The organism is Flavobacterium sp. DW-iso2, assembly GCF_058725285.1.
In genome coordinates this window covers 111761-158403 of record NZ_JBZXDY010000009.1, presented here as the reverse complement: position 1 = coordinate 158403, position 46643 = coordinate 111761, and the positions used below count along the sequence as shown (strand labels likewise).

48 protein-coding genes and 1 pseudogene (1 of these 49 cut by a window edge) are annotated in these 46643 nt (G+C 34.0%); 21 read left to right on the top strand and 28 right to left on the bottom strand.

Translation table 11 applies throughout. The annotated features are described in order from the left end of the window. Positions 1-144: 144 nt before the first annotated feature. The 6 genes from AC4PRO_RS08885 to AC4PRO_RS08860 all read left to right on the top strand — a co-directional run bounded on the left by AC4PRO_RS08885 (position 145) and on the right by AC4PRO_RS08860 (position 2243). Positions 145-528: a helix-turn-helix domain-containing protein gene (locus tag AC4PRO_RS08885; protein WP_492117095.1), complete on the top strand. Its 384-nt coding sequence runs from the start codon at positions 145-147 to the stop codon at positions 526-528. After that, positions 480-887 (top strand): hypothetical protein, encoded by a 408-nt coding sequence (locus AC4PRO_RS08880; protein ID WP_492117094.1) that lies wholly within the window; start codon positions 480-482, stop codon positions 885-887. Before AC4PRO_RS08885 ends, AC4PRO_RS08880 begins: the two co-directional genes overlap by 49 nt. Then, on the top strand, positions 884-1012 hold the full coding sequence (locus AC4PRO_RS08875; RefSeq protein WP_492117098.1) for a hypothetical protein: 129 nt from the start codon (positions 884-886) through the stop codon (positions 1010-1012). The genes AC4PRO_RS08880 and AC4PRO_RS08875 overlap by 4 nt, the downstream gene beginning before the upstream one ends. Position 1013: 1 nt before the next feature. Further along, complete coding sequence (locus AC4PRO_RS08870) at positions 1014-1229, top strand: hypothetical protein (RefSeq protein WP_492117093.1); 216 nt, start codon at positions 1014-1016, stop codon at positions 1227-1229. Between the two features lie 473 nt (positions 1230-1702). Continuing rightward, complete coding sequence (locus AC4PRO_RS08865) at positions 1703-1951, top strand: type II toxin-antitoxin system ParD family antitoxin (protein WP_492117092.1); 249 nt, start codon at positions 1703-1705, stop codon at positions 1949-1951. Next, the gene (locus AC4PRO_RS08860; protein ID WP_492117091.1) at positions 1944-2243 is read left to right on the top strand and encodes a type II toxin-antitoxin system RelE/ParE family toxin; all 300 of its coding nucleotides are present in this window, start codon (positions 1944-1946) and stop codon (positions 2241-2243) included. Before AC4PRO_RS08865 ends, AC4PRO_RS08860 begins: the two co-directional genes overlap by 8 nt. Positions 2244-2523: 280 nt before the next feature. On the opposite strand, the pseudogene AC4PRO_RS08855 reads toward AC4PRO_RS08860, so the two are convergent. After that, positions 2524-2856: pseudogene (locus tag AC4PRO_RS08855) on the bottom strand (transposase); the annotation flags it as partial. Between the two features lie 738 nt (positions 2857-3594). Between AC4PRO_RS08855 and AC4PRO_RS08850 the strand changes: the two are divergent. After that, on the top strand, positions 3595-4656 hold the full coding sequence (locus AC4PRO_RS08850) for a DUF3810 domain-containing protein (protein ID WP_492117090.1): 1062 nt from the start codon (positions 3595-3597) through the stop codon (positions 4654-4656). A 34-nt stretch (positions 4657-4690) separates the two neighbouring features. Here AC4PRO_RS08850 and AC4PRO_RS08845 read toward each other — a convergent pair whose 3' ends face one another. Continuing rightward, on the bottom strand, positions 4691-5995 hold the full coding sequence (locus AC4PRO_RS08845) for an NAD(P)/FAD-dependent oxidoreductase (RefSeq protein WP_492117089.1): 1305 nt from the start codon (positions 5993-5995) through the stop codon (positions 4691-4693). Between the two features lie 253 nt (positions 5996-6248). On the opposite strand from AC4PRO_RS08845, the gene AC4PRO_RS08840 reads away from it, so the two are divergent. Next, positions 6249-6743, top strand: a complete 495-nt coding sequence (locus tag AC4PRO_RS08840; RefSeq protein ID WP_074723875.1) for an RNA polymerase sigma factor — start codon at positions 6249-6251, stop codon at positions 6741-6743. 5 nt (positions 6744-6748) lie between these two features. Beyond that, positions 6749-7381 (top strand): DUF8845 family protein, encoded by a 633-nt coding sequence (locus AC4PRO_RS08835; protein WP_492117088.1) that lies wholly within the window; start codon positions 6749-6751, stop codon positions 7379-7381. Positions 7382-7473: 92 nt separating this feature from the next. Here AC4PRO_RS08835 and AC4PRO_RS08830 read toward each other — a convergent pair whose 3' ends face one another. Further along, positions 7474-8283 carry a lysophospholipid acyltransferase family protein gene (locus AC4PRO_RS08830; protein WP_492117087.1) on the bottom strand — a complete coding sequence of 270 codons (810 nt, stop codon included), beginning with the start codon at positions 8281-8283 and terminating at the stop codon, positions 7474-7476. 121 nt (positions 8284-8404) lie between these two features. Next, a complete protein-coding gene (locus AC4PRO_RS08825; protein ID WP_074723878.1) occupies positions 8405-9055 on the bottom strand; it encodes an NUDIX hydrolase in 651 nt (216 codons plus the stop codon). 84 nt (positions 9056-9139) lie between these two features. Here AC4PRO_RS08825 and AC4PRO_RS08820 point away from each other — a divergent pair, with 84 nt between their 5' ends. Further along, entirely contained in the window at positions 9140-9574 is a 435-nt protein-coding gene (locus tag AC4PRO_RS08820; protein WP_492117086.1) for a DUF4268 domain-containing protein, read from the top strand. Between the two features lie 136 nt (positions 9575-9710). On the opposite strand, the gene AC4PRO_RS08815 is transcribed toward AC4PRO_RS08820, so the two are convergent. The 4 genes from AC4PRO_RS08815 to AC4PRO_RS08800 all read right to left on the bottom strand — a co-directional run bounded on the left by AC4PRO_RS08815 (position 9711) and on the right by AC4PRO_RS08800 (position 15644). Then, positions 9711-11252 carry an acyl-CoA carboxylase subunit beta gene (locus tag AC4PRO_RS08815; RefSeq protein WP_492117085.1) on the bottom strand — a complete coding sequence of 514 codons (1542 nt, stop codon included), beginning with the start codon at positions 11250-11252 and terminating at the stop codon, positions 9711-9713. A gap of 4 nt (positions 11253-11256) precedes the next feature. Then, the gene (gene accC / locus AC4PRO_RS08810) at positions 11257-12699 is read right to left on the bottom strand and encodes an acetyl-CoA carboxylase biotin carboxylase subunit (protein WP_492117084.1); all 1443 of its coding nucleotides are present in this window, start codon (positions 12697-12699) and stop codon (positions 11257-11259) included. 4 nt (positions 12700-12703) lie between these two features. Then, on the bottom strand, positions 12704-13189 hold the full coding sequence (locus tag AC4PRO_RS08805) for an acyl-CoA carboxylase biotin carboxyl carrier protein subunit (protein ID WP_074723881.1): 486 nt from the start codon (positions 13187-13189) through the stop codon (positions 12704-12706). Between the two features lie 181 nt (positions 13190-13370). Next, positions 13371-15644 carry a B12-binding domain-containing radical SAM protein gene (locus AC4PRO_RS08800; protein WP_492117083.1) on the bottom strand — a complete coding sequence of 758 codons (2274 nt, stop codon included), beginning with the start codon at positions 15642-15644 and terminating at the stop codon, positions 13371-13373. A gap of 196 nt (positions 15645-15840) precedes the next feature. On the opposite strand from AC4PRO_RS08800, the gene AC4PRO_RS08795 reads away from it, so the two are divergent. Further along, positions 15841-17934, top strand: a complete 2094-nt coding sequence (locus AC4PRO_RS08795; RefSeq protein ID WP_492117082.1) for a T9SS type B sorting domain-containing protein — start codon at positions 15841-15843, stop codon at positions 17932-17934. Between the two features lie 14 nt (positions 17935-17948). Here the strand turns inward: AC4PRO_RS08795 and AC4PRO_RS08790 are convergent, their stop codons facing one another. Further along, the gene (locus AC4PRO_RS08790; protein WP_492117081.1) at positions 17949-19217 is read right to left on the bottom strand and encodes an MFS transporter; all 1269 of its coding nucleotides are present in this window, start codon (positions 19215-19217) and stop codon (positions 17949-17951) included. Between the two features lie 551 nt (positions 19218-19768). Here AC4PRO_RS08790 and AC4PRO_RS08785 point away from each other — a divergent pair. The 6 genes from AC4PRO_RS08785 to AC4PRO_RS08760 all read left to right on the top strand — a co-directional run bounded on the left by AC4PRO_RS08785 (position 19769) and on the right by AC4PRO_RS08760 (position 29168). Continuing rightward, the gene (locus AC4PRO_RS08785) at positions 19769-20377 is read left to right on the top strand and encodes an RNA polymerase sigma factor (RefSeq protein ID WP_492117080.1); all 609 of its coding nucleotides are present in this window, start codon (positions 19769-19771) and stop codon (positions 20375-20377) included. A gap of 90 nt (positions 20378-20467) precedes the next feature. Next, positions 20468-21568 (top strand): FecR family protein, encoded by a 1101-nt coding sequence (locus AC4PRO_RS08780; protein WP_492117079.1) that lies wholly within the window; start codon positions 20468-20470, stop codon positions 21566-21568. Positions 21569-21731: 163 nt separating this feature from the next. Further along, complete coding sequence (locus tag AC4PRO_RS08775) at positions 21732-25442, top strand: SusC/RagA family TonB-linked outer membrane protein (protein ID WP_492117078.1); 3711 nt, start codon at positions 21732-21734, stop codon at positions 25440-25442. Positions 25443-25451: 9 nt separating this feature from the next. Further along, positions 25452-26933 carry a RagB/SusD family nutrient uptake outer membrane protein gene (locus AC4PRO_RS08770; RefSeq protein WP_492117077.1) on the top strand — a complete coding sequence of 494 codons (1482 nt, stop codon included), beginning with the start codon at positions 25452-25454 and terminating at the stop codon, positions 26931-26933. A 13-nt stretch (positions 26934-26946) separates the two neighbouring features. Next, a complete protein-coding gene (locus AC4PRO_RS08765; RefSeq protein WP_492117076.1) occupies positions 26947-27804 on the top strand; it encodes a zinc-binding metallopeptidase in 858 nt (285 codons plus the stop codon). A gap of 17 nt (positions 27805-27821) precedes the next feature. After that, positions 27822-29168: a DUF4302 domain-containing protein gene (locus tag AC4PRO_RS08760; RefSeq protein ID WP_492117075.1), complete on the top strand. Its 1347-nt coding sequence runs from the start codon at positions 27822-27824 to the stop codon at positions 29166-29168. 64 nt (positions 29169-29232) lie between these two features. On the opposite strand, the gene AC4PRO_RS08755 is transcribed toward AC4PRO_RS08760, so the two are convergent. Both AC4PRO_RS08755 and AC4PRO_RS08750 read right to left on the bottom strand, forming a co-directional pair. Further along, positions 29233-29880: an SdpI family protein gene (locus tag AC4PRO_RS08755; RefSeq protein WP_492117074.1), complete on the bottom strand. Its 648-nt coding sequence runs from the start codon at positions 29878-29880 to the stop codon at positions 29233-29235. A 4-nt stretch (positions 29881-29884) separates the two neighbouring features. After that, complete coding sequence (locus AC4PRO_RS08750) at positions 29885-30139, bottom strand: autorepressor SdpR family transcription factor (RefSeq protein ID WP_074723884.1); 255 nt, start codon at positions 30137-30139, stop codon at positions 29885-29887. A gap of 97 nt (positions 30140-30236) precedes the next feature. Between AC4PRO_RS08750 and bshC the strand changes: the two genes are divergently transcribed. The 3 genes from bshC to AC4PRO_RS08735 all read left to right on the top strand — a co-directional run bounded on the left by bshC (position 30237) and on the right by AC4PRO_RS08735 (position 33688). Further along, positions 30237-31829, top strand: a complete 1593-nt coding sequence (bshC, locus tag AC4PRO_RS08745; RefSeq protein WP_492117073.1) for a bacillithiol biosynthesis cysteine-adding enzyme BshC — start codon at positions 30237-30239, stop codon at positions 31827-31829. A 58-nt stretch (positions 31830-31887) separates the two neighbouring features. Then, entirely contained in the window at positions 31888-33159 is a 1272-nt protein-coding gene (locus AC4PRO_RS08740; protein ID WP_492117072.1) for an acyltransferase family protein, read from the top strand. A 109-nt stretch (positions 33160-33268) separates the two neighbouring features. Further along, positions 33269-33688, top strand: a complete 420-nt coding sequence (locus tag AC4PRO_RS08735; protein WP_371540992.1) for a nucleoside-diphosphate kinase — start codon at positions 33269-33271, stop codon at positions 33686-33688. Positions 33689-33854: 166 nt separating this feature from the next. Here AC4PRO_RS08735 and AC4PRO_RS08730 read toward each other — a convergent pair whose 3' ends face one another. Then, positions 33855-34151: a DciA family protein gene (locus AC4PRO_RS08730; protein ID WP_074723888.1), complete on the bottom strand. Its 297-nt coding sequence runs from the start codon at positions 34149-34151 to the stop codon at positions 33855-33857. After that, complete coding sequence (locus AC4PRO_RS08725; protein WP_492117071.1) at positions 34132-34575, bottom strand: hypothetical protein; 444 nt, start codon at positions 34573-34575, stop codon at positions 34132-34134. The genes AC4PRO_RS08730 and AC4PRO_RS08725 overlap by 20 nt, the downstream gene beginning before the upstream one ends. 238 nt (positions 34576-34813) lie before the next feature. Here AC4PRO_RS08725 and AC4PRO_RS08720 point away from each other — a divergent pair, with 238 nt between their 5' ends. Next, on the top strand, positions 34814-35884 hold the full coding sequence (locus AC4PRO_RS08720; protein ID WP_492117070.1) for a serine hydrolase domain-containing protein: 1071 nt from the start codon (positions 34814-34816) through the stop codon (positions 35882-35884). A 133-nt stretch (positions 35885-36017) separates the two neighbouring features. On the opposite strand, the gene AC4PRO_RS08715 is transcribed toward AC4PRO_RS08720, so the two are convergent. From AC4PRO_RS08715 to AC4PRO_RS08645, 15 genes are all read right to left on the bottom strand, one after another. Next, entirely contained in the window at positions 36018-36437 is a 420-nt protein-coding gene (locus tag AC4PRO_RS08715; protein WP_074723891.1) for a hypothetical protein, read from the bottom strand. Beyond that, a complete protein-coding gene (locus tag AC4PRO_RS08710; RefSeq protein WP_492117069.1) occupies positions 36434-36850 on the bottom strand; it encodes a GreA/GreB family elongation factor in 417 nt (138 codons plus the stop codon). Before AC4PRO_RS08710 ends, AC4PRO_RS08715 begins: the two co-directional genes overlap by 4 nt. 92 nt (positions 36851-36942) lie before the next feature. Beyond that, positions 36943-38223, bottom strand: coding sequence for a Glu/Leu/Phe/Val family dehydrogenase (locus tag AC4PRO_RS08705; protein ID WP_492117068.1), 1281 nt, complete (start codon positions 38221-38223; stop codon positions 36943-36945). Positions 38224-38229: 6 nt separating this feature from the next. Beyond that, the gene (locus AC4PRO_RS08700) at positions 38230-38451 is read right to left on the bottom strand and encodes a hypothetical protein (protein ID WP_492117067.1); all 222 of its coding nucleotides are present in this window, start codon (positions 38449-38451) and stop codon (positions 38230-38232) included. Positions 38452-38662: 211 nt separating this feature from the next. Next, complete coding sequence (locus tag AC4PRO_RS08695) at positions 38663-39997, bottom strand: sigma-54-dependent transcriptional regulator (RefSeq protein WP_492117066.1); 1335 nt, start codon at positions 39995-39997, stop codon at positions 38663-38665. Continuing rightward, positions 39997-41097, bottom strand: a complete 1101-nt coding sequence (locus AC4PRO_RS08690) for a sensor histidine kinase (RefSeq protein WP_074723896.1) — start codon at positions 41095-41097, stop codon at positions 39997-39999. The genes AC4PRO_RS08695 and AC4PRO_RS08690 overlap by 1 nt, the downstream gene beginning before the upstream one ends. Positions 41098-41351: 254 nt before the next feature. Continuing rightward, positions 41352-42305 carry a signal recognition particle-docking protein FtsY gene (gene ftsY, locus AC4PRO_RS08685; RefSeq protein ID WP_074723897.1) on the bottom strand — a complete coding sequence of 318 codons (954 nt, stop codon included), beginning with the start codon at positions 42303-42305 and terminating at the stop codon, positions 41352-41354. 128 nt (positions 42306-42433) lie between these two features. After that, positions 42434-42586, bottom strand: a complete 153-nt coding sequence (locus AC4PRO_RS08680; RefSeq protein WP_074723898.1) for a DUF4295 domain-containing protein — start codon at positions 42584-42586, stop codon at positions 42434-42436. Positions 42587-42661: 75 nt separating this feature from the next. Continuing rightward, positions 42662-42844, bottom strand: coding sequence for a 50S ribosomal protein L33 (gene rpmG, locus AC4PRO_RS08675; RefSeq protein WP_007138097.1), 183 nt, complete (start codon positions 42842-42844; stop codon positions 42662-42664). 29 nt (positions 42845-42873) lie between these two features. Then, on the bottom strand, positions 42874-43110 hold the full coding sequence (gene rpmB / locus AC4PRO_RS08670; RefSeq protein ID WP_007138096.1) for a 50S ribosomal protein L28: 237 nt from the start codon (positions 43108-43110) through the stop codon (positions 42874-42876). A gap of 73 nt (positions 43111-43183) precedes the next feature. Beyond that, positions 43184-44437 (bottom strand): CinA family nicotinamide mononucleotide deamidase-related protein, encoded by a 1254-nt coding sequence (locus AC4PRO_RS08665; protein ID WP_492117065.1) that lies wholly within the window; start codon positions 44435-44437, stop codon positions 43184-43186. Between the two features lie 101 nt (positions 44438-44538). Continuing rightward, positions 44539-44883: an Hpt domain-containing protein gene (locus AC4PRO_RS08660; RefSeq protein ID WP_074723900.1), complete on the bottom strand. Its 345-nt coding sequence runs from the start codon at positions 44881-44883 to the stop codon at positions 44539-44541. Further along, positions 44883-45494, bottom strand: a complete 612-nt coding sequence (locus AC4PRO_RS08655; protein WP_492117064.1) for a fumarylacetoacetate hydrolase family protein — start codon at positions 45492-45494, stop codon at positions 44883-44885. The genes AC4PRO_RS08660 and AC4PRO_RS08655 overlap by 1 nt, the downstream gene beginning before the upstream one ends. Before the next feature lie 69 nt (positions 45495-45563). Beyond that, the gene (locus tag AC4PRO_RS08650; RefSeq protein ID WP_339919763.1) at positions 45564-46337 is read right to left on the bottom strand and encodes an exonuclease domain-containing protein; all 774 of its coding nucleotides are present in this window, start codon (positions 46335-46337) and stop codon (positions 45564-45566) included. Positions 46338-46509: 172 nt separating this feature from the next. Next, a protein-coding gene (locus AC4PRO_RS08645; RefSeq protein ID WP_074723903.1) for a dihydrolipoamide acetyltransferase family protein crosses the window boundary here: on the bottom strand, positions 46510-46643 show its 3' end. Its footprint extends 1177 nt past the window's final position; the window shows 134 of its 1311 coding nt (coding positions 1178-1311); its start codon lies beyond the right edge, outside the window — the gene reads right to left on this strand; it ends in the stop codon at positions 46510-46512.

The window sequence follows — 46643 nt, the reverse complement described above, 5'->3', positions numbered from 1 at the left end:
AACTTTTCTGTCTAATAATTAGATTATTTGTTTATATTTGATAGAATTAAACGGAGGTTTTTTCACAGACTGACGTTGTAATATATTTTAACACTGACAAATCCTGAAATAGGCTGACTAAAATTTAAACACCTTTAGTAACCAATGGAAACACCCGAAAATCAGCCCGTCCGAAGAAGAAACGGCAAACAAGTAAGTTTTGAATACAAACTTTTTGTAATTCAACAAAGCAACAATGGACAAATTTCTTTAAATTACGCTTCTAAAAAATACGATATTTCTAAAAGCACAATCGAATACTGGATGAAAAAACTAACCAATTACGAACAAACCAACAAAGGCATTAGTAAAGACGATGAAATTCGTAAACTAAAAAGCAAAATAAAAGATTTAGAAGGAGTTAAAGCTTTTCAACAAGAGCTAATCATTGAATTTGAATCTGTTACGGGGGAAGAACTTTCAAAAAAATACTTGCCCGAATGGTTAGCCGACGAAATTCAGAGAAAGAAGAAAAAGCTTTTAAACTAAAATGGATTTACGAATCACTCGGGCTAAGCAAACAAGGGTATTATCAACGAATTGCTACCGATAAAATTAAAGAAATTAGAAACAATACCGTAATTGATTTAGTATTAGGAATACGCGAAAGAATGCCTGGTACAGGAACCAGAAAACTCTTAGACCACTTACAGGAAAAGTTTGTTCTAAATAACATTAAAAGGGGAAGAGATGCCCTGTTTGATTTGCTCAGATGGAGAGGATTATTCATTAAAAGAACCAAACGTTTTCATATCACAACCGACTCTAAGCACTTCTATCACAAATCTCCTAACCTACTATATAATCTAGCAAAAAACACGCTGAACAAGTTTTTGTTGCCGATATAACCTATATAAAAACCGATTTAGGACACGCCTATTTAGCTTTGGTTACAGATATATATTCTAGAAAAGTAATGGGCTGGGCATTAGAAGATAATATGAGAGTAGAATATGGTAAAAAACAACCTTAAAATGACTCATAAAAATTGTGTTTTCAGCCATAAGAATATCATTCATCATAGCGACAGAGGCATACAATATTGTTGTACAGATCATAGCGAATTTGCTGAAGGAAAAGGCTTTATATTAAGTACAACCCAAAAATATGACCCGTACGAAAATGCAATTGCAGAGCGAATTAACAGAATCTTAAAATATGAATTTGGATTAAAAAGAACCCTTAAATAAATTCAAATAGCTAAAGCTATAACCAAAGAAGCTATAGAAATTTACAACAATGAAAGGACTCATTGGAGTCTCGATCTAAAAACACTACAATACGTTCATTTACAATATAATAAACAAAAAAATAAATCCTATAAAAAAGTAAAAAAAGTTGCCGTTTAATCGCCAATTTAGTACTATTATAACTCTATGTGAGGATGGAAACGAGCAATGCTGAGGAGCAACTCGAATAGTGCCAAAATTATAGTCAAAGAAAATGAAGATGGCATTTTCAAAATGCCACTTCTTTTAATCTTCATTTTTTTTGATGAGAAAACTTAAAAAACCTAACCAAAAATTGGTAACCCAATTTATAGTTTTAAGCCTAATTTTTAACAAAAAAAGGTCAACGTAGGATAGGACAAGACACCGAAAAAAGAGAACATTATTTTTTTTATATTACCAAATTTTGGTAACTTTACAAAAATATTAAAGTCATGGGACGAAATACATCGGTTTCTTTAGGAAATTATTTTGAAAATTTTGTTGATAACAGGATTTCAGAAGGCAGATTCAAAAATGCAAGTGAAGTCATTCGCGCTGGTTTAAGATTGTTGGAAGAAGAGGAAAGTAAAATTATTGCTTTAAAAAATGCAATAAACGAAGGAATTGAAAGTGGAATAGCTAAAAATTTTGATCCAAAAAAACATCTTGAATCTTTAAAAGTCAAAAAAAGAAATGGCTAAATATATTTTTACAAATAAGGCTGTAGAAGACTTAACGAAGATTTGGGATTATACGTATGAAGTTTGGTCAGAAAGTCAAGCTGATAAATATTACGAAGGACTTCTTGAAAATTGTCAAGACATAGCTGAAAACCAAAATTTTGGAAAGAATTATAATGAAATTAGTCCAGATATTTTTGGTTGTAAATCTGGCCAACATATAATATTTTATAGAAAATTAAGCGAAACTAAAATTGAAGTCACAAGAATTTTGCACTCAAGAATGGACTTGAGAAATCGAACTCAAGAATAAAACTACAGTTAACATCTAGCAAACTAGGCGAAAAAAGCCCCGAATTTGATAACTTTCGGGGCTTTTTTTGCTTAGTTTGTGTTGACTGAGTGCCTCCTTTTTTTGAGTTTATCTATAGGAGGTTTAGTAGCTTTTGAATTTCTTTTGACCAGTTTATTGGACAACCAAAAAGCAATAATTGAAGCTTTTTTGTGCTTTTAGAACACCGCTTCTCCCTACCCATAAATGGAGGAGTATCATTTTTAAAATATCTTGGGGTCACTCGCTGTTTTTGCAACTCCTATGCACAAGGCGAAGCCTTATTTTTTGTATTTACAATTCTCTGAATCTCATTTACATCTTGTGTTTTAGTTTTAAAATACCGCACCGTATTTACAATTTGCAAACGACCTTGAGTGCAACACGGACATTTAAAAATATTCTTGTCATATTTTTCGAGTATGCGTATCGCTACTGGAATTTTTACGATTTTCGGCATCGGCGAGAGTTTCATGCATTGTCTGATTTTCTGTAATCGAGCTCGCTTGCAGTGGTTTTGCAAAAAACCGTACTGCCTTATTTTAGTAAAACTTTTGGGCAAAATATGCATTTCGAACCGACGCAAAAGCTCGTTGGTGCGGTTCTCGATCCATTGTTTGCCTTTGAGTCTGCCGCAGTTCGGGCGATGGTAGTTGCCACAACTGTGGTGTTTTTATTGGTAAGGCGTACTATTGGTAAGTAACGGGGTTAAAATTCTGATCATATTTCTTTTAAAATGAATTAATGTTTTGCCTTTTTAGAAATCTAAAAAACAATAACAAAAGAGAATTATAAGTTGTAACGGAGTTTAATGATAAACTAGGATTTAGTGTACTTATCGACCACAATACAGTGAATTATAAATCCTTTCCCAAACAATAATCGGATTTAGATAGTGTGATTTATCCTATGTAGAAATGAAAAATTTTATAGAAATTATTAAAGAATATTATAAATTAAAACACAAACTGATTTAGATCATAAGATTGCTGCGTTCCGATAGCTATCGAAGCTCGCAATAACTCATTTTACGGAGTTTTTTTGTCGTTTTTTTACACCCAAAACGTAGATGCGCTGCTATATTTGGACTGTATGCGCGAAATTCTGAAAAATGACACGCTGTGTGGAAAAACTTTATGAATGGCTGACCTCTCTCTAAGAATGGCCGCGAAATAAAACTTATATAACTTATATAGTAAAAAAACTTTGTGCCGCTCTGTGTTTACTTTGCGATTCTCTGCGAAACAAAAAACTTAACGTCTTACTGCGAAACAAAAAGTTACTATATTTACCATTCACAAAAAAAACAGCCACGCAAATAAATTTCTGCTTCGTGAAATCAAAATACTTACTTCCTCTTTTCCTTATTATCCAAATAATTCTGCTGCAGCTTATTCCGTTTTTTCCTGAAAGTGTGGAGCGTTATTACAGTAATGGACTCTATCTTTCCATCTCTCAATTTTCAAGAACAGCATTAGGCAACATGCCTTTTTCAGTAGGAGATTGTCTTTATATCCTTTTAATTTTCTTTGTTTTGAAATGGTTCTGGGACAAAAGAAAATCATGGAAACAAAACTGGAAAGACAATAGCTTGCAGCTGCTTAGTGCTTTCTCCGTTTTTTATTTTTTGTTTCATATTCTGTGGGCACTGAACTATTATCGCCAGCCATTATTTGAAAAAATGGAAATTAAACGAGAATACACCGATGCTGATTTGTTGGGCTTTACTAAAAAGCTGATTACAAAAACCAACCAGATCCAAATCCAACTTACAAAATCAGATAGCTTAAAAGTAGTTTTTCCTTATTCACAAGAACAGGTTTTTACAATGAATTTAAATGGTTACAATAACTTATCCAAGCAACACCAAAACTTTCGTTTTCAAAATTTAAGCAATAAAAAATCATTGTTTAGTGTGCCCTTAACTTATATGGGATTTGGAGGATATCTAAATCCGTTTACTAACGAGGCGAATGTGAACTATTTAGGCCCGATGTATAGTTTCCCCATGACTACCAATCATGAAATGGCACACCAAATGGGATTTGCCAACGAAACCGAATGCAATTTTATTGGTTTCCTCGCTTCTGTAAAAAACGATAATTTGTATGTTAAATATTCAGGCTACAGTTATGCCTTGCGGTATTGTTTAGGAATTTTAGAATATAACAACCCCGAATCATTTGACCAATTACTAAAAACGGTTCACCCCGGAATATTAAAAAACTATCAGGAAAGCATCAATTTTAGAAAAAAATATAAAACACCTATTGAAACCGGTTTCTACTTATTTTATGATCAATTCCTGAAATTGAATCAACAAAAAGACGGCATAGAGAGTTACAGTAAGTTCGTGAATTTGATGGTGAATTATTATAAAGACAATCAATTATAAACGGTATTGATTATCAAAAATTTAGGAATTATTTCTAAACCTCATCACTGGTAAAAGCAGTAAAACTTTTCTTTTTATACGGTCTGATAATCAAACGGCCTTCCCGGTCAAAACGAATATAGTTATAAAACCAGTTTAAGAACACTACGGCTTTATTTTTAAATCCAATTAGGGAGAATAAATGTACAAACATCCATACAAACCAAGCGAAAACACCACTAAAATGGTAATTAGGTAAATCTACTACGGCTTTATTACGCCCAATAGTCGCCATCGATCCCTTATCATTATATTCAAAAGGTTTCATTTGTTTTTTAGCTATCAATTTGATCAGGTTCTCCCCAAGCAGCTTTCCTTGCTGTAACGCAGGCTGGGCCATCATGGGATGTCCTTGTGGGAACTCCTCTGTTTCCATAGAAGCAATATCGCCTACAGCAAAGATGTCATCATAGCCTTTTACCTGGTTAAACTCATTCACACGGATGCGCTCCACTTTTTCCACCAAAGAATTAGCATCGAGACCAGCTACTACGGCTCCTTGAACGCCGGCAGTCCAGATTAAAGTGGCAGTATCAAAAGTCAAATCAGAATTAGTGGTTATGGTACGACCATCATAATTAGTCACACGAACATTTTTCCAAATCTTAACGCCAAGATCAACTAGGAATTTTTCGGCGGCTCTTGATGACTTTTCGGTCATGGTGTTAAGAATTCGATCCCCGCTTTGAATCAGGTTAATTTCCATTTTTGCAATGTCTAAATCGGGATAATCTTTTTGTAGAATCGCTTTTTTCATTTCGGCAAGAGCGCCAGCTAGTTCTACTCCTGTAGGCCCACCTCCTACTAGTACAAAATTGATTAAACTATTCTGTTCAATAACATCAGTCGTTAAGACTGCTTGCTCAAAGTTCTCCAGAATAAGACTTCGGATATTTAATGATTGCGGTATGGTTTTCATCGCCATACTGTAGCGTTTAATGTCTTTATTACCAAAATAATTGGTTTTTGATCCTGTAGCCATAACCAGATAATCATAGCTTAATTCTCCAATTTCGGCAATTATTTTTTTATTCTTAGTATCTATTTCTTGCACATTTGTTAGTCGGAAATAACAATCATCATATTCCTGAATTACTTTACGAATTGGATACGCAATAGAACCTGCTTCAAGACCACCCGTAGCCACCTGATACAATAGTGGTTGAAAAGTATGGTAATTGTGTTTATCTAAAAGAACGACTTGTACTTTTTGATTCTTTAGTTCTTTGGCTAATGCTATTCCTGCAAAACCACCACCAATAATTACGATTCTAGGTAAAGTTGAATTAGGGATATTCATAATTATTTTTTATTTCTATTTTTAAAAATCAAATATACAAAGTTTAGGGTTTGTTGTTGAAATTTACAACAATTGAAAATGTGCTTTTGAAAAATATTCGTTGGAAATAGCCCCGATGGAAATGGAAATCCTCCCGTTTTCAGGGAGATTGTAATGTACAGCGGGACGAGGCGAAAATGTTAAAATAAGGCTTTTTGCTCCTAAAAAATGAATTACTTTGTAACAAAATAGAAATGCAGTACACTAATGAATTATGAGTGAAAATCTAGAACATTCTTTTGTTACACAATTGAAGGAGAATCAGAATATAATCCACAAAATTTGTCGGTTATATACTGATTGCGAAGATTCTCATAAAGACTTATTTCAAGAAGTTACGATTCAATTATGGAAGGCTTTTCCAAAATTTAGAGGCGATAGTAAATTTTCTACATGGGCCTATCGCGTAGCGCTGAACACAGCAATCACGTTGTACCGAAAAAACAAACGATCATTATCTACCGTTGAGTACGAAGGCAGACAACATTTTATTAAGGACGTCGAATATAACTATGAGGAGGAGGAGCAAATTAAGCTTATGTACAAAGCCGTTTATCAGTTAAACGATATTGAAAAAGCATTGGTTTTTATGTATCTTGAGGATAAGGACTACCGAGAAATAGCAGAAACATTAGGGATTAGCGAGGTGAATGCTAGGGTGAAAATGAACAGAATAAAAGGAAAACTAAAAAAAATACTAAATCCTTAAGGAATATGAAAGAGCTGGATTTACTAAAAAAAGACTGGCAAAAGAACAAAGATTCTTTTGAGCAGATATCAGAAAAAGAAATTTATAAGATGATTCACAAAAAATCATCATCCATTGTGAAGTGGATTTTAATAATAAGTATTTTGGAGGTTTTGTTGTGGACTTGTTTAAGCTTAATTACCAATACCGATGATTATCTTGATAAAATCAATAGTAAGGAATTCGTTTCCTACATAAAGATATTCTCCTATTTAAGTTACGGGGTAATCGTGATTTTTATCTATTTATTTTATAAAAATTACCTCCGAATTTCAACAATATCTTCCACAAAACAATTGATGAAAGACATTTTAAAAACTCGTAAAACGGTGCAATATTATGTTTGGTACAATCTAGGAATGATTGTTTTTAGTTTAATTATAGGATTTATAATCGCCTTATTTTACAATCCCGAAACCATTGTTTTAAGAGAAAAAATAGAAAGTGACCCCAAAATAATGGCAATCACTGTTGGAATATTAGCCTTAGTTACCATCGTGCTGTTTGGATTGTTTTGGCTGTTTTATAGACTGTTGTATGGTATTTTACTGCGAAGATTACACGCCAATTATAAAGAACTGAAGAAAATAGACTTGTAGTAGTGGTACTTATTTTTTTCAAATAAAAAACCCAGCAATTTTAAGTAATTGCTGGGTTTGTATTTTTATAAAAAAAGGTATTTATTAAGCTATCAATATTCCCATTTTCTGAATTTATTTAATTTCTCCTGCTCTTCGATTTCTTCGACTGGAATTACCTTTAGAAAAGAACAATGTTGCTCGATTGCAAATTCTACTTTCTCTACGATTTCATCAATAGAATCATTGTCATAGTCAATTTCAAGCGGTTCTTTGATGATGAACGATTGCAGAATTCCTTTCTTTTTCATGCGCAACCCTTTTTTGTCAAAGGAACGGCGGAAACCATCGATAACAATAGGAACTACTATAGGACGGTGTTCTTTAATTATATGCGCCGTCCCTTTACGAACTGGCTTGAATGATTTAGTTGTTCCTTGCGGAAATGTAATCACCCAACCATCTTTAAGTGCAATTTTAATATTTTCGGTATCATTAGGATTTACATCTTTTTTATCGCTAACATCCTTGCCTTTTGCACGCCAGGTTCGTTCTACGCTAATTGCACCTGCATAAGCCATTATCCTTGGTAATAAACCCGCTTGCATCGTTTCTTTGGCTGCCACATAATAAATATTTAACTTAGGATTCCACAAATACAATACATCTTTTATATTGTTCTCTCTCCCTTTTAAACTAGCGTTAAATACATGAAACATGGCTACTACATCAGCAAAGTAAGTTTGATGATTCGAAATGAACAGCACGTTAGTGTCTGGTAAATTTCTAATAATCTCTGAACCTTCAATCTGTAATTCATTGAAACCTCTATATCGTCTATGGGTAATCCCCCCGAAAATTCGAATCAACCATCTCTTCACGAAAAGGATGTGACCAAAAGGATTTCTCTTAAATAACCCCATATAATTGTATGTTTATCTTCTAAATTTACTTTACAGACTTACGAAATTTATTTTTGTACTCTAATGTTATCAATATATGACGAACTGAAATAACAACCTTGATTGCACGCCGTATATCATTTTATTTTTGTGAATACAAAACTGATTTCAATACATCTTTTAACTCACTAAGCATCATTGCCGTAGCACCCCAAACCACATGTCCTTCGATCTCAAAGGCAGGAACATTAATGTTTTTGGCATAGGAAGTCGTTAGCTTTGCCTCAATAATTATTTTGTCGCTCAGGAAGACCGATAATGGCAATTCAATGATACTAGAAACTTCAGTTGGATCAAGCACAAAACAAGCTTCTTCTTTACAGATTCCAAAAAAAGGATAGACCATAAAGTTACTTGGAGGAATGTAGGTAGGCGTAAATAACTTAATAATCTCCATCTGATTAGGCCGTATTCCCACCTCCTCATGTGTTTCCCGCAACGCTGTCTCAGAATAATCTTTATCTTCTGTTTCCCATTTCCCGCCGGGGAATGCTATTTGTCCCGAATGAACGCCTTCATAAGAATTCCGAACAATTAAAACCAAATGTGTCATTCCATTCTTTGGGTAAAACAACATCATAACCGCCGCCATCCTTGGGACTTTATTTTCACTAAATGCATTTTTTAAGCTTTCCATTCTTTCAAATGGAGCCATTTTAAGATGCGCCTCCATTGCCGGGAGTTTCGCTTGAGCGAAATGAGGAACATATTCTAAAAAATGTTGAAAATCCATAATCAAAGTCTATTTTTGCATATTAAAGTAAATATACTCTAGAAAATTAAAGTGCGCAAATTTTCTAATAATCAAACAATCAAAATGTATAGCAAAGAAGAAACTCAAAAATTAAAGAGAGAGTTCTGGGTCACATTCGCAGAAAAATTTCCAAGAAAATGGGTATTATATGACACCAAAATTAAAGACTTCTCTTTTAAATTTTATGTAGATAATAAAAAAGCCCAAGTTATAATTGATATTGAGCATCGAAATAATGATACCCGAATTGCTTATTTTGAAAAACTAGAAGCTTTAAAAAGCATATTAGCGGAAGAATTCATTGCCGATTTAGTATTCGAAAGAGATTATGTTCTTGAAAACGGAAAAACAATTAGTCGTATTTGGGTTGAAAAACTAGGAGTAAGTGTTAGTAATAGAAACTACTGGGACGAAATATTTTCTTTTTATAACGAGAAAATGGCTGCTTTAGAGCTTTTCTATTCAGAATATGATGATTTTATAAAAGACATAACATAGTCTAAAAAAGCTGGTTGCATTAGGTTTTTTCGTGTTTAAGACAGCACTCATGCTATATTCTTACGAGTAAAAAAGCGATTGTTAAATAGAATTTCCTCTATTCAACAATCGCTTTTATGATATATATTTAAAAAAACTACAACGGAATATTTCCGTGTTTTCTATTGGGAGTAACACTAACTTTATTTTCAAGCATACTGTATGCTTTAATCAATTTTCTGCGTGTATCTTGGGGTAAAATAACCTCATCCACAAAGCCTCTTTGCGCTGCAGTATATGGATTGGCGAACAGCTTTGCATATTCTGCTTCTTTTTCTAATAATTTAGCTGCAGGATCTGCTGCTTCGTTAATTTCTTTTTTAAAGATAATTTCTGAAGCTCCTTTTGCTCCCATTACCGCAATTTCGGCGGTTGGCCACGCATAATTCATGTCGGCACCAATGTGTTTCGAGTTCATAACATCATAAGCACCACCATAAGCTTTACGCGTAATAACCGTAATTCTTGGCACGGTCGCTTCGCTTAACGCATAAAGTAATTTGGCTCCATGGACAATAATTCCATGCCACTCTTGATCTGTTCCCGGTAAGAAACCTGGTACATCTACCAAGACTAACAAAGGAATATTAAAACAATCACAAAAACGGGTAAATCGTGCTGCTTTAATCGAACTGTTTACATCCAAAACTCCGGCTAAATACAACGGCTGATTGGCCACAATACCAATACTTCTTCCGCCTAATCTGGCAAAGCCTACAATAATATTCTCGGCATAATTTTTATGAACTTCGAAGAAAGAATCTTCGTCAATAATCCCAGCAATAACGTTATGCATGTCATACGGCTTGTTTGGATTATCAGGAATAATCGTTGCCAATTGTTCGCGTACCTCATCGTTTAGCTCATAAGGCAACTTTGCAGTCGTCTCTTTATTACTTTGCGGTAAATAGCTCAACAATTTTTTTAGATCTTCCAGACATTCTACATCATTTGCAGAAGTACAATGTGCCACACCAGACTTAGTAGAATGCGTACTTGCTCCTCCCAGTTCCTCAGAAGTTACGGTTTCGTTAGTAACCGTTTTAACTACGCTAGGCCCAGTCACAAACATATAACTAGTATCTTCTACCATCATGGTAAAATCAGTCATAGCGGGAGAATATACCGCTCCACCGGCGCAGGGGCCCATGATAGCAGATATTTGCGGAATCACTCCACTTGCCTGTACGTTTCTATAAAAAATATCGGCATAGCCACCTAAAGAACGAACCCCTTCTTGAATACGGGCACCACCTGAATCGTTTAATCCGATCATAGGCGCTCCCATTTTGACTGCCATATCCATCACTTTACAGATTTTTTCGGCATGTGTTTCAGACAACGCGCCACCAAAAACAGTGAAATCCTGAGCAAAAACATAGACTAATCTTCCGTTGACGGTTCCGTACCCGGTAATTACACCGTCTCCATAATATTTTTCTTTCTCCATCCCAAAATCAGTGGTACGGTGTGTTACCAATATTCCAATTTCTTCAAAAGAACCTTCATCCATCAAATAATTAACACGCTCTCTGGCTGTTAGTTTCTTCTTTTGGTGTTGTTTTGCAATTCTATTTTTACCTCCTCCCAAATGGGCTTGAGCAATTTTATCGTTTAATTCTTTTATTTTAGACTCCATAAATTTATTGATTTGGTAATCGTACTATTTTTTGATCTTCAAAATATTGTTTCAAAGCGATCATAGCGGCAATTTCCGCTTCTTGTGCCAATTGGTTTTTCAACAAGTCTGCGCTATAATATTTTTTCACGAAATGAGTGTCAAAATTCCCAGAACGGAAAGCTTCATGTTCACATACAAATTTCCCGAAAGGCAAAGTAGTTTGTACTCCTTCGACCAAATATCCATCAATTGCTTTGATCATAAGTTGGATAGCCTCTTCACGAGTTTCGCCATACGTAATCAACTTAGCCAGCATCGGGTCATAATAGATGGGAATATCCATTCCTTGCTCAAAACCGTTATCAACGCGAATTCCCTCGCCAACAGGCAATTGGTAAACATCTAAATGTCCAACACTTGGAAGAAAATCATTCATAGGATCTTCGGCATAGACACGTAGTTCTAATGCATGACCTTTAATCACTAAGTCTTCCTGCTTAATCGTTAAAGCCTCTCCACGAGCCACTTTTATTTGCATTTCAACTAAATCAGTACCTGTAATCAACTCGGTTACTGGATGCTCCACTTGCAAACGCGTATTCATTTCAAGGAAGTAGAAATTATTGTTTTCATCCAATAAAAACTCCACAGTTCCTGCTCCTAAATAATCGCAAGATTTAGCCACCATAACGGCAGCTTCGCCCATTTCTTTGCGCAATTCAGGTGTTAAAACTGAAGAAGGAGCTTCTTCGACTACTTTTTGATGGCGACGCTGAATACTACATTCTCTTTCGAATAAATATAAAATATTCCCATGACTATCGGCCATGATTTGTATTTCAATATGACGAGGAGAAGCAACGTATTTTTCTATAAAAACAGAACCATCACCAAAAGCATTTATAGCCTCGCTGATCGCTCTTTTCATTTGGGATTCAAACTCTTCCTCATTCTCGACAACGCGCATTCCTTTTCCACCACCACCAGCAGAAGCTTTAATCAAAATAGGGAAACCTATTTCTCGGGCAACTACTTTTGCTTTTTCAATATCGGTAATCGCTTCGTCTAAACCAGGAACCATTGGAATATTATAAGCTTTAACTGCTTCTTTCGCAGCCAACTTACTTCCCATTATATGTATGGCTTTCGATTTTGGCCCAATAAAAATGATATTATTTTTTTCTGCTTTTTCAGCAAAATCGGCATTTTCACTCAAAAACCCATATCCAGGGTGAATAGCATCCACGCCCAATGATTTGGCTACTTCAATAATTTTATCTCCTAATAAATAAGACTGGTTTGAAGGTGATTCCCCAATCCAAACGGCTTCATCAGCAAATTTGACATGTGGTGCATTTCTATCGACTGTTGAATAAACAGCCACTGTTTTAATACCCATTTTCTGGGCGGTCTTCATTACTCTAATGGCAATTTCTCCCCTATTGGCAACTAATATCTTTTTCATACGCTTATTCAAATTCAATTAATAACTGCCCTTTATCCACAGCATCTCCCAATCCTACCGATATCGATTTGATAATTCCGTCGCGTGGAGAAAGAAAACTGTTTTCCATTTTCATAGCTTCTAGAATTAACAGACTGTCATTTTCTTTTACCGTTTGTCCTACTACCACACTAATTTCCAAGATCAATCCCGGCATAGGTGCTTTGATTGCATTGACCTGTTTAGTCAATCCTACCTCAAATCCCAATTCATGGATAAGCTGATCTAAATCATTAGAAATAGCAACAGTATAACTATTGTTATTTACTTTGACGGTATAGGTTTTATGATTGAAATCAGCCGAGATAATCTCCGCTTTGTAGGGCTTGCTTTCTTGTAATACATGGAATGTTTTAGCATCCATATTTACAGCGTCAAGCCGCGAAATTTGTTCCTTATCAAAATCAAATTGAAAAGAATCATTTACTTTTACTTTATAGCTATCACTCATTAATGCAATTTTTATGGTCGTAAAAATAGGTAAAAGAAAACGTTTTCGTAAGATAAAAAGAGAGATTTATGCTAAAATGATATAGTTGCGCAACTATATTTAAAAAATATAAATTTAACTCATTCCTTTAATCTTTAGAATTATATAAAAAACTCTTTTATGAAAAAAGTTAGTATAGCTACTAAAGAACCAACAACCCAAACTCCCTTAAAGTATTAATTGGTTTTGAGTACCAAAACAATTCAAAGTCCTCTAGCTTAGTTTCAAAATCAGCTTTAACTTCCTGAAATGAATAGGTTTTAGCGTTTGAAACAGTAATTTTCAACAACATTTCCACAAGCCATTCTCCTTCTTGCTTATTCGTCTGTATGCTAAAACTTTCTTTTTTATCGTGAAAAGTCAGTGTCATCATTTCTTTAGTCAGCATAGTTTTTTGCCCAAGGTCTTCAGGAACACCCTTTTTTATTTTATCGGAAGAATATTTTTTTTTGGGTGTTTCCCAAGTATTCCCTTTTTTTGATTTGGTAAAATGATCAACAGAAGGCTTCCCTCCCAACCAAACAATTTTGGCTGTGGATTTAATTTTAAAATCTTCCGCTACTTCTAAAGCATTAAAAATGTAGTCTTCCGGGATTTTAGTCTTCGGAATTTTAAATTCAAACCAATCTTGCAACTCATAGTCGAAACAGATTCCGTGCATGAAATTGAACAATGATTTTTTGAGTCCAAAACTAAACTTGTCATGGTCGATTCCTGTCGAGTCAATATAGTTAATATCATTATTGGCAAAAGTCCCAATGACTTCCGTTTCTTTGACAACGCCAAATTTCTCTGGATACATCCCAACAGGACTGTGCGCCGTCATAGCAAACTGATGCCAAAATCCAGACTGCAGAACACCTGCTTCAAATAATTGGCGCACCATTTCCAGACTGTCTACTGTTTCTTGAACCGTTTGCGTTGGATAGCCGTACATCAAATAAGAATGCACCATAATCCCTGCTTCGGTAAAATTGCGGGTCACTTTGGCTACTTGCTCCACCGTTACTCCCTTGTCTATCAATTTCAACAAACGATCGGAGGCTACTTCGAGACCACCAGATACCGCGATACAGCCGGAAGCTTTTAGTAATAAGCACAAATCTCTGGAAAAACTTTTTTCGAATCGAATATTAGTCCACCAAGTCACTGATAATTTTCTTCGAAGTATTTCGAGTGCTAATGCCCGCATCAATGCTGGAGGTGCTGCTTCATCCACATAATGAAATCCATTTTCACCAGTTTGCTCCATCATTTGCTCCATGCGATCGCAAAGCAAACTAGCCGCAACTGGTTCGTAAATTTTGATGTAATCCAATGAAATATCGCAAAAAGTACATTTCCCCCAATAGCATCCGTGCGCCATGGTGAGTTTATTCCAGCGTCCGTCGCTCCACATGCGGTGCATGGGATTTACGATTTCGATAACCGAAATGTATTTATCCAAAGGCAAATCAGAATAATCTGGCGTACCTACTTGCGCTTGCTTGTAATCTGATTTTAGGGAATTATTTTTATAAATAACTTTCCCGTCTTCTAGAAGAAATGTTCTTTTGAAAGAGTTGTGAGCTGGGTTTTCGATATTATTGATCAATTCCTCAACAGGTACTTCGCCATCGTCTAAAGTAATAAAATCGAAAAACTCAAAAACGCGTTCGTCCGAAAGGGAACGCAATTCGGTGTTAGGGAAGCCGCCTCCCATGGTAATTTTAATTTCAGGATGATGGTTTTTGATCCATTGCGCTGATCTAAAAGCACTGTATAAATTCCCCGGAAAGGGAACAGAAATCAAGAATAAAGTAGGCTGAATCGCTTCAATTCTCTCTTTTAAAATGGATAATAAAAGTTGGTCGATATAAGTTGGTTCTTGCCGTAAAGCTTCGTACAATTCGTCAAAAGAATTAGCACTTCGCCCTAAACGCTCTGCATAACGGCTGAAGCCAAAATTATCATCCACGCATTCCACAATAAAATCGGATATATCTTCAAGATATAAGGTCGCCAAATGCTTGCCTTTGTCCTGCGTTCCCATCGTACCGAAAGCCCAATCGAGTTCTTCCAGTTGCGCAAAACGAGAAGCTTCGGGCAGATAATCTTCTTGACAGATTTGGAGTGCCAAAGTTGGATTTTTCCCTTGTAGAAAACGGATTACCGCATCAATCGTTTTGATATATTCCTCTTGCAAGGCAAAAATTCGTTTGGAATTATCTGAAATAGCATTGTCTATAGTTGCAATTTTAAATAAATCTGATAATCCTACTTTAGAAAACAATTTCAAAATTACTTCAATCCCTAAATCCGCCTGAACAGAATCAATGTTTTTAGTATTCAGAAACCCTTTTATATAGGCAGTTGCTGGGTACGGTGTATTCAATTGGGTAAAAGGAGGCGTAATGAGAAAGAGTTTTGTTTTCAAAAGGAAATTGTTTTGTGCAAAAATAAGGGTTATTTGTGTTCTTTCCACCAAAAGATTAAAAGACAAATTTATTGTGGTTGTATTAATTTTAAAAAAGTGTGTCATACTAAAAAACTATTTGGGTTTCTACATATTTATCTATATTTACAATCTACACTTCAAAATAATATTTTGCTTTCAACACGTTTAAAAATCTATGTTTAAAAACTACAAACTCGGTATATTAGCTTTAATAATTATATTCGCTCTCAATATAAAGACCTACTCTCAATCTATAGAGTGGGAAAATACAATTGGAGGAAATAATAATGACTGGAGTGATTTTATAGAATTATCAAAAGATGGAAATTATATTTTGGGAGGTTATTCCTATTCAAATATCTCTGATGATAAAAATGAGAATTCAAGAGGTGAAGGAGATTATTGGTTAGTAAAAATTGGTGACATTTCAGGTAATATAATATGGCAAAAAACGATTGGTGGCAGTAATTTTGATCATTTAACTTCTGGAAAGGAAACTAAAGATGGTGGATATATACTAGGTGGATACAGTTCTTCGAATATATCAGGAGAGAAATCACAAAATTCTAGAGGCCGTGATGATTATTGGGTGGTAAAACTTGACGCCGATAGAAATATTCTTTGGGATAAAACTTATGGAGGAACAGGTGTTGACCGATTAACTACAATAATAGAAACTAATGATGGAGGATACTTAATGGGAGGCTCGTCTGATTCAAATATATCAGGAGAAAAAAACAAAAACTCACAAGGTATGCTTGACATGTGGATTATAAAGACAGACATATCTGGGAATATAATGTGGCAAAAAACATTTGGCGGCAGTAATTCTGATTGGGTACAATCAATTATACAAACTACCGATGGTGGTTACATCTTAGCTGGGTCATCCCATTCAGGTATTTCAGGGGATAAAACTGATAGTTCAAGAGGCGGAGGCGATTACTGGATCATAAAAATTAATTCTCTAGGCTCAATCATATGGCAAAAAACTTATGGAGGGAATAATGGTGATTATTTAAAATCTATAATAGCTACCTCCGATGGCAATTATATTTTAGGAGGAGACTCTTTTTCAAATATTTCCGGAGACAAAACGGAAAAAACAGTAAATAACTCAAATGACGTTTGGCTTTTAAAAATAAACGGCTTGGGGCAAATAGTATGGCAAAAAGATATTGGTGCTAGTGAAACTGAAAATCTAGCTGATATTCGTTTAACCTCTGATAACGGTTTCATACTTGGAGTCATGTCCTATTCTGGAATTTCCGGATTCAAAACAGAAAGTTCAATTGGTGATCGTGATTACTGGCTAGTAAAGCTTGATCAAACGGGTAAGTTTGAATGGGATAAAACGATAGGGGGTGATCATCTTGACCAGCCTCAATCTATTGTCCAAGCAAAAGATGGAGGATATGTAACATTGGGATGGTCTCAATCTGATAAATCAGGAGACAAAAGTGAAAATAAAAGTGGGTTGCAGGATTTATGGGTAGTTAAGCTTAAGCTATGTTCTCAAAGTTTATCCGCAAGTAGTAATTCTCCAATTTGTGAAGGTAAAACCATACAACTCTCTGCTAATGGTGGAACAAACTATTCTTGGACGGGTCCAAATGGCTTTTTATCCACTGAACAAAACCCATTCATTCTTAATGCAGCTCTATTGCAAGGTGGTCAATATACATGCACTATAACAGGACCTGGCGGATGTGACGATACAAAATCTACTATTGTTGTAATCAATAGTCTATCAGAACCAGTAGCAACTTCACCGCAATCATTTTGCATTACCGAAAATGCATCTTTAAACAATATAATTATAAACGGCCAAAACATAAAATGGTACGATTCTCTGATAACAGGATTACAAATTCCTGAAACCACAGTATTAAAAAATGGAGGTAATTATTACGCTTCACAAACTATAGCTGATTGTGAAAGCAATCGAGTTTTAATAAACACCCGAGTTTCTGCAGCTGCAGATTGTGATTTAATACTAAATAATGATACCTCATTAGCATACTCAAAGTTCTTTACGCCAAATGGCGATGGCTTTAATGACAGCTGGAAAATAAAATTTTCAGACTTAGAGACAACGCTAATTATAAAAATATTTGACCGATACGGTAAATTCCTAAAAGAATTAACCCAGAACAACTCTTGGGACGGAACTTTCAATGGACACGAACTTCCGGCAACAGACTATTGGTTTGTTGCAACAAGATCGAATGGAAAAGAATATCGAGGTCATTTTAGTTTGAAGCGATAGTCCATTATCTATCATTAAAACTTATGCTCCTCCTTACTAATCATTAACAATGAAAATAAAGAGATACAAGCTGCAGCACTTAAATAAAACCCAACATAAGTTAAACTATAATGCGTTGCCAGCCATATGGCAATCATAGGTGCAAATGCAGCTCCAATAATACCAGCCATATTAAAAGCTAACGAAGTCCCTGAATAACGAACATTTGTAGGGAATAATTCAGATAAGAAAGTCCCTAATGGACCATAAGTAAATCCCATCAAGGCCATTCCAACACATAAAAAGAAAGTTACAAGAAGAGGGTTTCCTGAGTTTAGAAAGAAAGAAAAAACGAAACCAAAAAGAGCAATGGCAATCGTAGTGTAAATAAGCATTTTTCTGCGCCCAATACGATCAGCAATTAAAGCCGAAACTGGAATAAAAAGTGCAAAAAACAATACAGAAAATAACTGCATTAAAAGAAAATCTCTTTTGGAATAGCCCAAATCTGAAGTAGCCCAGCTAAGGGTAAACACTGTCATCAGATAAAATACTAAAAACGTAGTAATGGCAGCAAATGTGCCAAAAATCAATTGATTTTTATAAAATTTTATTAAAGTGAAAAACGGAATCTTCACTTCTTCTTTTTCCTTTTTTGCATTTTCAAAAGCGGGAGTTTCAGTAATTTTTAATCGGATATAAAATCCAAGTAATACTAAAAGAGAACTCGCTATAAAAGGAATTCTCCATCCATAATCAAGAAAATCTTGGGAACTCATCGTGTCCGTTAAAATCAAGAAAGTTCCACCAGAAAGCAACAAACCTATTGGCGCGCCTAATTGCGGAAACATACCATACCATGCGCGTTTATTAGGCGGAGCATTTTCGATTGCTAATAATACAGCCCCACCCCATTCGCCTCCTAAACCAACACCTTGACCAAAGCGACATAGCATTAATAATAAAGGCGCTGCGATTCCAATACTCGCATAACTAGGTAAAAAACCAATACTCACCGTTGAAATCCCCATGGTCAACAAAGCAATTACCAAGGTCGTTTTACGTCCCACCTTATCACCATAATGACCAAATACCGCAGAGCCTAATGGCCTTGACAAAAAGGCTATTGAAAAAGTAGCTAAGGATAACAAAACGGAATTGGTACTATCTGAAGACGGGAAAAATAATTGAGGAAATACCAAAACCGCTGCATTGGCGTATATATAAAAATCAAAAAACTCAATTGTTGTTCCAATTAAACTACCAAAAAGAACATGTTTTAATGAATTTGTATTATCTTTCATTTGTATTTTAAAATATTTGGATAAAATTGAGGCTATTTTTCGAAAGTAACAAATATAATAAGATGTAAATACACGTTAAAATTCTAGTACAATAGTGCCTAAATATTTAGACATACTAAAATCTTAAATGAGTTCAATTGCTAAATCGTCTTGAACTAACTTAACGGCAAACTTTAATTACTTTAGACACTAGTCTAACATGACCATTCAGCTTGCTAAAAGGATCACTAATAAAGGAATCCTTTTATTCGAAAACAAAGATGATTTATAAAACACGTTTCGTAATGAATTTTGCACATTTCATGTTATCAAACATTTAACTCACGATTCTCAAGTCAATACTCTTTCGAGCAAAAATTAATTCTCTCCGGGATAAAATAATTAATAACTTTTGCTACTAAAAATTATTTTTAAAATATTTAAAGCCATCTTAAAATAGCAAAAACTCATAATTAAGATAATTTTAAACCTTTTGCTTGTTTTTCTATATTAAACTCCGTAAAATTACATAAAATTAACATTAATTTAATACCCTGTAACCAAAGTAAATATTGAAAATTAATTCTACATACTGCCGTACAACCGATGATTCGACACTTTGGAGTAATCTAAAAAAAGGTGATGAAAAAGCTTTTTCATTACTTTTTGAAAAGTATTATGAACATTTGATTCGTTACGGTAATTCATTTTCACCTCATGCTGAAAAAGTTCAAGATTGTATTCAAGATGTGTTTGCGGATCTCTGGTTATATAAAAATTCTTTAAATGAAAATGCTAATGTTAAAGCATACTTATTATCAAGTGTGAGAAATCGTATCGCTAGACTTCAAGAACGCGACCATATTTTTAGAAATACAACATCTACAGATTCTATTCAATTTTTATTTGACTTTTCAATTGAACATCAGTTAATCATTGACGAAAACACTGCCGATAAAGTGCAGCAACTTAATAAATATATTAATCTGTTACCATCGAGACAAAAAGAAGCATTATTCCTAAGATACCACCAAGGTCTTAGCGTTGAAGAAATTGCAGATATGCTCGATGTAAATTACCAATCGGCTAATAATTTATTACACCGTGCATTACTAAACTTACGCAAGGAGTGGAATACAACGATTCCCTTACTGGTACTGCTCTCACATGGCATATTGTAAATTTATCTTAAATAAATTTAAAAAAAATCTTAATTTACTGAGTATACAATACTAAAACTGTCCTTTATGTATTTGTAACCTTATTTTTAGATGCAAAAACGTAACAATTATACAGAAATAGAAGATTTTTTAACTGACGAATCATTCCAGTCTTGGGTACGCACCAATGTAGACTTAAAAAACTGGGAAGAATGGACATTAGAAAATCCACAACGTGCCAAATTGGTTGAAGAAGCCAGACTTTGGATTTTTGCTATGAAGGTTCCTGAAAATAATTTATCCTCTTCAGCATTACAAACAGCTCTAGTAGCAACTTGGAATAAGATTGAAAAGAATGAAAAAACTCAAAAGAAAGAAATTAAACTTTGGAATAATAATAATTGGCTTAGGTCTGTTGCAGCAGTTTTGGTTTTTGGTTTACTCGCTTCATGGACTTACAGCCATTTATTTATTCCAAATAATTCTACACAAATTTACAATAAACTTGTTAATGATGAAGGTCTAGTTGAGCAAATAAATAATTCTAACAATCCTCAAATTATAACTTTATCTGATGGTAGTTCTGTTTTATTACAACCTCATAGCAAGTTGAGTTATCCTAAAATTTTTGTTGGAAATGAACGAAAAGTTTACCTTTCAGGAGAAGCCTTTTTCGAAATCAGTAAGAATCAAAAAAAACCTTTTTTTGTCTTTGCTAATGAAATTGTAACTAAAGTAGTAGGAACAAGTTTTAGAATAAGAGCCTACGATAATCAGCCTAACATTGAAGTTCTCGTTCGTACAGGTAAAGTAAAAATACAATCTAATAAATCAATTCCAAACTCAAAGAAAGAAGAAATTGTCTTGTTACCCAATCAAGCATTACGATTTGTTCGTAAAAATTCAACTTTTAATAAAATTACTGATATTACAAAGGATGAGTCTCTTGTTAATGCGACAGCCACTATTGAACAGCTGAGTTTTGATTTCACAGACATTCCTGTATCACAAATCTTTAAAACTATCGAACAAGCTTATTTAGTTGATATCGATTTTCCAGAAAGCAAATTAAAAAATTGTCATCTTACTACCTCATTAAATGACCAACCTTTGCCTCAAAAATTAAAAATTATATGTAGAAGTCTGGGAAACAATACAAGCTACGAAATGAATGGAAACCAAATCATTATAACCTCTAATGGTTGCAATTAATAATTAACATGCCTATGTAGTAATATCCAAAAAATAAAAAAACGCCGAATATGCTGTAACACATTCGACGCTTAAATGAATTCAAGTTGCTTTCTGTAAAAAGTAACTTGGAGTGTTCCGTAAATACCCGATTAAAAAGTATAAATTAAAACTAACCAAAATTATGAAAAAACCTGTTGTTAAACAACGATTACTCTATCGAATCATGAAAATAACACTATTCCAATTTTTCTTGGCCTTTGTGTTTTCCACAGTGACCATGGCAAATAGCGTTAAAGGGCAAAAGAAATTAGATACTAAAGTAACCATTACTATTTCCAATTTAAGCTTATATAATGCCCTTTCAAAACTTGAAAAAAATGCAAACGTTAAGTTTTCCTATAATTCAAGAATTACTCAACTGAGCCAAAAAGTGAGTATTAATGCTACTGACGAAACTTTATCGAGTATCCTTAGTATTATTTTAAAACCCCTTAACATCGAATACAGCGAAGTAAGCAATCAAATTGTGTTGCAAAATAAAATTGCCGAAGAAGGGATTATTGGATTTGAACCTCTAAAATCATTAAGTCAGAACTTATTACCCTTACCTATCATTAAAGGTAAAGTAATTGATGAAAGAGGAAATCCATTGCCTGGCGCAACTGTGTTAGCTAAAGGAACAACAAAAGCCGTATTGACTGATTTTGACGGTAAGTTTACTATTGACATGCCTGCAAATAGTACTAGACTAGTTATTTCTTATATTGGGATGCAATCCCAAGAAGTAGGTATTAAAACTACACCTCTTACTATAGTTTTAACTGATGAGGCCAATAATCTATCAGAAGTAGTTATTACCACTGGTTATGAAAAAACATCTAAAAGAACTTTTACCGGAGCAGTAAGTAAAATTACGGGTACAGAGCTTTTGGTTGAAGGAGTTGTAGATATCAGTAGAATGATTGAAGGAAAAGCCGCTGGTGTAACTGTTCAAAACGTTACAGGTACTTTTGGTACAGCTCCAAAAATTACCGTACGTGGATCTTCTTCTATATTTGGAGATACTAAACCACTTTGGGTAATTGATGGTATTGTACAAGAAGATATCGTGAATCTTTCTTTTGCTGATTTAGCATCAGGAAATTCAGAAACATTATTAAGTTCTTCTATTGCAGGACTAAACCCGAATGACGTATTAAGTATTGAAGTACTTAAAGACGCATCTGCGACATCTATTTATGGATCAAGATCCTTGAATGGAGTTGTTGTTGTAACTACAAAACAAGGAAGAAGAGAGTCACCATTAAACATTAGTTATTCATTAGAACAAACAGCAAGAGTAGTACCGAACTATAATCAATATGACATTTTAAATTCTCAAGAAACGATGAGTATTCTTAAAGAAATTGAGTCAAAAGGATTCCTCGGTTTACCTGCTACCGCTCAGGGTCGTTATGGAGGTGTATATAATATTCTTGCAAATGCAATTAATACTTATGATCAAACTAATGGTACTTATGGCGTTAAAAATGATGAGCCTAGTAGAAATGCTTTTCTTAAAAAATATGAATTAGGAAATACGAACTGGTTTAAAGTTTTATTTAGACCTTCTATAACTCAAAATCATTCATTAAGCTTTTCTGGTGGGGGAAAAAACAATGCGTATTTTGCCTCTCTTGGTTTCTACAATGATCCAGGATGGACTGTTGCTGATGGTGTAAGCCAATTAACAACAAATATTAAAAATACATTTTTTATCAATGATAAATTTAACCTAACATTATCTACACAGGCTTCGGTAAGAGATCAATCAGCTCCAGGAAGTTATGACAGTCTTAAAGATGGTGTAGGCGGAAGCACTACTAGAGATTTTGATATTAACCCATTTAGCTACGTTTTAAATACCAATAGAACCTTACGTCCCTATGACGATAATGGAAACTACGAGTACTATAGAAACAACTGGGCTCCACTAAATATAGTTAACGAATTAAAAAATAATTATATGGACATTAAGGTTAAAGACATTCGTTTTCAAGCTGATTTAGCCTATAAAATAAATCCAAAATTAACGTATAACTTTACAGCTAACGCTCGTTATGCAAATACAAGTAGAGAGCACAATATTTTAGAGCAATCTAATATCGTTGGTGCATATAACGCAATGGAAACAACAATTGTTAGAGAAGCAAATATATTTTTATATGAAGATCCTAACGATTTAACAGCTCCTAAAGTATCTGTTTTACCTAATGGTGGTATTCTAAGAAAATTTTCTAATGAATTAACATCTTATAACATTAGAAATAGTTTTAATTATAAAAATATTTTCAAAGATACACATGAACTAGAAGCTTTATTTGGTCAAGAACTTAGATCAGTAGATAGAAACAGTAATAATTTCACAGCATATGGATTACAATATGATAGAGGCTTAACTGCCTTTACAGATCCTAGAATTCTTGAAAAAATAATAAATGGTGGAGAATCATACTATGGTTTTAATGAAGAAAGAGAAAGAACAGTTGGTTTCTTTGGTAAAGTAGGATATACTTACGATAGACGTTATACTGGGTCGATCACAGGTCGTTATGATGGGTCTAACAGACAAGGAAATAGTAATTCATCACGATGGTTGCCTACTTATACTTTTAGTGGTAAATGGAACATTTTGGAGGAAGATTTCATGAAAAATGCTAAAGCTATAACTAATTTAAGTCTAAGAGGGTCTTATGGTCTTACAGCAACAGCTGGACCTGCAACTAACTCATTGGCGATTTACAAGAGTTTCATCACAGATCGTTTAAATTTAGGAGACAGAGAGACTGGATTAAACATAGATGAACTTCAAAATGCAGATTTAACTTGGGAAAAACAATTTGAAACTAACATTGGTGTAGATTTAGGTTTGTTTAATAATAGAGTGAACTTTACAACTGATGTATATAGTCGTAAGGCATTTGATTTAGTTGACTATGTTACTACTTCAGGTATTGGAGGACAAAAATTAAAGCAAGGAAACAATGCCGATATGTCAACAAAAGGTATTGAAATATCGTTATCTACTAAAAACCTTAATAATACAAGACTAAAATGGTCAACATCATTTAATTTTTCGATCTACGATCAAGAAATTACAAAATTGCAAAACAATCCAAGTGTACTAGGACTTGTTGACGGTACAGGTGGGAATACAGTAGGTCATCCAAGAAATGCCTTATACTCTTATCAATTTACAGGTTTGAACAATCAAGGTCTACCAACTTTTGTGATGGCTGATGGTCAAGACGACAATATCGCTGGAGCAAATTTCCAAGATTCTGAAAATGTAACTAAGTATTTAAAATATGAAGGATCTATCGAACCCAATAAATCAGCAGGTATCTCAAATACTTTCACTTATGACAATTGGTCTTTAAACATCTTTATCGTTGCCGCTGGTGGTAATAAAGTACGTTTAAACCCAATCTATGCTAGTGAATATGATGATCTAACTGTTTTTACTAAGGAATTCACAAACAGATGGATTAATCCTGGTGATGAAGCACTTACAAACATACCTGTAATAGCTGACCAGCGTTTGATTGCAAATTACGATGCACAATCAAAAAATTTAGAAATAGCATACAATGCTTATAACTTTTCTAATGAGCGTGTAGCTGATGGTACTTTCGTAAGATTGAAAAACGTTTCTCTAACTTATGAATTCCCTAAAGATTTAAAGAAAAGTTTAGGCGTTAATACCTTTTCATTAAAAGGATCAACAGCAAATCCATTACTAATTTATTCTGATAAAAAATTAAACGGACAAGATCCTGAATTTTACAGAAGTGGAGGAGTTTCTCAACCAATTACTAGCCAATACACATTCTCACTTAACGTATCATTTTAATAAAAAAACATGAGAAAAATAAAAATAACCCTATCCCTCTTAGTTATACTAGGACTTAGTAGTAGTTGTGATGATTTCCTTTCGGAAATTCCAGACAACAGAACACAATTAGACACACCAGAAAAAATTTCAGAAATATTAGTTAAAGCATATCCAGAAGGTAATTATATGGAATTTGCAGAAACAATGACTGATAATGTTTTTGATAGTGGAGACTTAACTCTTACGACTATAAAAAACAGTCAAAACTACAATTGGGAAATGCAACAAGACATTGAGCAAGATACTCCATCATCTTATTGGGACGCTTGCTACACAGCAATTGCACACGCTAATCAAGCCTTAGAAGCAATTGATCAATTAGGAAGTCCTTCTAATTTGCTTCCACAAAAGGGAGAAGCTTTATTAGCTAGAGCCTATTCACATTATATGTTAGTAAGTCTATTTTCGAAAAGATACAATCCTGCAACTGCTAAAACAGACCTAGGAATTCCTTACATATTAAAGCCTGAAAGTGTATTACTTGCTCAATATAAAAGAAACTCTGTTGAAGAAGTTTACAAGTTCATTAAAGCCGATTTAGAAGAAGGATTAGCCTATGTAACAAGTGACTATAAACAACCTAAATTCCACTTTAATAGAGCTGCAGCAAATGCTTTTGCTAGCCGTTTCTATACTGTAATAGGAGATTGGGATAGCGTTTTAGACGTTTCTAATGAATTAGGAAATAAACCCGGTTCTAAATTAAGAGATTATCAATCTTACTTAGATGTAGACTTTGAAACAGGTACTCGAAAATATTCTGATGAAGGTGAAAACACGAATCTTTTAATAGCTTCTACATCTTCAATTTACTCTAGAAGTTTTTACATAAATAGATTTCAATTAACAGGTGCAGATAGAGACTTGATACTTGGTGCAAATACTAATTTAGTTAATAAAACATATTTATATAGAGCAGTATCTTATAATGGACAAGTTACCCTTTTTGTACCAAAATTTGTTGAGTATTTCAGATATACAAATGCTAACGCAGGTATTGGTCAACCGTTTGATGCATTAGTTCTATTAAGCAATGACGAATTATTCTTAAATAGAATTGAAGCTCATGTAATGAACAACCAACTAGGGATAGCTAATGAAGAAATTGATCATTTTTTATCGCTTAGAATAACTGGTTACAACGCTGCAACTGACAAGGTCTCTGAGGCTAAAATAGTAGCAAAATATCCAGTGATCAGTGATGAGTATACTCCGTTTTACAGTTTAACGCCTGTACAAAATTCATACATTAAAGCACTTGCTGAAATGAGAAGAAGAGAGTTTCTTCACGAAGGTTTAAGATGGTTAGACATTAAGCGTTTTGCTTTAAAAATAACTCACAAAGCATTTAATCAAGCTGATAATGTTTTAGAAAAAGATGATTTACGTAAAGCAATTCAGTTGCCGTTACACGTAACAAATACAGGAATAGAAAAAAACCCACGTTAATACTTCAATTAAAATGAAAAAATTAAATCTATATAAAAAAGTAGTCGTACTTTCTTCGGTTTTATTCCTAGGAGCTTGCGCAAGTGAAGATCCACTTAAAGAAAGTATTCTAGATGTGTCAATTCCGTCAAAAACAACTTTAGATAATTGGATTGATACCAATTACCTTAACCCATACAATATAAATGTTCAGTATAAATGGAATCAAAATGTAGTAGACAACAATCGTTTTTTATTCCCTCCATTACAATCAAAAGTGCAACCAGCTTTAGAAATCGTTCAAAAGATTTGGCTAGACAGTTACACAACAGTTGGTGGAGCTGATTTTGTAAAAAAAATATCACCTAGAGAACTTGTTCTTGTAGGAGGATTAAATTTAAACACAACGGGTACAAGAACTTTAGGATTAGCCGAAGGTGGTTTACGAATCACCTTATTTGAAACAGATTATGTTGTAAAAAATAACCGTGAAAGCGTAAAACTTTTTGTACATACTATTCAACACGAATATATTCATATATTAAATCAAACTAAACCTTTTGACGAAAAAGCATTAGCAAAAATAACCCCAACGGGCTATACAGCTAACTGGGATGCTACATCTACTGCTGTAGCTAACGAAGAAGGTTTTATTACCGCTTATGCAAGATCAAATATAAACGAGGATTTTGCTGAAATGGCATCTACAATAATTGGAAACACAGAAGATGAATACAATGCCATTCTAGACGGAATAACTGATCCTGTAGCTGTAGCTAATATTAAGGCTAAAGAAGCTGTAATTGTTAAATATTATAAAGACACTTTTTCAATTAACATTTACGATTTAAGAGACGAAGTTGAAAAAAATACTAAAGCAGTTACTAATTAATTTATATAAAAAACATTATGAAATTAAAAACTATAATTAATTATATTTTGGTGGCTTTTATAGCTATCCAATTGGTTTCTTGTGATAACAAAGAAACCCTCGACTCGCCTTTTGGCGCAACACCTACTGAGCGTTTAAATGGGCAGCAGAAAGAATTAAATGATTTACTTGAATCATCTGAACTTGGTTGGAAAGCAGTCTATTTTACAGATACAACTCAACTAGGTGGATTTACTCATGTATTTAAATTTAAAGACGGTGTTGTTGATATGGCATCAGATTATGATGATGACACTTCCATTTATTCTAGTGAATATAGTATTGAATTAGGAAGTACTGTTAGCTTACTGTTTTCTACAAAAAATAGAATACATTTATTATCTGATTCAGATAACTACCCTACAGAAGTATTAAGAGGTAAGGGATATAAAGGAGACTTTCAGTTTTTATATTATGGTCAAGAAGATGGTCAAATCATTTTTAGAACTAACAGAAGTTTCGAAGAATTACGTTTTGTTAAAGCTACTGCAGCTGACTGGACTGATTTAGCAAAAGCAAGAGCAATGATACCTAATGTAATAGGAGCTACCACAAGACCTCTATTTAGGTTATTAGAAACTAATGATGGATCAAAAATAAGTCAATTTGACTTTAACTTCACTCCTGCTTCACGTTATGCAGTAGCAAATTCTATTGAATCAGGATCTAGTTTTTCATACAACATGGGTATTGCATACACACCTACAGGAATTATTGTTAGCCCTGCAGTAAAAGTAGGAACGCAAAGCTTGTCTGAGTTTATTTATGATGCAGCTAGTGGTAACTTTAATGCCACAGGTACAGGAGGAGCTACTGCTTCAATCAAATACAGTAACAAACCTCTATTGTTAACGGATGACTACAAAGCATTACTAGCAGGAGGTACGTATATCATATTTGGATATTCTGTAGGTGACTATATAGAAGATGCACCAACAAACTCTCTTCTATTTAAAACATTATTAAACCAGACAAATACATCCATACCAGTAGGTAAAACACTAACCGACATTTATATTTATTTTAATCATCCAACTTTAGGATCATTTATTAACTATTATTTTGAAAATGGCTCATTTATACGTCATAACATTACTGTTACCGAGGATGCTACTAATAAAAAAATAACCTTAGTACATAAAAGTTATGGTGCGGCAGGATCATATCCACCGTTATCATCTATCCAGAACCTTGATGCTCAATTAATGAATACACAAGGCTTATATTTGCAAAAAGAAAAATTTACAATTGGCTATTCCAACACTGTATATACTTTTACAACAGCCGCAAATTTATTTAGAATGTCAACATGGAAATTGAATTAGTATTTACTTAAATCTTCAAAAGGTTGCTCTTAACGGAGCAACCTTTTTTTTTGCATTAAAAAATCTAATTTCTCAATTCTCTAAATTTAATATAAGAATAAACGACTGGCACTATCGAAATGATAGCAATAATTGTGATAAGAATGTAAATGAAAATGCTTTTATCTAAAGTCAAACTCCCTAAGACAATCAATAAACCGCCAACAATCCAAAGTTTACCCGCCATTATATGCGTTAATTTCCATACCTCTTTATTCTCCAGAGTCCAAGGTGTTTTAATACCAATAAAATAATTGGGCTGAATTACTTTGAAATAATTACCCAACGCGATAAACAAAACACCTATGGGAATGAAAATCAAATTCGCACTTGAAGTGGATTGATTTACCGATATATGCAAAATAATAAAAGCTAAAGTCGACATGAACAAAACCAATATAAATTTCAATTGATAATACTTCCCTCCCATTTGCTCAATTTTCTTTTTCGGGTCAATTTTAGGGATGACCACCATTAAAACATAAGTCAAAACAGGCAATAAAAACAATAGGACTATCAATGAATATTTATCCCCCCATTTATCAACTTCTCCTTTGTAATTCCAATGTGTCGGTACTTTCTCCGGTAGTATATTCCAAATAATAGCCAAATAGACGAAAGGTGCCAATACAATTCCAATTAAAGGCAGCTCTTTTTTCAACGTTAATTTCATGATTTTATTTTTTAAAAGTTAATATCCATTGCAATACATCCTCCATTACTGTTGTGTTAATGGAATAAATGATGAATTGCCCATTTTTTTCGAAAGTGATCAAATCTGCACGTTTCAAAATATCTAAATGATGTGAAATACTCGGTTTTGAAATATTGAAATGAGCTGCAATTTCACCTGCAGATAAATCCTTGACTTTCAAAAGCTCTAATATCTCCCTACGGGTCACGTCATTTAATGCTTTAAAAATAGCATTCATTTTTTCTTGTATTTATATATTTAGACAAATATCTAAATATAATTTCTAATGACAAAATTAAATTTGAATTTAGTACATTTACACAAATTACTAAACTATGCCTACCGACTGTATCAGCTATCAAAATTCAGGGTATTTCTCCCCTTTGATGAATGATTATTTAGATCAAAAAAACGATTTACACTCTTTATACAACCGCTTCCCTACACCTGAAAACTTTGAGGGACAAATTCTCGAAAAGCAGGCCAATTTTGACAATTCAAATAGAATCACTTTAGTTTCGGTTCTACAAAAACAATACGCTCGTATTGAAACCTCTCATTTAACACTTCAAAATATTGAAGCTTTGAAAGTGAACAATACTTTTACGGTAACTACCGGACATCAATTGAATCTATTTACTGGTCCTCTATATTTCCTTTATAAAATTATCTCCACGATTAATCTTACCAAGGAATTAAAAGCAAAATATCCTGCCTATAACTTTGTCCCTATTTATTGGATGGCGACCGAAGACCATGATTTTGAAGAAATTAATTATTTTAATTTCAAAGGAAAAAAATTCAGGTGGAACAAGGAAAGCACTGGACCTGTGGGAAGATTGTCTACCGAAGGATTATCAGATGTTTTTGAATTATATGCCCAGGAATTAGGTTCAAGTACGAATGCTGAAACCTTGAAGAACTTATTTAAAGACGCCTATCTAAATTACGACAATTTAGCAGATGCTACACGTCATTTAGCGAATGCCCTTTTTGGAGCACAAGGTCTGGTAATTCTTGACGCAGATGATGCCGATTTAAAGCGTAGTTTTATTCCTTTTGCAAAAGAAGAATTGCTAAACCAAACTTCACATAAGGCAGTACTTGAAACAACTGAAAAATTAAAAAAATACAACATACAGGTAAATCCACGCGAAATCAACTTGTTTTATATCGAAGATAAAATGCGAGAACGCATTATTCTGGAAGAGGGGAAATACAAAATAAACAATACTAAAATTGAATATTCTGAGGACGAGATCTTAACATTACTAGATACCAACCCAGAGATGTTCAGCCCTAACGTGATTATGCGTCCACTATATCAGGAAGTGATTTTGCCTAATCTATGTTACATTGGCGGAGGTGGAGAAATCGCTTATTGGTTAGAATTAAAATCATTTTTTGACACGGTAAAGGTTACTTTCCCAATGCTATTAGTACGTAACTCTGTTCTTTTAGCTACCGAAAAGCAACTTAAAAAAGCAGACAAATTAGAATTAACTTGGAGCGACTTGTTTTCTAAACAAGCCGATTTAGTAAATACTAAAACAATACAATTATCGGAATTCCCAATCGATATGTCCACTTTAAAACATCAGTTGGAAGAACAGTTCAAAGCATTGTATGAGATTACTAAACTAACGGACAAGTCTTTCGTTGGAGCTGTAAAAGCGCAGGAAGTAAAACAAACAAAAGGACTAGACAACCTAGAAAAACGTTTGCTAAAAGCACAGAAAAGAAAACTAAGCACCATTTTAGAACGCATCACCGACTTACAAAACGAACTATTTCCGAATAAAAGTTTACAGGAACGTCAAGCTAATTTTTCAGAATTCTATTTGGAATCAGGCGCTAATTTAATTCCAACAGTAATTGATACCTTGAAACCTTTAGAACAAAATTTTAATATAATTACACTTTCATAAAGGAATACAAGCATTAAAAAAATAGTACGTACTTTTAATTATAATCAAAAGAAAATCAATGGCAAAAGAACGCTTAATTTCATTGGATGTATTTAGAGGTCTTACTGTTTTTTTGATGACCATAGTCAATAATCCAGGGGATTGGTCCGCCATATATCCACCGTTAGAACATGCAGATTGGAATGGCTGGACTCCCACTGACCTAGTTTTTCCTTTCTTCATTTTGATCATGGGGGTAGCAATTCCATTTGCTTTACCAGCAAAAACTTTTGATGTCGCCACTTTCATTAAAATACTGGCGCGCTCGCTGCGGATAATTTGTTTGGGAATCTTTTTCAATTATTTTGGCAAAATCCAACTTTTTGGTTTAGAAGGCGTTCCTTTATTAATAGGAAGACTTGTCATAACCTTTGGCGTAGGCTATGCCCTTTTGGGTAATTTCAATTCGAAAATCAAATTGTACCTCGCACTTACCATTCTGGCGGCATATCTATTTTTAGCTTTCGGCGGTATTGAAGCCTATAAAGAAGTGAGACTACCAGGCGTACTGCAACGCATAGGGATTGTTTATTTTTTCATATCACTTTTGTACCTCAAAACAAATCATAAAACACAAATCATAACAGCGATAGCTTTATTGTTAGGTTATTGGGCGTTAATTACATTAGTACCAGTTCCTGGAATTGGCGAAGCAAACCTTGAAAAAGGGACCAATTTAGCCGCCTGGATCGACAATGCCGTATTAAAGGACCATCTTTGGGTGTATTCAAAAACATGGGATCCAGAAGGGATTCTAAGCACTCTACCTGCAATTGCCACAGGACTAATAGGACTGCTGATTGGTCAATTGCTGAATAGCGACTCCAGCAAACTTGCCATTATAAAAAAAATGATAATTACAGGTAGTGTACTAGTGCTCATAGGAATGATCTGGAACACCGTTTTCCCAATAAACAAATCGCTTTGGACAAGTTCGTATGTTTTATTTACAGCTGGTCTAGGCATACTCATTTTTACCTTTCTCTATTATATAATTGACATTGTAAACATCAGGAATGGGTATAAATTATTCTTAATTTGGGGGGTGAACCCAATGATCGTTTTTTCATTTTCCCAAATCATACCACAAGGATTAAGAATGATTCAATTTCAAAACCCAAACATTCCATTGGAACAAATTAACCTCCAGCAATATCTTTATAGTTTTTGGGTCCTTCCCTATTTCGACAACCCCATGGCGGCATCTTTGGCTGGGGCTATAATTTATTCCTGCATTTGGACTTTTATTTTATGGCTGTTTTACAAAAACAGTTTAATTTTTAAAGTATAGAGCAAAAAAAAGACCTAATTAACAAATAAAAAAGCCTAAACTGCTGATTTCCTAATTTCAATTCAAAAAAAAGTCTACTTTTGCACAAATTTAAAAAATACAAAACAAAATGGCTACAAATAGAACATTTACAATGATTAAGCCTGATGCTGTTGCTAACGGACACATCGGAAACATACTTGCAATGATTACAACTGCAGGTTTCAAAATTGTTTCTTTGAAATTAACTCAACTTACTGTAGCAGATGCTCAAGCATTTTACTCAGTACACGCTGCAAGACCTTTCTATGGTGAATTAGTAGAATTTATGTCAAGAGGTCCTATTGTTGCTGCTATTTTAGAAAAAGACAACGCTGTTGAAGATTTTAGAACATTAATCGGTGCTACTAACCCCGCTGATGCTGCTGAAGGTACAATCCGTAAAGCATATGCTACTTCTATTGGAGAAAATGCAGTTCACGGTTCTGACAGTGATGAAAACGCAGCTATCGAAGGTGCTTTTCATTTTGCAGGAAGAGAGCAGTTCTAGTATTTAGTGTTCAGTTTTCAGTTTTTTTAGTGTTCAGTTAAAATAACTGAATTAACAAAAACTAAACAACATATAAAATCCCGTCCGCTAAAAGCGAGACGGGATTTATTTATATTAACACTTAAGTTCTACCTCCCCCTCCTTCGGAGGCGGCCAGGGGGAGAATCTATCTCAACACTACATCCTTCACCACATCGCGACGTAGTTCTTCATTTATCATGGTCACAATTTTAGTTCTTCCATGACTTAACTCTTCACGCAACACAGACGAAGTCAACTCAACATACAGCGTACTTCCTTTAAGCACCACATTTTTAGTATAACTATTTACCCCATTTCCCATCAGGTTTTTCCAGGCATCTTTCACGTCAATCTGGTCCATTCCGGGCTGTAGTTTATTGACCTGAATAATTTGCTTTAAAACATCTCCTACCGTACTTTGATTATTTAGTCTTTTCGCCATCGCCTGTTAGATTTATTGCTCCCGTTTTCTTATAATGATATTCCTTTTTCTCTTCATTTCGCACCACTAACTCCTTATCAGAAATGGCAATTAATTCTTCACTCCATTTTGAGTAAGGGGTAGAATAATCTAAGAATGCTTTACCATCCTTAAATCGAACATTTACATTTTCATACGTATCATTCACCAAAAAAGTACCGTTTAATTGTGGCATTACTTTCTTTCGAATCCCCTTATTATTCTTGTCAATTTCAAAAAAATCATAACTTTCATTCATTTTATAATCCTTATCTTCTCCTTTGTCAAAAACCACTTTTTCTATTTCCCAATAGCCATTTATTTTGGCAATATCAGTAGGTTCAATCTTTTGCTGACAACCCACAAAAAGCAAAGACAGCACTAAAATTCTAAATGTATTTTTCATAATCAATTATCTGGTTTTTTAGGAGCATTTTCCTGCTTTCCACTACAATCTTTTTATCTCGTCCTAAAAACGATATAAAAAGGATTTTCGTTTCAATCAGGGCTAGGCTTTTTGATAAATAAGTTTAATATTTTTATACCACAAAGCTAAGCTTATTAAATTCAAAGAAAACAAAAATAGCAAAACACATTAAACTATTTTGATTATTTTTGATTAAAGAAAGACTAATCCCTACAAGATGCCAAAATCGATACAATGTCTGCTAATCCTGCTATTATGCCTTGGATGCACCAAAGAAAATACAGAAACGAACCCTACTCCTTCTGCAACCAACTACTTCCCTCCTTTAACGGGAATGCAGTGGGAAACAAAATCCATAGCCAGTCTGAATTGGAATCAAGGAGCTGTTCAACCTCTATTAGATTATTTAGAACTCAAAAATTCTAAGTCTTTTATTATTTTAATCAATGGTAAAATAGTCATGGAGAACTATTTTAATGGACATTCAGCAACAGCTAATTGGTATTGGGCAAGTGCTGGAAAAACACTTACAACTGCAGTGACAGGAATTGCAGAACAGGAAGGGTATTTAAACATCCATTCTAAAGTTTCAGATTATATTGGTGCTGGATGGACGAGCCTACCCTTGGCAAAAGAAAACTTGATTACTAATAAACATTTGCTGACCATGACATCCGGAATTGAGGATATTACAAATGGTGACGATGTCACTCCAGCAAATTTAAAATATAAAGCAGATGCAGGAACACGTTGGGCATACCATAATGTATACGTCAAACTTCAAGATGTTGTGGCTAAAGCAACAAAACAAACTTGGAGCAACTATTTCAACACTAGACTAAGGGATAAGATTGGCATGGATGGCGCTTGGTTTGATTCTGGCAATAATTCCGTTTATGCCAGCACAACCAGAAGCATGGCCCGCTTTGGACTATTAATGCTTAATAAAGGGAAATGGGAAAATACGATAATACTCAATGACAACTATTGTAATGACGCTACTACAACATCGCAAAACATCAACCTAAGTTACGGCTATTTATGGTGGTTAAATGGAAAAAGTAGTTACCACTTGCCGCAATCACAATTGCAATTCTCGGGAAGTATTATTCCATCTGCCCCAAATGATATGTACATGGCTTTAGGAAAAAACGACCAGAAAATTTATGTTATTCCAAGCAAGAATATGGTAGTAATAAGAATGGGGGACGCCGCCGATAATATAAATCTGGCATTATCCGATTTTGATGAAACCTTATGGATAAAAATAAAAAGTCTCTATCAGTAAGAGCTCATTATTTCGTTTTTCTTTTGGCGATAAGCCCGAACAAAAAAACCGTAAAACCCATCGAAAACAAAAAAACATATCTGAATACACTCCAAATATGTTTTTGTAAAAAGCCAAGTATAAACCTTATTTTTTAAATCTCATCTTCTAAACAAACATCAAAAAACAAAATAACATTAGTCTTATAAAATCGATACGCTGAAAAATGGCTCTCAATATCTGCCCTAAACCTTGTATGATTATTCAAATAAAAGGTCTCACATTGCACATCATCACACTCCCGAATCATTTCTAATTTATTAACAAATCCTAATAAATTGTTATTGTATGATTCGTTAATATTCTCAACGTTAGTTAGATCAATAATCAAATTCTTCTTTTTTTGCTCATCGCAGTTTAAAATTTTAAAAATAGAAGAATATAGCATTCTCTTAAAAAAAAGAATTTCTATTCTAATAAGAGAAACGTCTTCTTTCCATCTTTCAATATCTAAATCCATGAACTTCATTTGAATATCATCGATTGTCTCGTGCTTATAAATTAAATCTTTCATATTGTTTCATTTTCTATAGTTCTACCTTTTTGCTTTACTCCAATAATCTTAATCGTATTAATCCCTGATGGAAACTGCCATACAATTTCATCTCCAGTTGCATAGCCAAACAGAGCCAATGCCATCGGTGACAAAATAGATATTTTGTTTTGTTGAATATTACTTTTTTCAGGCGTTACAATTTGATAACTGCGTTCCACATTATAAGGAGTTTTAATACATACAATAGAATTATACCTAATCACATCTTGCGGCATAACGTCATAATCGAGCATTTTTGCCGTCAACAGTTCTATTCTTAGTTTTTTCATTGATTCTCTATAAACTTGATCTTCTTGATCTTGAGAATTAGCTATGCTTCGCATCAATAAGCGGTACTCTTTTATATTTACTATTAGCTGACCGTATTTCATAAATTAGTTGTAAAGTACAAATTCTAAAACCTTTATAGAAATGGGTAATAACTATAAAGGTTTTTAAAATCTGACAGAATTATTAAAAAAATTTAAGGAAAAATACCTCTTTGAATGTAAGCGGTTTCTATTCTTGTAATTGCTAAAATATAAGCTGCAGTTCTCCAATCTATTTTGCCTTCCTTAACCAGCCCTTCCACTTTATAAAATACCTCTGAAAGTTTTTTATCAATCTTTTGCATCACTTCATCAAGTTGCCACAGTTCTCCATTCCTATTTTGTAGCCACTCAAAGTAGCTTCCTATAACACCTCCAGAATTACACAAAATATCGGGTATTATGGCAATTCCGTTTTGTAATAATATTTTTTCACCTTCCGTATCGATTGGCCCATTAGCACCCTCAGCGATAACATCCGCTTTGACTAAATAAGCATTATCCACTGTAATTTGATTTCCTAATGCAGCTGGAATAAGAATATCACATTCGACTCCAAAAAATAACTCTGGGTCAATTTCTTCTGCCCCTGTGAATCCTTGTATAGATCCTTTTCTTGGTTTCGAATGTTCAAATAATTCTTCAACCGCGATTCCCTTTTTATTAATAATAGAGGCATGAGCATCTTGTACAGCGACTAAAATAGCTCCTTCTTGTGTTAAAAAATGAGAAGTCCAATAGCCTACATTACCAAAACCTTGAACAATAAACTTTTTGCCTTCCAAACTTTCGCCTCTACTTTTGTACAACAATTTAATTGTCAGATACACTCCGTAACCAGTGGAACGATTTCTCCCTTCAAGACCTCCAGAACCGACTGGCTTCCCTGTTACGACATGCTGATTACGAGAGCGCTCTGATGATGATTTAGTAGACATGAAAGTATCAGCCATCCATGCCATCGTTTGTTCATTAGTATTGACATCTGGTGCTGGGATATCATGTTCAGGCCCTATATTTTCTCCTAAAGCATATGTAAAACGACGTGTAATTCGTTCTAATTCCCCTATCGAATAATCTCGAGGATCAATTTGAATCCCTCCTTTTGCACCACCATAAGGCAAACCTGCCAATGATGTTTTCCAAGTCATCCACATCGCAAGCGCTTTGGCATCGTCCACATTTACAGTTGGATGATAACGCAACCCTCCTTTATATGGTCCCAATGCATTATTATGCTGGACACGATATCCTGTAAAAATCTGAACTCCACCATTATCCATTTTTACGGGAAAATGAAGTATAATTTCATTATTTGTTATTGATAAAATTTTTCTAATGTTTGAGTTTAAGTTGATAGAATCAGCTGTTTTATTAAACTGTTCCATTACGTTGTCAAGCATGCTTCTTTTGGTCGCTTCTTTTATAGCCATCATATTAATTTATTGATAATGTTCACAAAATATTTTGTTATTACGTTGCCAAGTGCAATGGACATTGCTATCACAATTGATACATAATCCTACGTTCACTTCTCCTTTAAAAGCTGATTCTTCTTTTGCAACGGCAGAAAAATCCAAGTCAATGATCATTTTATCTCTTTTGACTTTTCTTTTAATGGCTACAGGAATAGAATCAATCCCTTGTTTCTCTAGAATGTTCATCTCATCTAATTTTAATGTTTGTTTAGTAAAAAACAGCATTTGTTTCCATAACAATAGACAAACTGCATGCCAATGGTACATATCAGAATAGCACAAACAACAAAACCCTTGAAACCAAAGGGTTTATAAAAAACACAGATTGTATTATGCGAAAAAGTAGTGGGGAGAAATTACCCGAAAGAGGAGAAATTCCTCGGATAAATAAGAGAGATTACTCTATTTTTTGACGTAGTGTTTTTCGATCAATTTGAAGAATTTCAGCAGCTCGCGTTTTATTATTATCAACTGCCGCAAGCACTTTTAGAATATGCGCTTTTTCAATATCTTTTAATGTTCTAAGTTCTTCTTTTTCAAAAGGCATAGGGTATTTTAAGTACTCAGGCACATCCGCAACTTCAATTTGATCACCACTCATGATAATCATTCTTTGAATTACGTTTTCTAATTCCCGCACGTTTCCTGGCCAAGAATGACGCATTAAAACCAAAACAACCTTCTCTGAAATAGTTATTTTAGGTTTACTATACTCAGCGCCGTATTTATAAAGAAAAGTAGTTATCAATAGCCTTATGTCGCTTTTACGATTACGAAGCGGTGGTGTTTCAATATTCACTACATTTAATCTATAATAAAGATCTTCACGAAAACTGCCCTTACTACACATTTCATATAAATTATTGTTAGTAGCAGCAATAATTCTCAGCTCTATTTTTTGAGTTTTCTGAGAACCAATCATACTGACCTCCTTTTCTTGCAATACTCGCAGTAATCTGGTTTGAACTGCTAATGGAGCCGTTCCTATTTCATCTAAAAATATAGTACCACCAGCAGCAGCTTGGAAAAAACCATCTCGGGTATCATTTGCACCGGTAAAAGCCCCTTTTACGTATCCAAAAAGTTCCGATTCCATTAAATTCTCGGGTATAGCGCCACAATTTACAGCAATAAAAGGTTTCGAAGAAAAAGCGCCTTCATAATGAATTGCTCGAGCAACTAATTCCTTTCCTGTGCCACTCTCTCCTTGGATTAATACGGTAGCTCTATTATCTTTAACGCGTTGAATCAAATCTACCAATTGGACAATCTGTTGCGACTGCCCAACGATTCCTGCGTATTCCGTTATATTATCTGTAGAAGGAATACTCGTTTCATTAGTACTCGTTTTAGTATCCTCTTTCGAATCAATTAAAGCTTGCACTGCCTTTTTTAACTCATCGTTGGTAAACGGTTTTGCCAAATAATCCAAAGCGCCTGATTTTACCGCCTCAATCGCGCTATCTACCGAAGGAAATCCTGTAATAACGAGTTTAGGAATAGTCGGGAAATGTTCTTGAACATATTTTACTAACTCAATACCATTAATACCTGGCATTTGCAAATCAGTAATTAGCAAATCTATAGTGCTGAATTTTAATATCTCAATTGCCTCCACAACGGAAGAAGCTTTATAAGTATGAAAATTTTGAGCTTTCAAATTGCGATGAAGCAACTCAAGCATATCATAATTATCGTCAACAATTAGAATGTTTTCTTTCTTTAATTTCATTACATCATCTTTAAGGGTAATCTCACTTGGAAAATAGTTCCTTGAGGTACATTATCAATAGAGAGAATATCCCCTTTATGGCTTTTAACAATTCCATGTACTACACTAAGTCCTAAACCAGAACCCTCTCCAATAGGTTTTGTAGTAAAAAAAGGTTCAAATATTTTAGACTTCAATCCTTCTTCAATACCAGGTCCCTGATCGGCTATTTCTATAACAAAATTCGATTCCTCTGAATACACTTTTACTTTAATAACGGTGTCTCTAGGCGACACATAAATAGCATTTATCAGAATATTAAATAAGACTTGAGTAAGTTGAATAGAATCTAGCTGTCCTTCTAATTGAGGGTCATTAAAGTCAAACTCATAGCTAATTTCGGCTTTCTTGAAATTTGGTCCCAATAAACTTAATGCTTCTGAAACAATCGGTATAATTTTAACAAACTTCATGTTTTGTGGCATTTCGCACGAAAAAAACATAAGCTTCTTAACCACTTCCCTGGAATAGATAGCCGCCTTAATAATCTTATCGGTGTCTAATTGCGATTGTTTATCTTTAGTTCGTTCTCGAATGAACTCTGCAAAACCAAGAATGTTTCCTAGTGGCGTATTTAATTCGTGAGCGATACCAGCTGTAATTTCTCCTAAAATAGAGAGACGATCTGCTCGTTCAACACTTCGTTTCAACAATTCTTCTTTCCCCTTATTTAATTGTCGCTCATAAAACACACTAATATCTGAAGACACTTTATTAAGTAGCTTTTGCTCATCGGCCAAAAAGTGATCTTTTGAAAACTGACCTGATGGATAATGCACTTTTACATATCCTTTATTTTCATTAAAAATGATTATAGATGACCTTTGAAAAACAGTGTTTTGTGGGATTACACTCGTGGCGTAATAATAATTCTCTAGCTGCAATTCTACAATTGATTGCTCTGAAAATCGCCAAGCATTTTTTAAAATAGAACAAATCTTATCTAAAGTCTCTGAGATCGATTCTTCATGCTGAACAATCACTGACGAAACATCATACAAACAAGATAATTCCTTAATTCGCTCTTGAAGTATTTCTTCTGTAGATATAGTGGAATCCATAGTTCCTAAAGTGATAGATTATATAGAAAATCAGCTTAAACGTAACCTGTGATTACAACAATACTTTTAAGTCACTTTTTCCTGGCTCTAAAGAAACCAAAAATAAAAAATAATGCCCCTGCAATTAATAATACATAATAAAGAACAACATTTTTATCTCGAATCACATTTGACAAAACAAAGCAAACAACACTGATTAAATACAAAATGATCGGGTTCGTATTTTTAATTGAAGAGAAATTCATAGGGTTATTTTATTTAAAGAAAGAATCTACAAATTCGTGTTTATTGAATACTTGCAGGTCTTCTATTCCTTCGCCTACTCCAATATATTTTACAGGAATTTTAAATTGATCTGAAATCCCAATGACAACGCCACCTTTTGCAGTACCGTCTAATTTGGTTACAGCAAGTGAAGTCACCTCAGTAGCAGCTGTGAACTGTTTAGCTTGCTCAAAAGCATTTTGACCAGTTGAACCATCCAAAACTAATAAAACGTCATGAGGAGCATCAGAAACAACTTTTTGCATCACGCGTTTTACTTTGGTCAATTCATTCATCAGATTGACTTTGTTGTGTAAGCGTCCTGCCGTATCAATTATTACGATATCAGCATCTTGAGCAACCGCTGATTGCAAAGTATCAAATGCCACCGAAGCAGGATCAGAACCCATGTTTTGTCTAACGATAGGAACTCCTACCCTGTCAGCCCAAATTTGTAATTGATCTATTGCAGCGGCACGAAAGGTATCTCCAGCACCTAAAACTACTTTATAACCCGCTTTTTTAAATTGGTATGCAAGTTTTCCAATAGTCGTTGTTTTACCAACACCATTTACACCTACTACCATTAAAACATATGGTTTTTTATCTTTTGGAATTACAAATTCTGTTGCTTCTCCTGTATTGGTTTCAGAAAGCAGACCAGAAATTTCTTCTTGCAGAATTTTATTAAGTTCTTCAATACCTAGATATTTATCAGCCGCCACACGACTTTCTATACGGGTAATGATTTTAAGGGTGGTATTCACTCCTACATCGGAGGAAACTAGAATTTCCTCTAAATTATCCAACACAGCATCATCAACTTTAGACTTTCCCGCAACAGCTTTACTTAACTTAGAAAAGAAAGTTGTTTTTGATTTTTCGAGACTTTTATCTAAAGTCTCTTTTTTTTCCGATGAAAATATTCTTTTAAAAAAACTCATTGTATTACCAGTGTTAGGAATGAAGCATTAGACACAATGAACTAACACGCTCTTCTGAACGGTAAAGATATAAAATAAAAAAGCTACTTCCGAATGAAAGTAGCTTTTCTATATAATGCATTTCTTAATTAATTCTTTTTCAAGAATTCATCAACTAGTTCAGGTGCCATTATAGATTCTACGAATGTATAAGCCCCAGTTTTTGGAGATTTCACCATCTTGATGGCTTTTGATAATCTCTTAGAAGATGTTTGTAACGTTGCTACTGTTTTCTTTGCCATGATTCAAATGTTATTTAAATTTAAACAAAATCTACAAATGTGACCACTTGAGATTTATATTAAAATCTCTAATTATTACTTAATTTCTTTGTGAAGAGTTACACGTTTCAAGACTGGATTAAATTTCTTAATCTCTAATCTATCTGGAGTATTTTTTTTGTTCTTCGTCGTTATGTATCTTGAAGTTCCTGCAACACCACTAGTTTTGTGCTCAGTACATTCTAAAATTACCTGGATTCTATTACCTTTCTTTGCCATCTTGCTATTTTTTTTTTAGAATTTAAAGATTATTTAATAAATCCTTGCGCTTGAGCTTTTTTCAAAACTGCAGCAATTCCATTTTTATTAATTGTTTTTACCGTAGATGCTGCTACTCTAAGAGTAATCCATCTATCTTCTTCTGGAAGATAAAAACGCTTTTTCACTAAGTTAACAGAAAATTTTCTCTTAGTTTTATTCATAGCGTGAGAAACGTTATTTCCTACCATCGCTCTTTTACCTGTAAGGTCACAAACTCTTGACATTATATATCTCTTTTAATCGTTATTCAAAATCAGGGTGCAAAGAAAAGAAAAATAAACCTATAAACCAACAAAATTATAGGACATTTTTAAAAATTTCTTTCTTCAATAACTCTAAACTTTTAATCACCGCCCTATCTATCACTTGCTCACGGGGTTGACCAAAATTATATTCTTCAACAATAACTTCATTTGGCGTAGCCAAGGCGATAAAAACAGTCCCTATTTCGGCATTTTCATCCCCTTTTGTCGGACCAGCGTTCCCAGTTGTCGCAATCGCATAATCAGCATTCATAATTTCTTTTACCCGCAAAGCCATCGCCGAAGCCACTGCTGCACTTACTACCGAAAATTCTTTAATTACACTCTCAGGAATCCCTAAAACGTCAGTTTTAACTCCCGTAGCATAAGACACAACACTTCCCTTAAAATATTCTGAAGCGCCCGCTATAGAAGTTAATACCGATGCGATTGCGCCTCCCGTACAACTTTCAGCGGTAGCTAACGTCTTGCGCTGTTGTTTTAACATTTTTCCAATAACATATTCGATGGTTTCCTCTTCTTCAAAACCAACAATTATATCATTTATAATTGCATCTAACGAGTTAACATATTGCTCCAATGCGTTTTCTAATAATTCTTTGTTCGTACCTCGCGCTGAAAGTCGTAAACGAACTTTTCCTGGACTCGGTAGATAAGCTAGCTTTAAAAATTCCGGAAGGCTATTTTCCCAATCTTCAATTCGTTCCGAAACTAGACTCTCCCCTTGCCCATAGGTAAGAATAGTTTTATGTATGATATACGGCCGACTATATTCACGTACTACTTTTGGTATTATTTCACTTTCAACCAGATATTTCATTTCATACGGAACCCCCGGAAGCGAAATAAAAACAGTATTTTCTTTTTTCATCCACATCCCCGGAGCCGTTCCCACCGCATTGTGCAGCACAGTACATTTTGACGGAACAAGCGCCTGATCTTTGTTAATCTGTGTAATCGTCCGCTTATAGAAACCTTCTATCATCTCAGTTACATGTACCAAAACAGATTGGTTCACAACCAATTCATCTTCAAAATAATCGCAAAAAGTTTTTTTAGTTACATCATCTTTTGTTGGCCCAAGACCTCCAGTAATAATGACTAAATCGACGGTGTTTTGAAGCTTTTGAAACGTATCTAATATATGTTGTTTATCATCGCTAATCGATATCATTTCGTTGATTTCAACTCCAATTTTATCTAGCGACTTTGCTATAAAAGCTGAATTGGTATCAATAATTTGCCCAATTAAAATCTCATCTCCTATAGTAACTATGGTTGCCTTCATTTTTTTTCTTTGAATTTAGGTTTTGCTTTATACCTAAAATTCAACATTCAAATAATTTGAATGTTGAATTTTAGTGTTTAAAAATAAGGATTGACACTTCTTTATAAGTCAAAATCCTTTTTTATTTCTTTGATGGCATCTTTTACCTGAGTCTTTATACTCTTAAAAGTATGATCTATATCTTTTCTTTTTCCTTCAATTTTTGTCCACGCTTCCACCTGAAGAATTTCCTCAAAGGCCACATTTAACCCGAGCAAGTCTAGGGTTGGTTTTATTTTATGTGCATAAGCATAGGCGTGCTTATGATCTTTCTTTTTAATTCCTTCTTTGATTTGTGCCAAATCTTCTGGAACTTCAGTAACGAACAACGTTAGAATTTCATTTACAAATTCTGGGTCGTTATCTGAAAGTGCGTACACTTTTGCAAGGTTGTAGTTTAAAGCCATTATTTTACTTGTATTCTAAATAGTTTTTGTCCTTCTAAAAATCCTTCTAACACGTCGTCTGGTTTTACAGCAGCCACCCCTTCAGGGGTTCCTGTAAAAATAATATCTCCAATTTTCAATGTAAAAAATTGAGAAACATATGAAATAAGCTCATCGATTTTCCACAACATGTAACTGGAATTACTTATTTGAACCGTTTTACCGTTATTGGTTAACTCAAATGTAAGATTTTCTAACGAACTAAATTGTTCTTTTGGTAAAAAATCGCCTACTACCGCTGAACCATCAAATGCCTTCGCTTTTTCCCAAGGCAATCCTTTAGCTTTTAGTTTTGCTTGTAAATCCCTGGCAGTGAAATCAATCCCTACGCTAATCTCCTCATAATATTTATGAGCAAACTTAGGTTCTATGTATTTTCCAACCTTATTTATTTTAACAATAATTTCAATTTCATGATGTATATCCTCCGAAAACTCCGGAATCACAAAGGGATGTTGCTTTAATAAAATCGCCGAATCGGGCTTCATAAAAATAACAGGCTCCGTAGGTCGCTCGTTCTGCAATTCTTCTATGTGGTTAGCATAATTTCTACCAATACAGATTATTTTCATTTCTTTATAGTGAATAGTAAATAGTAAATAGTAAATAGTCTATTTCACTATTCACTAATCACTAATTACCTAGTTTTTAGTATTCAGTTTTCTAAGTTTAATCGCCGTTAACACCTTTTTAGTATATAAAGGAAAATCTGCATTTTGTATCCAACTAAAATAGCCCGGTTCTGTTTCTAAAATTTTATCAACTTTTACTCCTTTGTGTTTTCCAAAAGCAAAAATTTCTTCATCGTCTTTATCAAATGCAATCATTCCTGCAAAATCAGCAATTTTCTTTCTTGTCGAGAATTCCGATAACGCTTTCATGTCATTCTGTAAATCTGGATAACGTTCTAACTGCGCTTTTAATATTTCATAAGTCGCCATAGTATCTGCCTCCGCTGAATGCGCATTTTCTAAACTTTGCCCACAATAGAACTTTAAAGCTGCACTTAACGTACGCTCTTCTTTTTTGTGAAAAATCGTTTGAACATCTACAGAAACACTGTTTTTCATATCAAAATCAACTCCTGCACGAAGTAATTCTTCTGCTAACAAAGGAATATCAAAACGATCAGAGTTAAATCCAGCCAAATCACAGTCTTTGATCATGATATGAACTTGTGAAGCCAACTCCTTAAAAGTAGGCTCATTCGCCACTTTTTCATCCGTGATTCCGTGTACCGCAGTAGTTTGAGCCGGAATTGGAATCGTAGGATTCACTAACCATGTTTTGCTTTCTTTGTTTCCGTTAGGAAAAACTTTAAATATTGATATTTCTACAATTCTGTCTTTTCCAACATCAATTCCAGTGGTTTCAAGGTCAAAAAAGCAGATTGGTTTATTAAGTTTGAGTTCCATTTTTTGTTTTTATTATCATACAAATGTAAATTTTAAAGCTGAATTTCACCAATTATCAGACATTAATTTCGTCTAAAAGAACAAAGCTTTTTGCTGCGGAAGTCTATTTAAAAAAACAAAACCCAACAAATTTAAAAAATCTGTTGGGCTCTATTATGTATTTATTTCAATATTAAATATCTCTATTCACATCAAATGCTTCTAGGTATTCAGCAACTCGTTTTACGAAGCCACCCCCCAATGCTCCATCTACAACACGATGGTCATAACTGTGCGAAAGGAACATTTTTTGACGAATTCCAATAA

Excerpts from the sequence above, each read along its gene's own strand:
- AC4PRO_RS08865 (WP_492117092.1), top strand. The coding sequence starts at position 1,703 with ATGGGACGAAATACATCGGTTTCTTTAGGAAATTATTTTGAAAATTTT.
- AC4PRO_RS08705 (WP_492117068.1), bottom strand. The coding sequence starts at position 38,223 with ATGATGGCTATAAAAGAAGCGACCAAAAGAAGCATGCTTGACAACGTA.
- AC4PRO_RS08885 (WP_492117095.1), top strand. The coding sequence starts at position 145 with ATGGAAACACCCGAAAATCAGCCCGTCCGAAGAAGAAACGGCAAACAA.
- AC4PRO_RS08860 (WP_492117091.1), top strand. The coding sequence starts at position 1,944 with ATGGCTAAATATATTTTTACAAATAAGGCTGTAGAAGACTTAACGAAG.
- AC4PRO_RS08830 (WP_492117087.1), bottom strand. The coding sequence starts at position 8,283 with ATGGGGTTATTTAAGAGAAATCCTTTTGGTCACATCCTTTTCGTGAAG.
- AC4PRO_RS08650 (WP_339919763.1), bottom strand. The coding sequence starts at position 46,337 with ATGGAACTCAAACTTAATAAACCAATCTGCTTTTTTGACCTTGAAACC.
- AC4PRO_RS08720 (WP_492117070.1), top strand. The coding sequence starts at position 34,814 with ATGCCAAAATCGATACAATGTCTGCTAATCCTGCTATTATGCCTTGGA.
- AC4PRO_RS08665 (WP_492117065.1), bottom strand. The coding sequence starts at position 44,437 with ATGAAGGCAACCATAGTTACTATAGGAGATGAGATTTTAATTGGGCAA.
- AC4PRO_RS08700 (WP_492117067.1), bottom strand. The coding sequence starts at position 38,451 with ATGAACATTCTAGAGAAACAAGGGATTGATTCTATTCCTGTAGCCATT.
- AC4PRO_RS08755 (WP_492117074.1), bottom strand. The coding sequence starts at position 29,880 with ATGAAATTAACGTTGAAAAAAGAGCTGCCTTTAATTGGAATTGTATTG.
- rpmB (WP_007138096.1), bottom strand. The coding sequence starts at position 43,110 with ATGTCAAGAGTTTGTGACCTTACAGGTAAAAGAGCGATGGTAGGAAAT.
- AC4PRO_RS08715 (WP_074723891.1), bottom strand. The coding sequence starts at position 36,437 with ATGAAAGATTTAATTTATAAGCACGAGACAATCGATGATATTCAAATG.
- AC4PRO_RS08655 (WP_492117064.1), bottom strand. The coding sequence starts at position 45,494 with ATGAAAATAATCTGTATTGGTAGAAATTATGCTAACCACATAGAAGAA.
- AC4PRO_RS08735 (WP_371540992.1), top strand. The coding sequence starts at position 33,269 with ATGGCTACAAATAGAACATTTACAATGATTAAGCCTGATGCTGTTGCT.
- AC4PRO_RS08835 (WP_492117088.1), top strand. The coding sequence starts at position 6,749 with ATGAAAGAGCTGGATTTACTAAAAAAAGACTGGCAAAAGAACAAAGAT.
- bshC (WP_492117073.1), top strand. The coding sequence starts at position 30,237 with ATGCCTACCGACTGTATCAGCTATCAAAATTCAGGGTATTTCTCCCCT.
- AC4PRO_RS08695 (WP_492117066.1), bottom strand. The coding sequence starts at position 39,997 with ATGAAATTAAAGAAAGAAAACATTCTAATTGTTGACGATAATTATGAT.
- AC4PRO_RS08840 (WP_074723875.1), top strand. The coding sequence starts at position 6,249 with ATGAGTGAAAATCTAGAACATTCTTTTGTTACACAATTGAAGGAGAAT.
- AC4PRO_RS08805 (WP_074723881.1), bottom strand. The coding sequence starts at position 13,189 with ATGAGTGATAGCTATAAAGTAAAAGTAAATGATTCTTTTCAATTTGAT.
- AC4PRO_RS08770 (WP_492117077.1), top strand. The coding sequence starts at position 25,452 with ATGAGAAAAATAAAAATAACCCTATCCCTCTTAGTTATACTAGGACTT.
- AC4PRO_RS08760 (WP_492117075.1), top strand. The coding sequence starts at position 27,822 with ATGAAATTAAAAACTATAATTAATTATATTTTGGTGGCTTTTATAGCT.
- rpmG (WP_007138097.1), bottom strand. The coding sequence starts at position 42,844 with ATGGCAAAGAAAGGTAATAGAATCCAGGTAATTTTAGAATGTACTGAG.
- AC4PRO_RS08725 (WP_492117071.1), bottom strand. The coding sequence starts at position 34,575 with ATGAAAAATACATTTAGAATTTTAGTGCTGTCTTTGCTTTTTGTGGGT.
- AC4PRO_RS08660 (WP_074723900.1), bottom strand. The coding sequence starts at position 44,883 with ATGGCTTTAAACTACAACCTTGCAAAAGTGTACGCACTTTCAGATAAC.
- AC4PRO_RS08775 (WP_492117078.1), top strand. The coding sequence starts at position 21,732 with ATGAAAAAACCTGTTGTTAAACAACGATTACTCTATCGAATCATGAAA.
- AC4PRO_RS08820 (WP_492117086.1), top strand. The coding sequence starts at position 9,140 with ATGTATAGCAAAGAAGAAACTCAAAAATTAAAGAGAGAGTTCTGGGTC.
- AC4PRO_RS08780 (WP_492117079.1), top strand. The coding sequence starts at position 20,468 with ATGCAAAAACGTAACAATTATACAGAAATAGAAGATTTTTTAACTGAC.
- AC4PRO_RS08870 (WP_492117093.1), top strand. The coding sequence starts at position 1,014 with ATGACTCATAAAAATTGTGTTTTCAGCCATAAGAATATCATTCATCAT.
- ftsY (WP_074723897.1), bottom strand. The coding sequence starts at position 42,305 with ATGAGTTTTTTTAAAAGAATATTTTCATCGGAAAAAAAAGAGACTTTA.
- AC4PRO_RS08790 (WP_492117081.1), bottom strand. The coding sequence starts at position 19,217 with ATGAAAGATAATACAAATTCATTAAAACATGTTCTTTTTGGTAGTTTA.
- AC4PRO_RS08710 (WP_492117069.1), bottom strand. The coding sequence starts at position 36,850 with ATGAAATACGGTCAGCTAATAGTAAATATAAAAGAGTACCGCTTATTG.
- AC4PRO_RS08730 (WP_074723888.1), bottom strand. The coding sequence starts at position 34,151 with ATGGCGAAAAGACTAAATAATCAAAGTACGGTAGGAGATGTTTTAAAG.
- AC4PRO_RS08795 (WP_492117082.1), top strand. The coding sequence starts at position 15,841 with ATGTTTAAAAACTACAAACTCGGTATATTAGCTTTAATAATTATATTC.
- AC4PRO_RS08680 (WP_074723898.1), bottom strand. The coding sequence starts at position 42,586 with ATGGCAAAGAAAACAGTAGCAACGTTACAAACATCTTCTAAGAGATTA.
- AC4PRO_RS08845 (WP_492117089.1), bottom strand. The coding sequence starts at position 5,995 with ATGAATATCCCTAATTCAACTTTACCTAGAATCGTAATTATTGGTGGT.
- AC4PRO_RS08815 (WP_492117085.1), bottom strand. The coding sequence starts at position 11,252 with ATGGAGTCTAAAATAAAAGAATTAAACGATAAAATTGCTCAAGCCCAT.
- AC4PRO_RS08765 (WP_492117076.1), top strand. The coding sequence starts at position 26,947 with ATGAAAAAATTAAATCTATATAAAAAAGTAGTCGTACTTTCTTCGGTT.
- AC4PRO_RS08880 (WP_492117094.1), top strand. The coding sequence starts at position 480 with ATGGTTAGCCGACGAAATTCAGAGAAAGAAGAAAAAGCTTTTAAACTA.
- AC4PRO_RS08740 (WP_492117072.1), top strand. The coding sequence starts at position 31,888 with ATGGCAAAAGAACGCTTAATTTCATTGGATGTATTTAGAGGTCTTACT.
- AC4PRO_RS08750 (WP_074723884.1), bottom strand. The coding sequence starts at position 30,139 with ATGAATGCTATTTTTAAAGCATTAAATGACGTGACCCGTAGGGAGATA.
- accC (WP_492117084.1), bottom strand. The coding sequence starts at position 12,699 with ATGAAAAAGATATTAGTTGCCAATAGGGGAGAAATTGCCATTAGAGTA.
- AC4PRO_RS08825 (WP_074723878.1), bottom strand. The coding sequence starts at position 9,055 with ATGGATTTTCAACATTTTTTAGAATATGTTCCTCATTTCGCTCAAGCG.
- AC4PRO_RS08690 (WP_074723896.1), bottom strand. The coding sequence starts at position 41,097 with ATGGATTCCACTATATCTACAGAAGAAATACTTCAAGAGCGAATTAAG.